48 protein-coding genes, 1 tRNA gene and 2 pseudogenes are annotated in these 49,669 nt (G+C 28.5%); 21 read left to right on the top strand and 30 right to left on the bottom strand.

Annotation, left to right across the window (positions count from 1 at the left end; genetic code table 11):
• Positions 1 to 13: 13 nt before the first annotated feature.
• From L8Y18_RS06890 to L8Y18_RS06920, 7 genes are all read right to left on the bottom strand, one after another.
• Positions 14 to 89, bottom strand: a tRNA-Lys gene (locus tag L8Y18_RS06890).
• 95 nt (positions 90 to 184) lie between these two features.
• Entirely contained in the window at positions 185 to 2,293 is a 2,109-nt protein-coding gene (locus L8Y18_RS06895) for a polyribonucleotide nucleotidyltransferase (RefSeq protein ID WP_263676548.1), read from the bottom strand.
• Between the two features lie 135 nt (positions 2,294 to 2,428).
• Entirely contained in the window at positions 2,429 to 3,088 is a 660-nt protein-coding gene (locus L8Y18_RS06900) for a phosphoribosyltransferase (RefSeq protein ID WP_133319883.1), read from the bottom strand.
• Positions 3,085 to 5,121, bottom strand: coding sequence for an LPS-assembly protein LptD (locus L8Y18_RS06905; protein ID WP_263676560.1), 2,037 nt, complete (start codon positions 5,119 to 5,121; stop codon positions 3,085 to 3,087). Before L8Y18_RS06905 ends, L8Y18_RS06900 begins: the two co-directional genes overlap by 4 nt.
• Positions 5,111 to 5,569 carry an RDD family protein gene (locus L8Y18_RS06910; RefSeq protein WP_133319881.1) on the bottom strand — a complete coding sequence of 153 codons (459 nt, stop codon included), beginning with the start codon at positions 5,567 to 5,569 and terminating at the stop codon, positions 5,111 to 5,113. The genes L8Y18_RS06905 and L8Y18_RS06910 overlap by 11 nt, the downstream gene beginning before the upstream one ends.
• Positions 5,566 to 6,816 carry a phosphoribosylamine--glycine ligase gene (purD, locus tag L8Y18_RS06915; protein ID WP_263671703.1) on the bottom strand — a complete coding sequence of 417 codons (1,251 nt, stop codon included), beginning with the start codon at positions 6,814 to 6,816 and terminating at the stop codon, positions 5,566 to 5,568. The genes L8Y18_RS06910 and purD overlap by 4 nt, the downstream gene beginning before the upstream one ends.
• Positions 6,817 to 7,076: 260 nt before the next feature.
• The gene (locus L8Y18_RS06920) at positions 7,077 to 8,516 is read right to left on the bottom strand and encodes a hypothetical protein (RefSeq protein ID WP_133319879.1); all 1,440 of its coding nucleotides are present in this window, start codon (positions 8,514 to 8,516) and stop codon (positions 7,077 to 7,079) included.
• Positions 8,517 to 8,628: 112 nt separating this feature from the next.
• On the opposite strand from L8Y18_RS06920, the gene L8Y18_RS06925 reads away from it, so the two are divergent.
• Positions 8,629 to 9,180, top strand: a complete 552-nt coding sequence (locus tag L8Y18_RS06925) for a class I SAM-dependent methyltransferase (RefSeq protein WP_133319878.1) — start codon at positions 8,629 to 8,631, stop codon at positions 9,178 to 9,180.
• Here the strand turns inward: L8Y18_RS06925 and guaA are convergent, their stop codons facing one another.
• Both guaA and nhaD read right to left on the bottom strand, forming a co-directional pair.
• Positions 9,181 to 10,716 (bottom strand): glutamine-hydrolyzing GMP synthase, encoded by a 1,536-nt coding sequence (guaA, locus tag L8Y18_RS06930; protein WP_220567179.1) that lies wholly within the window; start codon positions 10,714 to 10,716, stop codon positions 9,181 to 9,183.
• Between the two features lie 9 nt (positions 10,717 to 10,725).
• On the bottom strand, positions 10,726 to 12,084 hold the full coding sequence (nhaD, locus tag L8Y18_RS06935; RefSeq protein ID WP_263661657.1) for a sodium:proton antiporter NhaD: 1,359 nt from the start codon (positions 12,082 to 12,084) through the stop codon (positions 10,726 to 10,728).
• Between the two features lie 134 nt (positions 12,085 to 12,218).
• Here nhaD and L8Y18_RS06940 point away from each other — a divergent pair, with 134 nt between their 5' ends.
• From L8Y18_RS06940 to L8Y18_RS06950, 3 genes are read left to right on the top strand one after another with little or no spacing between them, the layout of a single operon-like run.
• Positions 12,219 to 12,692: a hypothetical protein gene (locus tag L8Y18_RS06940; protein ID WP_263659807.1), complete on the top strand. Its 474-nt coding sequence runs from the start codon at positions 12,219 to 12,221 to the stop codon at positions 12,690 to 12,692.
• Positions 12,685 to 14,478 carry an excinuclease ABC subunit UvrC gene (uvrC, locus tag L8Y18_RS06945; protein WP_263665027.1) on the top strand — a complete coding sequence of 598 codons (1,794 nt, stop codon included), beginning with the start codon at positions 12,685 to 12,687 and terminating at the stop codon, positions 14,476 to 14,478. The genes L8Y18_RS06940 and uvrC overlap by 8 nt, the downstream gene beginning before the upstream one ends.
• Entirely contained in the window at positions 14,475 to 15,503 is a 1,029-nt protein-coding gene (locus L8Y18_RS06950) for a hypothetical protein (RefSeq protein ID WP_263676549.1), read from the top strand. Before uvrC ends, L8Y18_RS06950 begins: the two co-directional genes overlap by 4 nt.
• Here L8Y18_RS06950 and recR read toward each other — a convergent pair.
• Genes recR through L8Y18_RS06965 form a run of 3 tightly spaced genes read right to left on the bottom strand, consistent with a single transcriptional unit; the run spans position 15,490 to position 17,964 of the window.
• Positions 15,490 to 16,062, bottom strand: coding sequence for a recombination mediator RecR (recR, locus tag L8Y18_RS06955; RefSeq protein WP_263660753.1), 573 nt, complete (start codon positions 16,060 to 16,062; stop codon positions 15,490 to 15,492). The genes L8Y18_RS06950 and recR overlap by 14 nt on opposite strands.
• 1 nt (position 16,063) lies before the next feature.
• Positions 16,064 to 17,296 carry an ArsS family sensor histidine kinase gene (locus L8Y18_RS06960; RefSeq protein WP_263676550.1) on the bottom strand — a complete coding sequence of 411 codons (1,233 nt, stop codon included), beginning with the start codon at positions 17,294 to 17,296 and terminating at the stop codon, positions 16,064 to 16,066.
• Entirely contained in the window at positions 17,293 to 17,964 is a 672-nt protein-coding gene (locus L8Y18_RS06965) for a response regulator transcription factor (protein ID WP_066006696.1), read from the bottom strand. Before L8Y18_RS06965 ends, L8Y18_RS06960 begins: the two co-directional genes overlap by 4 nt.
• A 115-nt stretch (positions 17,965 to 18,079) precedes the next feature.
• On the opposite strand from L8Y18_RS06965, the gene dnaJ reads away from it, so the two are divergent.
• Positions 18,080 to 19,201, top strand: a complete 1,122-nt coding sequence (dnaJ, locus tag L8Y18_RS06970) for a molecular chaperone DnaJ (RefSeq protein ID WP_263665029.1) — start codon at positions 18,080 to 18,082, stop codon at positions 19,199 to 19,201.
• Here dnaJ and L8Y18_RS06975 read toward each other — a convergent pair.
• From L8Y18_RS06975 to gatC, 8 genes are read right to left on the bottom strand one after another with little or no spacing between them, the layout of a single operon-like run.
• Positions 19,198 to 19,980 (bottom strand): shikimate dehydrogenase, encoded by a 783-nt coding sequence (locus L8Y18_RS06975; RefSeq protein WP_263665030.1) that lies wholly within the window; start codon positions 19,978 to 19,980, stop codon positions 19,198 to 19,200. The genes dnaJ and L8Y18_RS06975 overlap by 4 nt on opposite strands.
• Complete coding sequence (locus tag L8Y18_RS06980; RefSeq protein ID WP_263665886.1) at positions 19,977 to 20,783, bottom strand: SPOR domain-containing protein; 807 nt, start codon at positions 20,781 to 20,783, stop codon at positions 19,977 to 19,979. The genes L8Y18_RS06975 and L8Y18_RS06980 overlap by 4 nt, the downstream gene beginning before the upstream one ends.
• An 18-nt stretch (positions 20,784 to 20,801) precedes the next feature.
• Entirely contained in the window at positions 20,802 to 21,347 is a 546-nt protein-coding gene (locus tag L8Y18_RS06985; protein WP_133319866.1) for a DUF1882 domain-containing protein, read from the bottom strand.
• Positions 21,344 to 22,585 carry a serine hydroxymethyltransferase gene (locus tag L8Y18_RS06990; protein WP_133319865.1) on the bottom strand — a complete coding sequence of 414 codons (1,242 nt, stop codon included), beginning with the start codon at positions 22,583 to 22,585 and terminating at the stop codon, positions 21,344 to 21,346. Before L8Y18_RS06990 ends, L8Y18_RS06985 begins: the two co-directional genes overlap by 4 nt.
• Complete coding sequence (lysS, locus tag L8Y18_RS06995) at positions 22,586 to 24,088, bottom strand: lysine--tRNA ligase (protein ID WP_263665032.1); 1,503 nt, start codon at positions 24,086 to 24,088, stop codon at positions 22,586 to 22,588.
• Between the two features lie 11 nt (positions 24,089 to 24,099).
• Positions 24,100 to 24,555 (bottom strand): Fur family transcriptional regulator, encoded by a 456-nt coding sequence (locus L8Y18_RS07000; protein WP_043019516.1) that lies wholly within the window; start codon positions 24,553 to 24,555, stop codon positions 24,100 to 24,102.
• Positions 24,545 to 25,114 (bottom strand): CvpA family protein, encoded by a 570-nt coding sequence (locus L8Y18_RS07005; protein WP_133319863.1) that lies wholly within the window; start codon positions 25,112 to 25,114, stop codon positions 24,545 to 24,547. Before L8Y18_RS07005 ends, L8Y18_RS07000 begins: the two co-directional genes overlap by 11 nt.
• 21 nt (positions 25,115 to 25,135) lie before the next feature.
• The gene (gene gatC, locus L8Y18_RS07010) at positions 25,136 to 25,423 is read right to left on the bottom strand and encodes an Asp-tRNA(Asn)/Glu-tRNA(Gln) amidotransferase subunit GatC (protein WP_133319862.1); all 288 of its coding nucleotides are present in this window, start codon (positions 25,421 to 25,423) and stop codon (positions 25,136 to 25,138) included.
• A 146-nt stretch (positions 25,424 to 25,569) separates the two neighbouring features.
• Between gatC and L8Y18_RS07015 the strand changes: the two genes are divergently transcribed.
• From L8Y18_RS07015 to pyk, 6 genes are all read left to right on the top strand, one after another.
• Positions 25,570 to 26,115: a hypothetical protein gene (locus L8Y18_RS07015; protein ID WP_263665033.1), complete on the top strand. Its 546-nt coding sequence runs from the start codon at positions 25,570 to 25,572 to the stop codon at positions 26,113 to 26,115.
• Positions 26,112 to 27,107, top strand: coding sequence for a hypothetical protein (locus L8Y18_RS07020; RefSeq protein WP_263665034.1), 996 nt, complete (start codon positions 26,112 to 26,114; stop codon positions 27,105 to 27,107). The genes L8Y18_RS07015 and L8Y18_RS07020 overlap by 4 nt, the downstream gene beginning before the upstream one ends.
• A 1-nt stretch (position 27,108) precedes the next feature.
• Positions 27,109 to 27,441: a hypothetical protein gene (locus tag L8Y18_RS07025; protein WP_263660759.1), complete on the top strand. Its 333-nt coding sequence runs from the start codon at positions 27,109 to 27,111 to the stop codon at positions 27,439 to 27,441.
• Positions 27,428 to 28,051, top strand: coding sequence for a type III pantothenate kinase (locus tag L8Y18_RS07030; RefSeq protein ID WP_133319858.1), 624 nt, complete (start codon positions 27,428 to 27,430; stop codon positions 28,049 to 28,051). Before L8Y18_RS07025 ends, L8Y18_RS07030 begins: the two co-directional genes overlap by 14 nt.
• Before the next feature lie 110 nt (positions 28,052 to 28,161).
• Positions 28,162 to 29,508 carry an FAD-dependent oxidoreductase gene (locus tag L8Y18_RS07035; RefSeq protein ID WP_263660760.1) on the top strand — a complete coding sequence of 449 codons (1,347 nt, stop codon included), beginning with the start codon at positions 28,162 to 28,164 and terminating at the stop codon, positions 29,506 to 29,508.
• A gap of 12 nt (positions 29,509 to 29,520) precedes the next feature.
• Entirely contained in the window at positions 29,521 to 30,972 is a 1,452-nt protein-coding gene (pyk, locus tag L8Y18_RS07040; protein WP_263676551.1) for a pyruvate kinase, read from the top strand.
• 7 nt (positions 30,973 to 30,979) lie between these two features.
• On the opposite strand, the pseudogene L8Y18_RS07045 reads toward pyk, so the two are convergent.
• The 4 genes and pseudogenes from L8Y18_RS07045 to L8Y18_RS07060 form a co-directional block, all read right to left on the bottom strand.
• A pseudogene (locus L8Y18_RS07045) lies at positions 30,980 to 31,524 on the bottom strand (D-sedoheptulose 7-phosphate isomerase).
• Positions 31,514 to 32,887 (bottom strand): D-glycero-beta-D-manno-heptose-7-phosphate kinase, encoded by a 1,374-nt coding sequence (gene rfaE1 / locus L8Y18_RS07050; RefSeq protein ID WP_263660761.1) that lies wholly within the window; start codon positions 32,885 to 32,887, stop codon positions 31,514 to 31,516. The pseudogene L8Y18_RS07045 and the gene rfaE1 overlap by 11 nt, the downstream one beginning before the upstream one ends.
• A complete protein-coding gene (rfaD, locus tag L8Y18_RS07055) occupies positions 32,880 to 33,833 on the bottom strand; it encodes an ADP-glyceromanno-heptose 6-epimerase (protein WP_263660762.1) in 954 nt (317 codons plus the stop codon). Before rfaD ends, rfaE1 begins: the two co-directional genes overlap by 8 nt.
• Positions 33,830 to 34,444, bottom strand: a complete 615-nt coding sequence (locus tag L8Y18_RS07060) for a D-glycero-alpha-D-manno-heptose-1,7-bisphosphate 7-phosphatase (protein WP_412175475.1) — start codon at positions 34,442 to 34,444, stop codon at positions 33,830 to 33,832. The genes rfaD and L8Y18_RS07060 overlap by 4 nt, the downstream gene beginning before the upstream one ends.
• A gap of 30 nt (positions 34,445 to 34,474) precedes the next feature.
• Here L8Y18_RS07060 and L8Y18_RS07065 point away from each other — a divergent pair, with 30 nt between their 5' ends.
• Entirely contained in the window at positions 34,475 to 34,780 is a 306-nt protein-coding gene (locus L8Y18_RS07065; RefSeq protein WP_133319851.1) for a c-type cytochrome, read from the top strand.
• Between the two features lie 11 nt (positions 34,781 to 34,791).
• On the opposite strand, the gene ccoS is transcribed toward L8Y18_RS07065, so the two are convergent.
• Positions 34,792 to 35,007 (bottom strand): cbb3-type cytochrome oxidase assembly protein CcoS, encoded by a 216-nt coding sequence (gene ccoS / locus L8Y18_RS07070; protein ID WP_263666814.1) that lies wholly within the window; start codon positions 35,005 to 35,007, stop codon positions 34,792 to 34,794.
• Positions 35,004 to 37,349, bottom strand: coding sequence for a heavy metal translocating P-type ATPase (locus L8Y18_RS07075; protein ID WP_263666813.1), 2,346 nt, complete (start codon positions 37,347 to 37,349; stop codon positions 35,004 to 35,006). The genes ccoS and L8Y18_RS07075 overlap by 4 nt, the downstream gene beginning before the upstream one ends.
• A 181-nt stretch (positions 37,350 to 37,530) precedes the next feature.
• Here L8Y18_RS07075 and rho point away from each other — a divergent pair, with 181 nt between their 5' ends.
• Positions 37,531 to 38,835 (top strand): transcription termination factor Rho, encoded by a 1,305-nt coding sequence (rho, locus tag L8Y18_RS07080; RefSeq protein WP_039617780.1) that lies wholly within the window; start codon positions 37,531 to 37,533, stop codon positions 38,833 to 38,835.
• 2 nt (positions 38,836 to 38,837) lie between these two features.
• Positions 38,838 to 40,373: a DNA polymerase III subunit gamma/tau gene (locus tag L8Y18_RS07085; protein WP_263659792.1), complete on the top strand. Its 1,536-nt coding sequence runs from the start codon at positions 38,838 to 38,840 to the stop codon at positions 40,371 to 40,373.
• On the opposite strand, the gene L8Y18_RS07090 is transcribed toward L8Y18_RS07085, so the two are convergent.
• The gene (locus L8Y18_RS07090; protein WP_263676552.1) at positions 40,370 to 42,463 is read right to left on the bottom strand and encodes a TonB-dependent receptor domain-containing protein; all 2,094 of its coding nucleotides are present in this window, start codon (positions 42,461 to 42,463) and stop codon (positions 40,370 to 40,372) included. The two genes, L8Y18_RS07085 and L8Y18_RS07090, sit on opposite strands and share 4 nt — an antisense overlap.
• Before the next feature lie 158 nt (positions 42,464 to 42,621).
• Between L8Y18_RS07090 and exbB the strand changes: the two genes are divergently transcribed.
• From exbB to L8Y18_RS07105, 3 genes are read left to right on the top strand one after another with little or no spacing between them, the layout of a single operon-like run.
• A complete protein-coding gene (exbB, locus tag L8Y18_RS07095; RefSeq protein WP_133319846.1) occupies positions 42,622 to 43,053 on the top strand; it encodes a TonB-system energizer ExbB in 432 nt (143 codons plus the stop codon).
• The gene (gene exbD / locus L8Y18_RS07100; RefSeq protein ID WP_214114368.1) at positions 43,046 to 43,435 is read left to right on the top strand and encodes a TonB system transport protein ExbD; all 390 of its coding nucleotides are present in this window, start codon (positions 43,046 to 43,048) and stop codon (positions 43,433 to 43,435) included. The genes exbB and exbD overlap by 8 nt, the downstream gene beginning before the upstream one ends.
• Positions 43,432 to 44,085 carry an energy transducer TonB gene (locus L8Y18_RS07105; RefSeq protein ID WP_214114369.1) on the top strand — a complete coding sequence of 218 codons (654 nt, stop codon included), beginning with the start codon at positions 43,432 to 43,434 and terminating at the stop codon, positions 44,083 to 44,085. Before exbD ends, L8Y18_RS07105 begins: the two co-directional genes overlap by 4 nt.
• A 10-nt stretch (positions 44,086 to 44,095) precedes the next feature.
• Here L8Y18_RS07105 and L8Y18_RS07110 read toward each other — a convergent pair whose 3' ends face one another.
• The gene (locus L8Y18_RS07110) at positions 44,096 to 44,548 is read right to left on the bottom strand and encodes a DUF411 domain-containing protein (RefSeq protein WP_263662253.1); all 453 of its coding nucleotides are present in this window, start codon (positions 44,546 to 44,548) and stop codon (positions 44,096 to 44,098) included.
• A gap of 866 nt (positions 44,549 to 45,414) precedes the next feature.
• A complete protein-coding gene (locus tag L8Y18_RS07115; protein ID WP_263665038.1) occupies positions 45,415 to 47,316 on the bottom strand; it encodes an ATP-binding protein in 1,902 nt (633 codons plus the stop codon).
• Positions 47,317 to 47,555: 239 nt separating this feature from the next.
• Between L8Y18_RS07115 and L8Y18_RS07120 the strand changes: the two genes are divergently transcribed.
• The 4 genes from L8Y18_RS07120 to L8Y18_RS07135 all read left to right on the top strand — a co-directional run bounded on the left by L8Y18_RS07120 (position 47,556) and on the right by L8Y18_RS07135 (position 49,129).
• Complete coding sequence (locus L8Y18_RS07120) at positions 47,556 to 48,185, top strand: helix-turn-helix transcriptional regulator (RefSeq protein WP_263676554.1); 630 nt, start codon at positions 47,556 to 47,558, stop codon at positions 48,183 to 48,185.
• Positions 48,186 to 48,242: 57 nt separating this feature from the next.
• Positions 48,243 to 48,563, top strand: coding sequence for a hypothetical protein (locus L8Y18_RS07125; protein WP_263676556.1), 321 nt, complete (start codon positions 48,243 to 48,245; stop codon positions 48,561 to 48,563).
• A gap of 16 nt (positions 48,564 to 48,579) precedes the next feature.
• Positions 48,580 to 48,774: a hypothetical protein gene (locus L8Y18_RS07130; protein WP_318529555.1), complete on the top strand. Its 195-nt coding sequence runs from the start codon at positions 48,580 to 48,582 to the stop codon at positions 48,772 to 48,774.
• A gap of 67 nt (positions 48,775 to 48,841) precedes the next feature.
• A complete protein-coding gene (locus L8Y18_RS07135; RefSeq protein ID WP_263676558.1) occupies positions 48,842 to 49,129 on the top strand; it encodes an ankyrin repeat domain-containing protein in 288 nt (95 codons plus the stop codon).
• A gap of 39 nt (positions 49,130 to 49,168) precedes the next feature.
• On the opposite strand, the pseudogene L8Y18_RS07140 reads toward L8Y18_RS07135, so the two are convergent.
• Positions 49,169 to 49,669 (bottom strand): annotated as a pseudogene (locus L8Y18_RS07140) (DNA adenine methylase); the annotation flags it as partial.

Below are 49,669 nucleotides of genomic sequence, written 5' to 3' on the forward strand. Positions count from 1 at the left end.
CAAAGATTTTTAGTGGTGTCCCGTGTTGGATTCGAACCAACGGCCCCCTCCTTAAAAGGGAGATGCTCTACCGGCTGAGCTAACGAGACAATCAAAAAATGAAATTATGCCAAAAGAATATTTTTTTGTCAAGATCTAAAATAAAAATTTAAGCATATTCTTAAATATGCTTAAATTTAAACGATTAAGCTAAGTCCAATGACACTTTTCCATTTTTAATTTCTGCCACCTTAACCTTAACCTCGTTACCAATTTCTAACTTTTCCTTGAATTTAGAATTATGCAATAAACCATCTACGCCATCTCTAAGTTCTACAAAAACTCCAAATTCTACAACTTTTTGAACTTTTCCTATAAATTCTTCTCCGATATCAAATTTAGGCACTTCTTTTCTATCGCGCTTTTTATTAGAACCTTTAGAATGAACTAAATTTAATATATATTCTTTGCTTTGAGAAATAAAATCATGATTAATTCCTGCTATTTTAACCTCACCTTTATCTCTATCTAAGTCAATATTAACTTCAAATTTTTCTATAATCTCTTTTATAGTTTTACCACCTTGGCCAATAATATCAGGGATTTTATTTGGATCTACATTAAAAATTTCAATCTTTGGTAAAATTGCTTCATTAACAACTATGTTTTGATTGGCCTCTTCCATTAATTGTAAAATGTGCTCCCTAGCTTCTTTTGCTTGATATAAAGCCTCTTTTAAAACTTGTTGCTCTATACCGCCAAGTTTTATATCCATCTGCAAAGCAGTGATTCCCTTGTAACTTCCTGCTACTTTAAAATCCATATCTCCATCATGATCCTCAAGACCCATAATATCTGTTAAAATAGCATATTTTTCATCTTCAAAAACAAGTCCCATTGCCACACCTGCCACTAGTTTTTCACTTTTTACCCCTGCGGCTCTTAAAGCCAAAGCACCACCACAAACAGTAGCCATAGAACTAGAACCATTACTTTCTAAAATTTCAGACACTAAACGAATAGTATGAATATAATCCGTATCAATACTAGGATGTAAAGCTCTTTTTGCTAAATTTCCATGCCCTAACTCTCTTCTACCTGGAGCTTTTATAGGAGTAGCCTCACCTACGGAAAAACCTGGAAAATTATAATTTACCATAAATTTTTCGCATATAGGATTTTTTTCTGTTAACAAATCTGACATTTGCGCATCATTATCACTTCCCAAGGTAGCTATAACTAAAGCTTGAGTTTGCCCTCTAGTAAAAAGACACGATCCATGTGCATTTGGCAGAATATTTGTCTCTATATCTATCTTTCTAACATCTTTCAAGCCTCTACCATCTGCCCTTTTATTTTCATTAAGAATTTGACTTCTAACAAGCTCTCTTTTGCACAAATATAAAGCTTTCTCAATATCTTCAATTTTCCATTCATTTTCAATAGCATTAGCTTCATTTTCAATCTCTTTTGCTATTTGTGAGATTTCACTTGCTCTTTCACTTTTTGCCATTTGGTTAATTGCAATTTTAAGCTTTGAGATATAGGAATTTTTAATAAAATCAACAATTTTGCCACCATCTGTTTCTATTTTAAATTCAAGTTTGGAATTTTTTCTATAAGCAGCAAAAACTCTTTCATATTCATTAGAGCCACGCAAAATCGCATTACCTGCAAATTCTAAAGCCTTTAAAACATCATCCTCATTAAGCTCGTTCATACAATGTTGACCATTTTGTTTGTTTGCTAAAGCTCTCATTTCTATCATTAAAAGCTCATCTTTAACACCTGCCACATAAAGGTCTAGGGTGCTATTTTTTAATTCACTATTGCTTGGATTTAAAACAAATTCATTATTCATACGACCTATTCTTACACCACAAACTGGCGCTTTTATAGGAATATCACTTAAATATAAAGCAATGCTTGCGGCATTTAAACTCATCACTTGCAGATCTACTTCAGGATCAGCAGAAAGAACCATTACTACAATTTGAGTTGGATAGGCATAGCCTTTTGGGAAAAGAGGTCTTAAACTTCTATCTATAATCCTTGCACTTAAAGTTTCATTATCACCTGGTTTAGTTTCTCTTTTTACATAACCACCTGGAATTCTTCCTGCTGCATAAGCTTTTTCTATATATTGTACCGTAAGAGGTAAAAAATCCTCTTCTACCATTTTTTCTTCTCTAGCAACAGTTGCCAAAACTACAGCATTTTTTTCTTGCATTAAAACTGCACCTGCTGCTTGTTTTGCAACCTTATTAGTCTCAAATATTTCAAGATGATTATTAATATTTATTTCATGTCGCATGATTTTTCCTTTAATATTTTCATCATAGGCAAAAACCAAATAAGCTTTTTAAATTTTAAAAATTAAAACTTAAAAAGCCTGTTTTTGTTTTGCCTATAAATTTATATCTAAACAACCGATTGTTTAGATATAAATTTATCTCTTTAATGGAAGATAATATTTACTTTCTTCTAAAATATCTAAAATTTCATGAGCTTGCAAAATCGTTTTATTTTTAAAATAAAACTCAATATTCACAAAATGATCAATTTTTTGCACACAATAAACCTCATCTACAAAAACACCGATATATTCATATACATCACTTGGCATTAAAGCAGTAGCATAAACAATACTATTTACTTCTTCTTTTAACAAACTTTTAATACATGAAGAAGCAGTAATTCCACTTTCGCAACCTTCATGCAATATTAAAATATTTCTCCCTTTTAAATCCTTTAAAAGATTTCCTTTTCTATAACGATACACATTTTTTAAAATTTTTTCTTCGTAGGTTCTATTGGCTTCACCATAAATATAATCTAAACTTATATCAAAAGCTTTAACTAAAGCCTCATTATAAACCAACTCCTTTGTTTCACTAATCATAGCTATTTGACATTCATCATTATTAGGAGCTTTAATTTGTTCTGTAAATAAAAAATCATATGGAATTTCTAATTTTTGTGCTAGTGCATCAACAAAAACTATCGATTTTAAAGAAGGTGTAATAATAATATAATCTTTTAGTTTGTTTAATGGTAATATATCATATAATTTCTCAAGTGCATCTTTTTCATCTTCAAAAAATATCATATCGACCTTTCATTTTCCTCTAAAGAAAAATCATAAGATACCCCGCCTAATGGATAAAAATTAAACATAAAATATACACCACTTTGATCTTTAGCACTAATACCACCACTTGTAAGTTTAGGTGAAATATCTTTGCGATACATCAAAGAATAATTCCAACATTTTCTTTGATAAGTATAACCTATTTCCCATTTTTCAGGATCTTTGTTCAAATCAAACCACAATCCGCCAAAAATTTGATAATTAGTATTTATATCATATTGGGCTTTAGTTCCTATAAAATTATATTTTTCATTTTCATACATTCTATAAGCATGGTTTAAACTAATCTTCCATTCACCATAATCAAACAAAGCTTCACTAAAAACCTTATCAAAACGATTATCAACTCCAGAATATTCAGCTTCATTTCTTAAACTTATATAATCATTGTAAAAATATTCTACAACATTATCAAAAGCACCAAAGCTACCTTCTTTAGTAAAGTATTTAACCTTCAAGTTATGATATAATTTTTTTTTGCCTAAAGTATTATAAAAATACTGATACATTAAAAAATTAAGTTGCTCAGGATCATTTTTTAACTCTACAAAATCTTCAGTGATTTCACCCGATTTAGCTCCAGGTAGAAAATAATTAACCCCTAAATATAGAGTATGATAAAAATTTTCATATGGCTTTGAAAGATCTGTATATAAAGAAAAATTATGAGAATTTCTAAATAAATGTTCTTGATTTTTAACATCTGTATTAGAATAATCTACAAAATTTGCATATATCCTTTCTGTGAACGCAAAATTTAAAAAATCATCAAAAAAACTCGTATGATAAATTAAAGGTAAATCAAAATCTAAAGTTTTAGCATAAATACCCGTATGTCTATAATACCTATGAAAAGAAGCATCCAAGCTATATTGTATATAATTATCAAAAAATCCATTTAAATATCTATGATATTGAAAAGATGGATATTCTTGTAAAGTATCTTTATTGCTAATTTTAGAAGTGTCTATATAATACTTTGCATAAGCACCATAATAATTATCATCATCTGATAAAAAATAATTTATTTTAGAAGTAACTAAAGAAGCTTCGGTTTTTGCGCTAGAACTTAAATTCATATAATCAACATCATTTAAATAAGTAGCATCAACCCATAACCCCTCTTGAAATTCTTTACCTAAAAGACTTTTAAATAAAGATTCATTTGAATATTTAACCTCCAAACCATAGTGTTCTTTATTTTTTAAATTTTCTTCTCTTTTATAACTTGATTTTTCGCCAAAAATACCACCGCTAATTTCACCTTGAGAATAAGGGGTATCAATAAATCTTAAAGTTGAGTATAAGCCATAACCTCTTTTTGTTCTAATCTGAGGTTCAAATTGAATGTCCGCATTATCATCAATAACATAATAAATTGGCTGATTATAATATAGCCCTTCACTTTGTTTTAAAACCACTTGGGGAATTAACAATCCGCTTTTTCTTTTAGTATCTACACTAAAACCAAAATAAGGTAAATACATCACCGGAACATTTTTTACATATAATCTTGCATTATAAAGATGTAAAAAATTACTCTCTTTGTTTAATTTGCCTTCATCAAAACGAATTTCCCAATCAGGATTTTCAACATTACAACTAGATACAACAGACTTTTTACTCGTTACAAATTTGTCATCAATTTTAGCTTGATGACATTGTAGCCAAACCTCCAAATCATTATTTGAAAAAAATAAATTTTTAAAAGCTGTAGTGTTATCTTTTAAGTTAATCTTCGTATAAGTAGAATTAGTTCTTTCTTTTTGCCCCCTTAAGATATTAACATCTCCAAAAAGCTCCAAATCTTTTGTTGTTTCATTAAATTTAGCCTCGCTTGCAGTTATCAAATAAAAATCAGATACCACAACTACATTATTTTTTGCCTCTATAATATCATTTTTTTTAACAACATCCAAAGCATAGATATCTACTTTAGAAGCATATAAACTTCCTATGCAAGCCAAAGAAAGTAATATTTTACGCAAGATCTATCACCACTGTTTTGGCCGCATAATCATGCCAAGTTTTTAAAACGATATTGCTTAAAGCCCAAGCAAAACCCAAACCATACAACATATCACTAATTTGCCTCACACCTGCTCTTAAAGCACTTTGAATGAAATTTGGTTTATCTAATAAGTTTTGATCAATAACCATAATCTTCAAAAGCATTTTTCCTAAAGTTGCGCCATATAAATATGTAAATAAACTATGATATGTAAATTGCAAAATTAAAGTTCCACCAGCAAAACGTATTAAAAGATTGTGAATTTCATCATAAGTTTGCATAGAACTAATCTTATCAAATAAAATAATACTCACAATAGCTAAAATCACAAAACTATCAACAATATAAGCTAAAAATCTTTTTTTAAAACTTGCTATTTTTAGCTCTTCTTTTTCTAGTTTGTCAAATAATTCTTGATTTGCGCTCATTTAAGAACCTGAAAAGCAATATCTTTTCTATGTTGTTTTCCTTTAAAATGAACATTATCACAAAGCATATAAGCGTTTTTTTGCGCTTCTTCAATACTTTTTCCAGTTCCTACACAAACTAATACACGACCACCACTAGCATATAGTTTGTTATTTTCTAAAATTACTCCAGCATAAGAAATATGAGAATTTTGCGGAATTTCTCCTATATCAATTAATGCTTTTGGAGAATCTTTATAAGGATAGTTTTTACTTGCACAAACCACACCTACTGCAAATTCATCTTTGATTTTTATACGAGTATTTGCAAGATTTTTATTCACACATGCTAAAAATAAATCCAAAGGATTTTCTATCAAAGGCATCAAAACTTCGCACTCAGGATCACCAAAACGCACATTGTATTCTAAAACATAAGGTTTATTATTTACAACCATCAAACCTATAAACAACACTCCAACAAATTCAGTACCCTCTTCTTTCATACCTTTAAGAGTTGGTACTACTATATCTTTTTTTACTTGCTCTAATAAATTTTCACTTGCTAAAATACTTGGAGCATATGCACCCATTCCTCCTGTGTTTGGTCCCTTATCATTATCCAGTAATCTTTTATGATCTTGTGCAGCAGGTAACAATATAAAATCATCTCCATCGCAAACTGCAAATACACTTAATTCAAATCCGTTGAGATATTCTTCTATAACAACAATCTTACCGGCTTCACCAAAACTCTCTCCGCTAAGCATATTTTTAGTAGCCTCTAAAGCTTCTTCATGGCTTTGAGCAATAATCACACCTTTGCCCGCACACAAACCATCTGCTTTTACCACTATAGGAGGAGTTAAACTCATAATAAATTTCTTAGCTTTCTCATAATCTGTTGTATTTAAAAATTTAGCTGTTTTAATTTTATATTTTTTTAAAAAACTCTTCATATAAGATTTTGAAGCTTCAAGCATAGCAGCAGCTTTAGTAGGACCAAAAATAGCAATATTATTTTCTTTAAAAAGATCTACTATACCCTCTGCTAGAAAATTTTCACTTCCAACTATACAAAGATCAATCTCAGATGCCTTTGCATAAGCTGTAATAACCTTAGGATCTTTCATATTAAGATTTGTTCCTATTTTAGCGGTAGCACCATTTCCTGGTGCAAAATAAAATTCCAAATTATCATTTGTTTTTTGAAGAGCCAAAGCGATAGAATATTCCCTAGCACCGCTTCCTAATATTAAAATTTTCATTATTTTCCTTAAAATATCAAAACCCAAATGGCCGGAGTATAAGTGTCTGACCCTCAAAAAGTCAAAGTATGCCATTAGGTGATTTTTAAAGGCTGCAGCTTCTCGCTTTTTTTTCAAAACTCAAACGAAGTCACAGAACACGGTAAATCACACATCACAGCTTATAATTAATGTGTTGGATCCTCTTTAATACCATATCGAACCATTTAGGCATTCTAATTATAACTAAGAAAACTTAAAAATAGGGTTTAAAAGGATTTTTATAAAATTTTGAATTTAGTTTTGGAGTCCTTTTTTAAAAAATACTTTCCTTCTAAAATAACATCAGCAACAGATGCCCAAATAGTTTTTTCATCTACATAAACTATATCAAATTCAGTATTTTTCATCAATCCTTGATAATTTACTTTTTTAGGTGCATGCTTAACAACATAATAAGGATTCATTGCAAAAATTTGGATTTTCATATTAACATATAAATCAGGATTGGAAGTAACTATTAAAAAACTTTTTTCACATTCTTTTCTTACTTTTTTAACATAAGAAAGCAATAATTGATCATTTGGATTTAGTGCATGTTTATTTAATCTATTTAAATAAAGTTCAGCAAAAGAAAGAGTGCAGAAAGAAATTTCGCTTGCAGTTTTAAAATAAGAATTTTTTATACTTGTTGATTTTAAAGATTTTTTCCAAATTTCTATATCTAATTTTGTAGCACATATATTTAAACCTTGTTTAATTTTCTCAAAAAGTTTCTCTCTAGCCATATTAAAACTATTATTAAAAATAGTAAGATTTTTTTCATAGAAAGACTTTCTCATTGCCTCTAATTTTTCAATGCTTTTTGTAAAATAATCTACTTCATTTTTTATTTCAACAAGCTTTTGTTTTTTACTTTGTATCATTTCTTCAAATTCTTGTCGTTTTTTGCCACTTTCTGTTTCTATTCTCGCTTGTTTTGATTTAATATCTGTAATCAAAGTACTCATTTGGCGATCAAGTGCTAATTTTCTATTTTTCCTATTGTCGATCGAAGCAAGAAGTGCTTGGTAATGACATTGATGAGACAAAAAGACTTCATCATACAAACGCTCCATGTTGATATGTTTTTGTTTATCTTTCATATCTTTATAAGCCATTTCAAGATGTACTATAATATTTTTCATAGCAGAAAAGTCAGCTTGGTTAATGGTATTATCTGAAAAAAGCAAAGTATCCAAAGCTTTATGTAAAAAACGCTTCATAGCAAAAAAATCTATAATATATGGCACCTCATCTGTATTAATATCTTTCACAGCATTGATTGATAGTGTTTCATTATAAAAATACCTTTGAATAGCTTGTGGGATAGTCAAATTTAGAGTAATCTTATCAAGATTATCATAATCGGTTTCTCTATAAAGCTCTTGAACATAAGCATCACGCCTTGTTAGTCTTAAATCCTCCAATTCATCATCACTATCTGTTTTCCAAAAATCTCTTTCTTTGATAAAATCATTATCTCCAAATTCTTGAAATTTAGAAGGTCTTAAATCTGTAATATGCTTTCCATCGGATCTAAACTCAACAAACATACCAACCGTTGGCATGCTTCTTTTATCGTGCCAAGCATGTTTATTAAATTCAAAAAATGTTTTTGCAAGATTAATTACTGTTCCTCTTCCAGTACCATCCACATAAACCATTATTTTTCCATGCATATCCAAATCCTTGATCTAAAGAAAAATTAAATTCTTATTTTAACTTTGTTTTCATAAATTTACAATAATATTTTAAAATTTATTAAAAATAACTATCTTAGGTATTTAATCTATGTTTTTATATCAATACTTTAAAAATCCAAAGCAAACAGGAGCATTTTGTGCAAGCTCAAAAAAACTAAGCAAACTCATAACCTCTCATGTCCAACATGCAAAAAATATTATTGAAATAGGACCTGGAACAGGAAGTTTTACCAAATATATCCTTAAGCAAAAAAATCATGATGCAAGATTTTTTGCAGTTGAAATTAATCCACATATGGCAAAAAAACTACAACAAAATATAAAAAATATAGATTTAGAAATTAGATCAGCGGAATTTCTACCTGATATGTTAGAAAAAAGAGCAATCAACAACGCAGACTTAATTATTTCTGGAATTCCTTGGGCTTTATTAAATTCCAAAGAACAAGATTTATTATTAAAGTCCATTCATGAGGTTTTAGAGGAAAATGGTTGCTTTGCAACATTTGCATATATACTGCCCACGCCAAAAGGAAGAGCTTTTAAGAAAAAACTTTTTACTACTTTTAGCAAGGTAGAAATTTCACCTATCATTTGGCAAAATCTCCCTCCTGCTTTTGTTTATTTTTGCACTAAATAACTATTCCCATTCAATAGTCGCCGGCGGCTTACTAGAAATATCATACACCACACGATTAATTCCTTCTACTTCATTAATAATACGGCGTGAAATATTTTCTAGTAACTCATAAGGTAAATGAGAAAAAGTAGCTGTCATACCATCACTTGCATTCACCACACGCACACAAACTGCATTATCATAAGTCCTATTATCACCCATTACGCCAACACTTTGCACATTTAAAAGCACGCAAAAAGCCTGCCATGTTTTATCATACCAACCACTGCTTTTTAATTCTTCAATCAAAATCACATCAGCTTTTCTCAAAAGCTCCAAACTAGGCTCATTTACTTCACCCATAATGCGTATAGCAAGCCCTGGTCCCGGAAAAGGATGACGATAAACTACATCTTTACTCAAGCCAAGTTCTATTCCTAAAGCTCTTACCTCATCTTTAAAAATTTCTTTTAGAGGTTCAATAAGTTTTAAATTCATCTTTTCAGGTAACCCACCCACATTATGATGAGATTTTATGGTTTTACTAGCCCCTACAACCGAACTTTCAATAATATCAGTATATAAAGTTCCTTGTGCTAAATATTTTACATCTTTATGTTTTTTAGCTTCTTCTTCAAAAACTTCTATAAAGGTATTTCCTATAATTTTTCTCTTTTGTTCAGGATCCCTAACACCTGCTAAGCGACTTAAGAAAATCTCCCTAGCATCAATACTAATTAGATCAATACCTAAAGTATGTCTAAACATATATTCAACTTGCTCTTTTTCACCGCTTCTTAAAAGACCATTATCAACAAATACTACTACCACTTGATCTTTTATCGCACTTGCTAGTAATGCAGCCACTACACTGCTATCAACCCCACCACTAACAGCACATAATACCTTATCATTACCTACTTCTTCTTTAATTTTTTGCGCTTGAGTTTTTGCAAAAGATCCCATATTCCATATACTATCACAATTACATGCATACTTAGCGAAATTTTTTAAGATGCTTTTTCCAAACTCACTATGTTGAACTTCAGGGTGAAATTGTAAAGCAAAAAATTTACGCTTTTCATCTCCAAATACACAAAAAGGACTATTTTCGCTTGTTGCTAAAACCTCAAAACCTTGTGGCAAATTTTCTACCTTATCAGAATGACTCATCCATACTGTTTGTTTTTTAGGTAAATTTTTAAACAAGTCACTATCATTTTGAATATCTATAGTTGCTTTGCCATATTCTTTATGACCTGCTGGAGCTACATTTGCACCAAAATGATGTGCCATAAGTTGCATACCATAACAAATTCCTAAAACTGGTATATTTAAATCAAAAACACCTTTATCACAAAAATAAGCATCATTTGCATATACACTAGCCGGTCCACCGCTTAAAATAATACCCTTAGGCTCTTTAATTTTAATTTCATCTAAACTTACATTAAAAGGTAAAATTTCTGCATATACGCCCTGCTCTCTTAATCTTCTTGCAATGAGCTGTGTATATTGCGAACCAAAGTCCAAAACCAAAATATCTGCTTTTTTCATCTAACTCCTTTATAAATTTAACAATTGAAATTGTACATACCAAACTATAATAGATACTATATATCCAACTAAAATCGTCCATACATATTTTAAATGAGAGTTAAAAGTATAAATTCCCTTCATTTTTCCCATTACCCCTACACCAGCTGCTGAGCCAAAGCTTATTAATGATCCTCCAATTCCTGCTGTAAGAGTTACTAAAAGCCATTGAGTATCATCCATACTTGGATTAGCTTTTAATACCGCACTCATAACCGGAACATTATCTACAATAGCAGATAAAAATCCTACGCCTATATTAATACTAGTAGCTCCAAATTTTGTATAAAGATCAGAAGCATAAGCAAGCCATCCAACAAAATGTAAAGCGCCCACAGCAGATAAAATTCCAAAGAAAAATAATAAAGTATCCATTTCAATACGCGTCATATAATGAAAAATATTTAAATCTTTTTTACCTTGTTTTCTATTGAAAAAATACATATATAAGCTGAGCAAAGAAAGACCAAAAATCATACCCCACATTGCAGGTAAATCGCAAATACTATGGATAAAAACTGCTAAAGCGATAGTTAAAAAACCAAGCACAATAAATACTTTACCACCTGGCTTAATTTCAACTTTTTCTAGATTATCTTTATGAAAATTTGGCTCAATATCAGGCACATAACGCGATAGCAAATAAGCCGTAAGAAACCATCCAATAAAAGAAGCAGGAAAAAGAGCAAAAAATTCAAAAAAGGTAGCTTTTTTTGCCGTCCAAACCATCAAAGTAGTAATATCACCAAATGGCGACCAAGCTCCACCAGCATTAGCTGCTACTACAATATTTATAGCACCTGGGATTAAAAATTCTTTATTATGTTTATCTATAGTTAAAAGTACAGTAGATAAAATCAAAGCTGTGGTAAGATTATCCGCAATCGGAGAGATAAAAAAAGCCAAAATTCCTGTTAGCCAAAATAATTTTCTATAAGTATAACCCTTGCTTACAAGCTTATATTTTAAAGTTTCAAAAACCGATCTTTCTATTAATGCTTCTATAAAAGTCATTGCTGCTATTAAGAAAAACACAATTTGTGCGATTTCCAAGATAAGATGATTAACACTTTCTTCAAGTATTTGTGTGTCTAAATCATTTACTACCATATATATACCAATGACAATAAAAGAAAATGTTCCTATAAACAAAGCAGGCTTAGTTTTGTTAATATGATATTTTTCTTCTGCTGCGATAAAATAATAACCTAATATAAAAATTATTAAAACACCTATACCCAAAGCACTAAAAGCCAAATTTAACTCATGAGTTTGACCTGCTAATAAAAAGCTAATACTAAAACAAAGTAAAAAAAGTATTCTACTCATATTTCACTCTCCAAAGATTGGAATTTTTTTATTTCCTTTACACTGCCATTATTATCTTTTATTTCATAAAATGGAGCAGCTTTATAACCACATGCACTTAAAAATATTAATAAAAAAAATGTTACAATAATTAAATGGAAGTTAAAAATGATATTAAAACAAGTCGTGATGTTATTGATATATTTGCTAATTCTGAAAAATATAAACATTATAGACCTTTAAAAGCACTTTTGCAATATAAAGAGTTTTTAAAACTGTTTAACCATAATCACCAACAAATGATTACTAAACTCTTTATAAAAAATAATACTTTGATTATTTTAGTTAAACACCACATTGCATATATGGAGCTTAATCACGATAATACCAAAAAAATGATTAAAAGTCTCATAAAAAACTATATTTTAGCTAAGCCAATGAGTAATTTTGCAAAAGTGGAAAATATAAAAATACTTAGCGACAAAAACTTTATATCCAAAAACAATACTTTTAGCGCACATAAAAAAACTCATCTAGAACTTTCTAATGGAAATTTTAAAAACCATTTTGAAAATCCTATTTTATATAATAAATTTGAAGAACTACGAAAGCTTATAAAAAATGCTTGAAAATGAACTCAAAACCTTGCCTAATTTACCTGGCGTGTATCAGTATTTTGATATACAAGGTAAGCTTTTATATGTAGGTAAAGCCAAGAATTTAAAAAACCGCGTTAGAAGTTATTTTAATTTCACTCCAAATCTTTGCCCAAATCCTAGCAATAGTTTAAGAATTCAAAAGATGATTAGTCAGACCCATCATTTAGAATTTATTACCACAAAAAGCGAGGCCGATGCTTTAATACTAGAAAATTCTTTTATAAAACAATTACACCCAAAATACAATATATTATTAAGAGATGATAAAACCTACCCTTATATTTATATAGACTTAAATGAAGATTTTCCAAGATTTGAGATTACAAGAAAAATCATCAAAAAAAATAAAATAAAATATTTTGGTCCCTTTTTTAAAGGTGCAAAAGAGCTTTTAAATGCTTTATATTTATCTTTTGAGCTAAGACAAAAGAAATCTTGCAAAGAACTTTGTCTTTTTTATCAGATTAAGCGTTGCAAAGGTCCATGCGAGCAAAAAATTTCCAAACAAGAATATGAAAAAATTATCCAAAAAGCCACACAAGCTCTTTTAAATCCCTTATCTTTAACAAAAAATTTAGAAAATAAAATGCTTGAATACGCAAAGAGTGAAAACTACGAAGAAGCAGCTCTTATAAGGGATCAAATTAAAACAATTGAAGATTTAAGTGTAAAAATACAAATAGACCTTGCAAAATTAGAAGATTTTGATATTTATGCTATTTATTGCGAAGAAAACATACTCTCCATGGTGCGTTTTGTAATAAATAATGGTAAAATCATTAGTTCAAATCATAAAATACTAGCTCTTAATAATCAAAACGAATTTGACTTAAATGCAATTTATAAACAATATATTCTAGAAAATTACACACAAGAATCTCCAATAAAATCAACTCATATTTATACACACAAAGATTTTGAAGATATGAAGCTACTGCAAGATCTACTCAGCGAGAGATTTTCTAAAAAATTTTACCTTAAATCGCCAAAACTTGGTGAAAAAAAAGCCCTATGCGAGCTTGCTCTAGAAAATGCAAAAATAAACATACAAAAGCATTTAAAAAATGAAAGTTATTTATTTTTAAAAGAATTAAAAGATTTTTTCAATCTGCAAAATTATCCCAATCATATAGAAATTTTTGATAATTCTCATATGCAAGGTGATGCAATTGTAGGTGCTTTAGTAGCCTTCAAAGATGGGAAATTTGATAAAAGCTCTTATAGACACTATTATTTATCTTATAAAAATGATTATGATCAAATGCTTCAAATTCTTAGTAAAAGAGCTTTATCCTTTGATAAAAATCCACCGCCTGATTTATGGCTGATTGATGGTGGGAATGCCTTATTGAAACTAGCAAATGATATTATTAAAAGTTCTGGAGCAAATGTGGATATTTTAGCTATATCTAAAGAAAAAATAGATGCTAAAGCTTATAGAGCAAAAGGAAGTGCAAAAGATAAAATTTATACTCAAGAAGGAAAAATTCAACTTTCTACCGATGATAAAAAATTGCAATTTTTACAAAAATTACGCGATGAGGCACATCGCTTCGCAATTAGTTTTCACCAAAAAACAAAAAGAAAACAGGACCTACAAAGCTCTAAGTTGATACAACTTGGAATCTCTCAAGGTTATATTAAAAAATTTTTAGATTATTATGGTAGTTTTGATAAAATCAGTAAAGCCGATTTTAATGAATTAAAATCACTTTCCAATGCAAAGACAGCTAAATTAATCAAGGAAAATTTATGATATTATTTATTAGTCTTTTGACTTTAATTTTATGTTTTTTAAATTATTATTTTTTATATCCAATTGATCAAAAATTATTCTATATTTATACCTCTATTAGTATTTTAATATTTATCGCTACATGTATTTATTTAATCATAAAAAATCAAAAACTTAAAAAAGATAATATCATTATTCAAGAAATAGAAAAATTTTTAAAAATATCAAGTTCAACCTCTTTAATAGATCTAAAAGAAAAATTAAAAACATCATTTGAGCTAACGCAAAAACAATTGCAAGATCAAAAAATACAAAACAAACTTTTACAAAAAAACTTGCAATATCTTATTCAAAGTTTTAACTATATGCGATTAGAAAATTCCATTACACTAAAGCCGATTTTAAAAAAATATCAAATAAATACAAAAACAAAAAATATTATTTTTAAGAATATCCACGCATGCATTGTAAATGATGATATGATTGAAAATTTTTTATTACAATGTATTTTATTAGATATAGGCATTAGTAGTGAAATTTTTGATGATTTTCAAAAAGTAGAGAAAAAATATTCCTTTATTATTTCAAAGAAGAAAATAAAAAATACGCTAAACTACACATTTGTAGATGTCAATGTCAAAGATCTTATCAATTTTTTAAGTACAAATTTTAAAGAAGAAAGTTATCAAATAGCAAATTTATACAATATATTGATTTTTAAATCTTCTAGTTTTGAAAATAATCTAATTTTAAATATAACCAATCAATTTTGCTCAAATAATCAAATCGTAGATAGCCTAAGTGATTTTAAGAATGCTTTAAAATTAAATTTTAGATTAATTTTGGTTGATTATGAAGTCATAAAGTTCGATATTTTACATTTTACTCAAATACTACATGAGTATAAAATACAAAATTCACAAAATAAAATTTTACTTTTTACCAAAAATAGAGTTAAAAATTGCGATTTTGCCGATGAAATTATAAATGACATTAGCAAAAATGAATGGATAATTTTACTTAAAAAATATATCAATCAAGTTTAGTTCTATGATTAATAGCCTTATGTAAAGATATAAAATCGACATTTTCCAAACTAACACCGCTTGGAATACCTTGGGCTATTTGGGAAAAACTCAAATTTAAATCCTTTAATTTTTCCTCTATAAAAAAAACTACAGCATCTGAATTTAAGCCTTGAGTAAAAGCGAAAAAAATTTCTTTAGTATTTTTGTTTTCAATCATTACTCTTAATTTAGTAATATTTTCTTCGTTAGTATTTTCTAGTACAAAATAAAGCCCATCATAGCTTTTACTATCTTCTAAAATTAATACATCTTTAGGATCTTGCACTATACAAATAATATTATTATTTCTTTCTATATCAGAACAAACTTCACATAATTCATTTTCACTTAAAGCCCCGCATTGTATACATTTTTTAATTCCTCTAATGGATTCTTCAATACTATAAGCAAGTTTAGAACCTAGCAAAGGATCTTTTATACAAACATAATAAGCAAGTCTTAATGCGGACTTTTTACCGATAGTAGGCAATGCAGAAAATGCATTTACCAATTCATTAAATTTTTCTAAATCTTTCAAGTCATTTTAACCTTGAAAAAACAATCTTAAAAATATGATAACCATCTTCATAACTATAAGTTAAATTATAACCATGAAGATTGCAAATATTATTGATAATATAAAGCCCTAATCCCATACCTTCAACTTGAGTATTTTGTTCTCTTACAAAAGGTTTCAAATAATAATCAAAAGTTTTTTTAAGTTGAACCCCTTTATTTCTAACAATTACATAGTCCCCTGAACATATAATCTCACAAGCTTTATCGTCAGAATATTTAATAGCATTATCAATCAAATTTTTAAGCATTAAGGAAAAAAGTTCTAAATCAGCAACAATCATAGTATCTTCTTTGTAAGAAATCTTAACTTTTTGATAAAAATCATCTCTCATGAGATAATCTTCAGCCTGCTCTAAAATTAAGCTCAAATGATAAGTTTGCAAATTTAGCTGGCAATTTCTAGATAAAACTTTTTCAATTTTACCAAATTCATCAATCAATAATTCAAGTCTTTCAAAAATCGCTACTAAGCGGTCTTTTTGCTTTTGATTGTCTAGCATCTCACAAACTATCCTACCTTTTCCAATAGGTGTTTTAAGTTCATGCATAATCATTCTTAAAAAAAATTGTCTTGATTTTACTAATTCTTGTATTTTATTAATAGCATGATCAAATTCAAAAGAAATTTCTGAAATCTCATCATTAATTTGTAAATATTCGGATAAAGGTTCTATTTTTCCAGCACTAATATTTTTAATTTTCTTTTTTAAAATTTTTAAAGGCATTAAAGATCTTAAAACAGAAAAATATAAAAATATAATCAAAATCAAACTAAAAAAGAAACTTAGTAAAAACAAATACTCTAAACGCGTAGATGCATTTAGCTCATAAAGCTGCTTTAAATTAACTTGTTCAACATAAAAAAAAATTTGATTATGATAAATAATAGAAGAAAAACTACCGTAAGCAGAATTAACCTTAAGCACCTTTTCACCTTTTGCAACTATATGTTTTGCACTGCGTTCATTTTCAACTATTTTAAAAGACTTAGAAAGAAGATAATCATGAATTGAAAAACCTTCTTTTCTTTCTAAATTATATATAATTTTTTCTACAATTTCTTTTTGTCTATTTTGCTCATTGGTTAAATAAGAATCAACCTGAACCTTACCCAAGAGCACAAACAAAGCACAAACAAACAAAAAAGCCGTTGCGAAAAGAACGGTAATCTTAAGATTAATAGTTACTTTCATCCTATTAATTTATATCCTATCCCTCTAACTGAAAAAATATGCTTTGGTGCCTTCGAACTATCGCCGATCTTAGTTCTAAGCCTACCAATAATTACATCTAAACTTTTAGAATCTTTATCTTTCAAGCTTTTGCAGTGATACACAAGCTGCTCTCTGCTAACTGAAAATCCATGTTGTCTTATCATATAACTTAAAATTTCATATTCAGCAGGAGTTAAAATTAAAACCTCTTCATTGTAACTAATCTCATGTCTTTTTTCGTCAATTTTAAAAGCTGAATTAATTATTTTTTCAGGAGTTTCATTTACGCGTTTTGAACGACGGATTAAACTCATAATTCTTGCATGCATTTCTTTAGGATCGTAAGGCTTTGGTAGATAATCATCCGCACCTATTTGAAGTCCTACAATTTTATCACTTAAATCGCTTCTAGCTGAAGAAATAATAATAGGAATGCTATATTTTTCTCTTATTTCGCGACAAACTTCAAGACCATCAAGTCCAGGTAAAGTTAAATCAAGAATTAAACAATCATAATTTTTTATACCAGCACTCATTCCCAAATACGGATCTTCATAATTAGTAACTTTGATATTAAATTGGGCCAAATATTCTGCTAAAAACTCTGCAAAATCTGGATCATCTTCGATCATTAAAACATTAATCATCTCTACCCCTTATTAGTGAAAATATGTTACAAACTTAATATTATAACACATAATTTAACTATTCATTTATTTTTTTGCTAAAATTATAATATTAATTTTTCAAGAGAGGAAAAAAGTGGAACTTAATTATTATGAAATATTAGAAATTTCTCAAACTTCAGATAAAGAAACTATAAAAAAAGCTTATAGAAAAATGGCATTAAAATATCATCCTGATAGAAATCAAGGAGATAAAGAAGCTGAAGAAAAATTTAAACTTGTCAATGAAGCTTATGAAGTACTTAGTAATGATGAAAAGCGAAGTATATACGATAGATACGGCAAAGAAGGATTAAAAGGACAGGCCGGTGGTTTTGGTGGTTTTGGAGATGTTGATTTAGGGGATATATTTTCAAGTTTTTTTGGAGATGGATTTGGTTTTGGAAACTCAACGCGTAAAAAAGAAAGGGAAAATAAATATCCACATGATTTAAAAATAGCGGTAAAGATTAGCTTCAAAGAGGCTGTTTTTGGCTGCAAAAAAGAAATTGATTTTACCTATAAAACATTTTGTAAAATATGCAATGGTAGTGGATCAGAAAATGGAAAAGAAGATACTTGTTCTCATTGTGGAGGAAAAGGACAAGTTGGTGTTAGACAAGGTTTTATGACTTTTGTACAAACTTGTGATCATTGTAAGGGCAGTGGGAAAATAATAAAAAATAAGTGTAAAACATGCCATGGAAATGGTTATGAAGAAATAAAAGATCATATAGAACTTGATATACCAGAAGGTATTGATAGTGGTATGAGTCTTAGAGTGCAAAACAAAGCAAATAAGCTTCCAAATTCTTCTCAAAGAGGTGATTTGTATATCAAAATCGTTGTAGAAGATGATAATAAATTTATTAGACATGATGATGATATATATACCATAGTACCTGTATTTTTTACCCAAGCTGCTCTTGGAAAGACAATTAAAATTTCCACCATAAGAGGAGAAGCTGATCTTAAACTTCCAGTGGGTGCAAAAGATAAACAAAAATTTGAATTAGCTAACGAAGGTGTTAAAAATATTCACAATGGAAAACTTGGTTCACATATTGTACAAATTGAAATAAAATTTCCAAAAACACTTACTGATGAACAAAAAAATCTACTATTGCAACTTGAAAAAAGCTTTGGCTTAGAAAATGAGGAAGCTTTTATAGAACAAGAAAGCTTGTTTGATAAAATCAAATCTTGGTTTAGTCACTAAGGAAGTTTTAAAGCCATCTCCATGGCTTTATAAATTTCTTCTGTTTTTTGACACTCTAAAAATAACTCAAAAGCAAAAACACCTTGCCATAAAAGCATTTGCGTGCCATCTTTTATTTTTAATCCATTTTCTCGTGCTAACTTTAAAAAAGATGTTTCTCTACTATAAATAACATCAAAAGCATACTTAGCTTTTTGAAAAATATTTTTTAAAATCCTTTCTTCACAAGGTAAACTTTCATCATGTAAACCCACACTAGTCGTATTTATTACCAAATCAAATTGTGTATTTAAATCAAGTTGATCATATAAAAAACATGGATAGATGGTTAAATTTTCAAATCTAGCACTAGAGCGATTTGCTATTGCAACTTCAATATTTATAGATTTTAAAGCATAAGCTAAAGCTTTAGCGGTGCCACCAGCACCTAAAATCAAAGCATTTTTAATAGAAAAAAAATTTTCAATTGCTTTTAAAAATCCTAGATAATCTGTATTATAAGCATAAATTTTGTTATTTTTATTTAACAAAGTATTAGCAGATCCTATTTGCTTAACACTTTCATCACAAAAATCTGCAATTTTATACGCTTCTTCTTTAAAAGGTATAGTAATATTTGCTCCATCAAATTTTTGAACAATTTCTTTTAATTTTGCTTTATTTTTTAAATGGTATCTTGTATATATTGCGTCTTTTTTAAGAACTTGTAAAGCATTATTGTGCATTCTTGGGGATTTAGAATGCACAATAGGATCACCTATAACTGTGAAAATTTTCATTTTACTCTAAAAGTAAAAGCACCTTTTGCGATTTTAGAACGCACCTTTTCTAATTCAGCCTTTAATTCGCTTTCTTTATAAGGCCCAACTAAAACTTTTGTAAGTTCTTTGCCATTTACTGTTGTTTTGTAAATTTTATAATCATATCCATTTTCTTTAAGTATACTCAATTCTTTGGACTTTGGATCAAGACTACTTAAAGAAAAAACTTGGATATAAGTACCTGCTGCAAGGTGTGTTTGAGTCTGCGGTGTTTTTATGCTCTCAAACAATTCATTTGCATTGCTTTGCTCTGGAGCTTTTGGCTTTTCAACAACATTAGTTTTTGATTTTTCAGAAGGTTTTTGAATTGGTTTTTCTATAGATTTTTCTACAGGCTTAATCTCTTCTTGTTTTTCTTCCACCTTAGCTGGTTCTTCTTTTGGTTCTGTTGATGTAATTTGATCTAATACACTATTGCTTGGAATTTCCTGTTTTTCCTCTATGGTATTATTTGCATCAGCCAATGAACTTTCTTCTTTCAGTTTTCTAGCTAAAGCTTCAAATTCATCCTCTTCTTTAGTATTATCTGTAATAGGCAAAGAATTAAAATTATTTTCATAAGAAGCTTGCTCTTGCGGCTCTGATGGCATTTGTAGTGATTTTTCCTCGCCTGGATCATTAATTAACTTCATTGCTATCATTACTACCAAAAACACAATAATTAAAATAATCGATCTGAGTAAAATTTTTTTAAGTTTTTCACTTTTATTGCTTTTTTGCAAGATAATATCATCAAATTCATTTTTGTTGTTTTCTTCCATTTTTCATCCTTTCAAAAATTACATATGTTTAGACCAAGAAGCGCCACGCTCTTTTTGATAAACCTCATAAGGTAAAGTTAAAATATTAAATTCCTTAGGTATATCCATACTAGGAAAAACTTTCCACTCTACAGGCATTTTTTGAGAAAAAAGCAAAGATAATTTTGATCCCAAAGAGCATGCTTCATTAAAAGTAGTATGTCCTTTATGGATATACAAATGCAAATGATTATTAGTTCTTGTTTTATAGGCAGTAAAATTTATAAAACCTTCTTCCCTTAAAACAAGCTGTGCTCTATGCCAAAAACGCTCTGCGTTAAAACCATTGTAATCAAATACAATATTTTCAACCTTATCAAAACTATTAATCAAAGAGTGTGCTACAATAATCTTTTTTTCCATATGTTCTTGTATAACATTAGCTGTCAAAGGAGCATTTACTTTTTCGAATTTATCAAAAAAAATTCTACCTTTATGCTCATATTTGTTAATTATAGCATTACGCTTAATATAATAATGGCTTGTAACCATTTTAATTAAAGCCAAATCCATAGTTGTAATCAAAATAAAGCCCTTTCATAAATAATAAAATTACTTGCCAAATTTTTCAGTTTAACTTTAATCTCTTCTTGTAGTTTTGTATTTTGTATATCATCTAAAATATCAGCTATATAATTTGCAACAATAGCAATTTGCTCCTCTTTAAAACCTCTTGCTGTTAAAGCTGCTGTTCCAAGTCTTAAACCACTCGTTACAAATGGACTTCTAGTTTCCCCTGGAACCGTATTTTTATTTGCTGTAATACCTGCTCTTTCTAAAGCTAAATCTGCATCTTTACCACTAAAATCTTTATTTAAAAAGCTTAATAAAATTAAATGATTATCAGTACCACCGCTAACTAAATCATATTTTCTATCTATTAGAACTTGAGCCAAGGTAGCAGTATTTTTAATGATTTGCTTAGCATAAATTTTCCACTCATCACTTAAGTTATATTTAAATCCAACAGCTTTGGCGGCAATTACATGCATTAATGGACCACCTTGAATACCCGGAAAAATTGCAGAATTGATTTTTTTGGCAATTTCTTCATCGTTACTCATAATAATCCCGCCTCTTGGACCTCTTAAAGTTTTATGTGTTGTAGAGCTTACAACATGAGCATAGGGAAACGGGCTAGGATGCTCACCTGCTACAACCAATCCTGCAATATGCGCAACATCAGCAAATAAATATGCGCCAACCTCATCTGCTATTTCTCTAAATTTAGCAAAATCAATCACTCTAGGATAAGCACTAGCACCACAAACAATAAGTTTTGGCTTAACTTCTTTTGCTATCTCTCTAACTTTATCATAATTAATTCTCCCATCAAGCTCTACCCCATAAAAAAAACTTTCATAAACTTTTCCAGAAGAACTTACTTTAGAACCGTGAGTTAAATGTCCTCCGTGACTTAAATCCATACCCAAAATTCTATCACCAGGATTTAACAATGCCATGTATACACCTTGATTTGCTTGAGAACCTGAATTAGGCTGTACATTGGCAAAATTACAATTAAAAAGTTTTTTACATCTTTCTATAGCAATTGTCTCAATTTCATCAACAAATTCGCATCCACCATAATATCTTTTACCAGGATAGCCTTCTGCATATTTATTTGTTAAAATACTCCCCATTACTTCCATTACTTCTGGTATAGTGAAATTCTCACTCGCTATCATTTCAAGACCATCACATTGTCTTGCTAGCTCCTTTTGGGTTAAATCAAAAATTTCTTTATCAAAATTTTCCAACATTTACTCTCCTTTTACCTCATTTTTAAGTGGCCTCATAGCTGGGAAAAGCACTACATCACGAATTGATTTTTTATTAATTAAAAGCATAACTAGCCTATCTATTCCTATACCTTGACCTGCAGTTGGTGCCATAGCATAGCCCAATGCATTAACAAAATCTTCATCCATTTCGCATGCTTCCTCATCACCTGCATTTTTAGCTTCAATTTGCTTTAAGAATCTCTCATATTGATCTAGCGGATCATTAAGCTCATTAAATCCATTAGCAATCTCTCTACCCGCGATAAACAATTCAAATCTTTCAGCAATATCCTTATCCTTGTCACTCCTTCTAGACAAAGGACTTATAGAAACAGGAAAATCTATTACAAAAGTGGGATTAATCAACTTATCTTCAACATAATTATCAAAAAGTTCAGCTTGCAAATGACCTAATTCTAATTTTTCATTGACTTCAAAGCCATCTTTTTTTAATTTTTCTAAGATTAATTCTTTATTATTAATAAGCTCATCATCTAAACCGCCATATTTTTTCAAAGCATCTTTATAAGTAATTCTTTCAAATGGTTTAGAAAAATCAATTATTTTTTCATCAAATTCGAGCTTTTTACCTAAATTTAATTTATCCAAAAGCATAGCAAAAAGCTCTTCTGTTAAGTCCATTAAATCATGATAATTGTGATAAGCCCAATAAAACTCGATTGTAGTAAATTCAGGATTATGTGTTAAATCCATTCCTTCATTTCTAAAACACCTATTAATCTCATAAACTGCCTCAAAACCACCTACAATCAAACGCTTTAGGTATAATTCTGGAGCAATTCTTAAAAATCTTTCCACACCTAAAGCATTATGATAAGTCACAAAAGGCTTTGCATTTGCTCCTCCTGCAATAGGATGCATCATTGGTGTTTCAACCTCTAAAAATCCTTTATTATCAAAAAAAGACCTAATGTAAGAAACAATTTTAGAACGCAAAATAAAATCTTTTCTTACTTCACTATTCATAATCATATCAAGATATCTTTTTCTATATCTTTGCTCAATATCTGTCAGTCCATGATATTTTTCCGGTAAAGGCACTATGGCTTTTGTAGCTATTTGAATTTGCTCTACATGAAGACTAAATTCTCCTGTTTTAGTCATAAAAGGAAAACCTTTAACCAAAACAATATCTCCTGCTTCAAGATATTTTTTTAAAATAGCAAAATATTCTTCTCCTAAAATATCTTGATTAAAATAAATTTGAATATTATCTTGCTCATCTTCTATATTGGCAAATACCGATTTACCAGCTATTCTAAGAAGTTTTAATCTTCCTGCTAACACTCCATATACTTTTTCATCACGCTGATTTTCCGTATCTTTAATGTATGCAAATTTATTTTTATATTCAACTATACTCATTTCTTTTTTCAAAAAATGTGGATATGGATTAATTCCTAGCTTTTTTAATTCTTGCGCTTTTTGAATTTTTTGTTGTTCTAAAATATTATCAAACATTAATTTTACCTTTATTTTTTACTACATTGCGGACATAACCCATAAAGTTGCATTAAATGCCCTGTTAATTTAAAATTATATTCTTTTGCTATTAACATTTGTTGCTGTTCGATAATAGAATTTTCAAATTCAACTATTTCTCCACAACTTTTACAAATTAAATGATCATGATGGGGTTTATTTGCGAGTTCAAATTTCTTCCCTGAAGCTCCAAAAGATATAGAAGTAGCCATACCTGATTCTTCTAATAAATTTAAAGTTCTATAAACTGTAGCGATTCCTACATTTAATTCAGGATTTTTTTGCTTGATTTCCACATACAAACTTTCTGGGGTATAATGCATATCACTATTATATAAAGTTTTCAAAAGCACTTCTCTTTGTTTGGTATATTTTAAGCCATTATCCTTAAGTGTCTTCTTAAAGCGCTCAAGTAAAACATCATATTCTATATTTTCAATTTGCATTATTTACCTCCGAATTTAGACTTATATTAGAATCTTTAATTCTTTCTTCTATTTTTTCTAAACTATTTTGAGTAAAATCAGTATTCATTATAAATTCACCTGTTTTTCTAAGTAAATTTAAAGTATGACTATTGTTTGCATATTTTTCTAAACTTGAATTTAAAAATTCTATATTATTAATACAAGCAACTAAAATTGCAAAAATTAAAAATATTTTAGCACTTCCAAATAAAAATCCACCTATACGATCTATAAAACCAAGACCACTCATGCTAAACATTTTTGATAATATATTTCCCAAGGCCATACATGCTATCCATATCACGATTAACAAAACTAAAAAACCTGCAAAAATAGCAAGATTTTCATTTTCAATTGCATAAAAATTATTATTGATAATCTCTGCTACCTCTTTAGCATATCTTGAAGCAAGTAAAACCCCACCAACTATACCCAATAAACCAAAAATTTCTTTAAATAAGCCACTCACCAAGCCTTTTAAGCCTAAAATTACAGTCAAACCTAAAACAAAAACATCAAACCACGAAAAATTTTCCATATACGCTAAACTCCAAATATTTTATTCAATTATTTTAGGGACTATAAAAAATCCATCTTGAGAATTTGGAGCATGCTTACTTATCGTATCTATCACATCAGATTTTTTACTCTCATCATTTCTCAATAAGGTTCCACCATTTGTTGTGCTAGTCATGGCTTCTATATCATCAAGTTTTAATTCATCTAATTTTTCCACAAAATTAACAATTTGGCTTAATTGCTCTTCTAGTTCTTGTCTTTTTTCATCTGCTATTTTTAGAGCACTTAGCTTTTCAAGTTTAGTTAATAATTTATCATCAATTTGCATCATTTACCTTAATTTTAATTTTATAAAACTCTTTGGTTTAGATTGAAAATTATAACATAAAATAATTTATTTTTTCATTTTTATATGTTACAATTATAGACTTTAAAATTACAAAATAACATTTTTTATATTAATAAAGGAAAAATATGGCTTTAAAAGAAAATTTAAAAGCAGTAAAAGAAGAATTAAGCTCTCAAGAGCAAATGATGGAAAATTTTATCAAATCAGAACGCTTTATAAGAAAATACAAATATTATTTTATTGCTCTTATTGCTCTTTTAGTTCTTTATTTTAGTGGAAGTTATATTTATAATATAAAACAAGAAAAAAATATCCAAGAAAGTAATATCATTTTTAATAATCTGTTAAAAAATCCTTCAGATCAAAAATTAATTGAGGAATTAAAGCAAAAAAATGTAAATTTATACACCATATATATTATGGGTCAAAATAATCAAGATCTTAATCAAACCTTGAGTCTTAATATAGATCCCTTGTTAAAACAAATAGTGCTTGCCCAAAACAATCAAAAATCAGATTTTCTAAAAGATTATAATACTCTATTAATAGGTTTTGAATTTTTAAAACAAAATGATTTTAAAAACGCAGATGTTGAATTTAATAAAATACCTATAAATTCTCCTTTATGGCAAATCATCACAAGCTTAAAACACTATCAAGGAATAAAATGAAGCATTTTTATTTATTTATTATTACTTTAATATTTTTTAGTGCTTGTGGCACTAAAAGGGAATACTATCAACCAACACAACTAGAACAACTTCCTTATAATTCTAAAAATATTAATGGAAAAATAGTTAATTTTAACAACAATATTGCTCAGTTAAACAATAATACTTTCATAGACAATAAAGGAAATATTACTGCTTTAAAAATAGATAAAAACTATAATATTTTAAATATCCGTCAAGAAGAAATTCTTATAGCTGATAATGATGGGAATTTTAAAATTTTAAATTTACAAGGTGAAGAATTATTTTCTCATAAATTTAACGAAAGTGTAGTAAGTGCTAATGTAGATGGGGATGATATAGCTTTGATTTTAGCAAGTAATACTTTAGTGTATGCTAATAAAAATCTTGGTATAAGAATGCTACAAAATTTAGGCACTGCTTATGCTCAAGATAGTCGCTATGCTAATCCTTATTTTTTAAATACCATTATCATATACCCTATGCTTAATGGAAAATTAGCCATACTTAACAAAAGTACACTAAAAGTTAGTAAAGAAATTTTAGTAAGTAGTGAAGAATTTTTTAATAATATCATCTATCTTCATGTTAAAAACAATACAATGGTTGCCGCAACAGCACAAAAAATCATCGTTGTAACACCAAATAGAACTTTATACTTAAACGAAAACATCAAAGAAGTAAATATTAACGATAAAGAAATTTTTATATTAACAAAAGATGGAAGAGTTATCAAAAATGATTATAATCTTAGAAAAATTGATGAAATAAAATTTCAATTTGCTTTATTTTCCAAAAGCACATTATATAATGATTCTTTGTATATATTTGAAAAAACTGGCTATTTAATTAAATTAAATACAAATCTGAAAGATTTTACCGTATATAAATTAAATGAAGCTATTGATAAAAAAAGTTTTATGGCTAATGGTAAATTTTTCTATCACAATAAAGTTTTACAATTAAATTAAGATGAATCAAGAACTAAGCGATATTCTTATTAAACATGGAATTATTTTAAAAAATATTAATTCTTTAGATATCCATGCTTTTAGCAAAAAGAAAAAACTAATTTGCTTTTATGGAGAAAATACAAAAAAACAATATTGTTTATTTTTATTTTCTTTTGCAAAAAGTAAGATTTTAAAAAAAGATGGTTTAGAATTTGAAAATATTTTTCAAAACATAAGTCAAATTTTAAATTTAAAATTTAAAAATCATTTTATTTTTCATCAGTCTCTAATTTGCTCAAAAGCAAAAGAATATTTATTCACCAAAGGAATTCAAAATTATGCTTTTGTGTGATATTGGCAATACAACTGCAAGTTTTTTAAATGAGCAAAAATTTCATTCTATGAGCATAGAGCAATTTTTACAGTATGAGCCGACACAAAAAGTGTTTTACATCAATGTTAATCCAAATTTAGAGCAAAGATTAAAGCAAAATCCTTTATTTATTAACCTTGCTCCATATTTTAATTTTGATACTATTTATAAGAATTTAGGAGTTGATAGAATAGCAGCTTGCTATACCATAGAAGATGGGGTAGTAGTTGATGCTGGCTCTGCAATAACTGTGGATATTGTTTCAAATTCAATCCATCTTGGAGGATTTATCCTGCCTGGTATTGAAAGCTACAAAAAATCTTTTGCTAGTATTTCTTCTCGCTTAAAACACGAACTTAACACTCAAATAAACTTTGATGCCTTTCCCCAAAGAACTATTGATGCCTTAAGTTATGGAGTTTTTAAAAGTATATATTTACTTATAAAAGATAGTGCATATGATAAAAAGTTATATTTCACAGGTGGCGATGGGCAATTTCTTGCAAATTTTTTTGATTATGCAATTTATGATAAATTTTTGATTTTTAGAGGTATGAAAAAAGCTGTTTGTGAAAATTTTATACTTTAAAAGATTAACCATATCTTTGGCTTTTCAATTATAAGCTTTATTTAAACTCAAAACAACTATATTTTGATATTATTAGCAAAATCAAACATACACAAAAGGAATTGATGATAATGGATCGAAAACACTTTGATGCCGTGGTGATTGGCGGTGGGATTTCTGGTGCTGCAGCATTTTACGAATTAGCAAGATATACTGATATTAAAAGTATTGCATTATTAGAAAAATACAATAACGCTGCAACATTAAATAGTCACAGCACAAGTAATTCACAAACCATCCACTGCGGTGATATAGAAACTAACTATACCTTGGAAAAAGCAAAAAAAGTTAAAAAAACAGCAGATATGATTGTAAAATATGGGCTCTTGCAAAATGCACAAAATAAATTCATGTATTCACACCAAAAACTTGCACTTGCAGTTGGGGAAAAAGAATGTGAATATATGAAAAATAGATATGAAGAATTTAAAGAATTATATCCTTATATTAAATTTTACACAAAAAATGAAATCAAACAAATAGAACCAAATGTTGTTTTAGGTGAAGATGGTGTCAATGATAGGGCGGATAATATAGTAGCTATGGGTGTAGAAGAAGGTGAAATTTATACCACAGTAGATTTTGGACTTATGAGTCAAAATCTCATAGAGCAAGCTTGTAAACAAGGTAAAGATACTCATGTTGCTTACAATCAAGAAGTTGTGTTTATAGAAAAAAAAGATGATATTTTTTATATAAAAACAAGAGATTTTAAAGAATATAGTGCAAAATCCATTATCGTCAATGCAGGCGCACACTCATTATTTTTAGCACATAAAATGGGTATAGGTTTAGACAAATCTTGCTTTCCTGTTGCAGGAAGTTTTTACATGGCAAAAAGAAAAATTTTAAATGGTAAGGTTTATATGGTGCAAAATCCAAAACTCCCATTTGCTGCACTACATGGCGATCCTGATTTACTAACTAACATGAACACCCGTTTTGGTCCTACTGCTTTAGTTATTCCTATGCTAGAAAGATACCATGGCTTTAAATCTTTACCTGAATTTTTTAAAACACTTAATCTTGATATGAATGTAATTAAAATTTGTTTTAATCTTTTTAAAGATTCTACTATTAGAAATTATATTCTTTATAATTATTTATTTGAAATTCCTTATATCAACAAAAAACTTTTTGTAAAAGATGCTAAAAAAATAGTTCCTAGTTTAAAAACAGATGATATTTACTATGCTAAAAATTTTGGAGGAGTGCGACCTCAAGTGCTTGATAAAAAAGCAGGAGAATTAATGCTTGGAGAGGCTAGCATCACTGAAATTCCGGGTATAATTTTTAATATGACACCAAGCCCAGGTGCTACGAGTTGTCTTGGTAATGGTTATAGAGATGCAAAACTTATTTGTCAATATTTGGGTGCTAATTTTAATGAAGATTTATTTACTAGTGAACTGCTATAAAAAGGATAGGAAATGTTAAAAAAAACAAAAATAGTCGCAACAATTGGGCCAGCAAGTGAAAATGAAACTACAATAAGACAAATGATTATTAATGGAGTGAATGTTTTTCGCTTAAATTTCTCACATGGAACTCATGAATATCATAGTCAAAATCTAGCCACCATTAGAAAAGTAGCAGCTGAACTTAATGCAAGGATTGGAATTTTACAAGATATTAGCGGGCCAAAAATTAGAACCTTAAAAATTCCAGAAGCTTTTGAGCTAAAAAGTGGAGATAGACTAGACTTTTACAAGGATACTTTTGAAGGAGAAAAACTTTCTAATGAACATTATAAAGTCTGTATTAATCATCCCGAAATTCTTTCTATGCTAAAAGTGGAAGAATACATCTATCTTTGTGATGGCTCTATTAAAACTAAAGTTATACAAGTTGAAAAAGATTTTATCCAAACCCAAGTAGAAAATAGCGGGGTGCTTAGTTCAAATAAAGGAATTAATTTTCCAAATACAAAAATCAATATCGATGTTATAACTCAAAAAGATAAAGATGATCTTGCATGGGGCATTAAAAACGATGTTGATTTTTTAGCTATATCTTTTGTGCAAAATGCTCATGATATTGATGAAGTTAAAAAAATACTTGATGAAAATAATGCCAAAATTGCTATTTTTGCAAAAATAGAAAAATTTGATGCTGTTGAAAATATCGATGAAATTATAAATAGTAGCGATGGTATAATGGTAGCAAGAGGAGATTTAGGCATTGAAGTGCCTTATTATAGAGTACCAAATATACAAAAACTCATCATTAAAAAAGCTAATGAGGCCAATAAACCTGTAATCACTGCCACTCAAATGCTTTTTTCGCTTGCAAAATCAAAAACTGCCACAAGAGCTGAAATTTCAGATGTTGCTAATGCTGTACTTGATGGCACTGATGCGGTTATGCTTAGCGAAGAAAGTGCGGTGGGGATTGATCCGGCAAATGCAGTTGATATTATGACTCAAACTATCATTGAAACAGAAAAAAACTATCCTTATGAAAAATTTGAAAATTTTAAATGCTTTAACGAAACTGATATCATTGCCAAATCAAGCACACAATTAGCTACTGATTTAAATGCAAATGCAATTTTTACCATTACAAGCAGTGGTGCTTCTGCGGTTAAAACAGCAAGGTATCGTCCAAAAATGGATATCATAGCTATTACTCATTCTAAAAAAGCTTTAAATTTTTTAAGTATAGTCTGGGGAGTTCAACCTGCTATATTGATAGAAAAGCATGAAAATTTAACAGAACTTTTAAGCAATTCTGTAAAACTTGGAGTTGAAAAAGGCCTTATGAAAAAAGATGGGGTTTACACTCTTACTGCAGGATTTCCAGTAGGTGTTGCAGGAAGTACAAATTTAATTAGAATTTTACAAAAAGATCAAATTGAATATTATTTAAGTTTGGGAAAATAACCCAAACTTAATATTCTTCTTCTATTAGATCACACAAGCAGTGTATGATTAAAATATGCATTTCTTGAATTCTGGTCGTATCATCACTTGGGACGACTATATTATGCTCACATAATGCATTCATCGCTCCACCACCTTTTCCACTAAGCCCTATACATTTAGTGCCAATTTCTTTGGCCTTTTCAAAAGCTTTGATCACATTTGGGCTTTTTCCACTAGTAGAAATTCCAATCAATACATCATTATTGCTTGTCTTGAAAAAACAAATTCAAAACCATAGTCATTTCCTATAGCACTTAAAGCAGAAGTATCAGTGCTTAGAGCAATAGCAGCTAAAGCCTTTCTTTCTTTTTTATATCTTCCACTAAGTTCAGCTGCAAAATGTTGGCTATCTGCAGCACTTCCACCATTTCCACAAATTAAAATTTTCCCACCACTTTTCAAGCACACTTTTAATTCTTGAGCAACCGTAGCAATTTGCTCTTTTAAATTCAAACTTTGCTCTAAAGTTTTTTGATGTTGAATAAATTCCTTTTCAATTTTATTTATCATTTGCAATCCTATTAATTATATTAGTAGTACTAAATCCATCTTCAAAGTCAATTAATTCTACTTTTTTTACTAAATTTGAACCCACTACTTCCTTGCCTTTATAATCAGCTCCTTTAACTAGCACATCAGGCTTTAAAAACTCTATCAGTTCATAAGGAGTATCATCATTAAAAATCACTACATAATCTACAAAATACATACTCGCAAGCATACATGCGCGTTGGAATTCTAAATTTATAGGTCTTGAGTTTCCTTTTAGTCTTTTTACGCTTTCATCTGAATTTAAACCTACAACTAAGATATCTCCTAGTTTTTTAGCTTTTTCAAGGTATTTTATATGACCATAATGCATAATATCAAAACATCCATTGGTAAAAACTACTTTTTGATTTTGTATCAACTTCACAAGCTCTTCTTTGCTTTTAATTTTATCTTCAAAAGAAGCTTTTTTTAGATTTTTAATCTCTTCTAAACTTACACTCACACTTCCTACTTTTGCTACCACAACAGCTGCTGCATCATTTGCTAACTCACATGCTTTTACGATATCAACTTTTAAGGCTAAAGCATAAGCAAGCATAGCTATAACACTATCTCCAGCTCCTGTTACATCATAAACTTCCAAAGCTTTTGCGGGAATAATATGTAATTTCTCATCAAAAAGTGCTATTCCTTCTTCAGATAAAGTTATAATAGAATAAGCTAAATTTAAATCATCTTTTAATTTTTTCAAAGCTTTTTCTAAATTATCAATTTTTTCTACACCCAAAGCTTGAATAGCTTCTTTTTTATTTGGAGTTAGCAAGGTTGCATTTTGATATTTACTAAAATCACTTCCTTTTGGATCAATCAAAATAGGTAAATTTAAAGTATTTGCATGCTCTATCAAAGCTTTTGTTACTTTTGAAGTTAAAATCCCTTTGGCATAATCACTCAAAACAATCGCATCATAATCTTTTGCGATTGTTTTATACTCTTGGATAATTTCATCTTCTAATTTAGTATCAAAATCATTCTCATCATCAAGTCTTAAAACTTGCTGAGAATGTGATAAAACTCTACTCTTAAGAGGGGTTTTTCTATTCTTTTCTACTAATAATTTTGCATTTAAATTCTCTTTTAAAAACTTCCCACTCTCATCATCACCCACAAGTCCTAGAGCAAAAACCTCAGCACCAAGACTTTTTAAATTTGCATATACATTACCAGCTCCACCTAGTCTTTTATCTTCTTTTTGTGATTTCATCACCATTACAGGAGCTTCTGGAGAAATTCTAGTGCAATCACACCATATATAATGATCCACCATAAAATCCCCGACAACTAAAATTTTTGGCTTTTTAGAACTTAAAAAATCAAACATTTACTTCCTTTTCATAAAGCCTTTTGATCTCATCTAAATAATCTTTTACACCCTCTTCAAGACTAAATTTAGCTTTATATGAAAAACTCTCATCTAATTTTGCTTGAGTATGGAATTGATAAGAATTTTTGTAAGGATTAGGAATATACTCACAAGGATAATTAGTGTTTAATTCTTTTTGCAAAATATCTACTATATCTTGAAAAGTTCTTGCTTTACCTGTAGCTACATTATAAATTCCACTTTTTGCTTCTAAAGCTTTTAAATTTGCACTCACAACATCTTTAATATACACAAAATCACGATAAATTTGATCACTTCCTTCAAACAAACGCGGACTTTTACCCGCTAAAATTTGATGTCCAAATTGCAAAATCATAGAAGCAGTGCTATTTTTAAAAAATTCTCCCTTGCCATATACATTAAAATATCTAAGCCCAACTATATGCATTTTATTAAAGTATTTTTTTGCTAATTTATCCATCATTAATTTTGAAAATGCATAAGGGTTTTTAGGGGCTTCACTTAAATTTACAGTTTGCGGGCTTGGAGCATCTCCATAAACTGAGGCTGAACTTGCATAGATTAATTTTGCATTAAGTTCCAAAGCAAGTTCTATAAAATCTTTAAAAGTGTTTAAATTGGTCTTTAAAACTTTGTTTTGATCATAAACAGTTGTATCTGAAATTGCGGCCTTATGAAAGATCACATCAGGTTTAAAAGCTTTTATAACTTTTAAAGTTTTTTCATCATTAATATCGCCCACATAAAGCTCACCTTCAAAATCTAAAATATTCTTAAAATGACCAAAACTTTCTAAATTTCCATTTTCAAAAGTAGCACTTGATCGCATTTTATCCACAATCAAAACCTCATGTTTATCCTGAAGTTCTAGAGCAAGAGCAGAGCCTATAAAACCTGCTCCACCTGTTATCACAATTTTCATTTCCTATCCTTTAAATAATACAAAAGTTCTTTTAAATTTTTAAAGACCTTATAGTTTTTATTATCATTATAATTTTCATTAATCAAAAATAGATTTTTTATACCAGCATTGATTCCAGCTTGCATATCACTTAAATTATCCCCTATAAAAAAAGATTGTGAAAAATCTATATAAAATTCTTTTTGTGCTTTTAAAAGCATGCCAGGTTTTGGCTTACGACATTCACAATTTTCTAAATGTGGGCAGTGATAAATTTTTTCTATTTTAATGCCTTTTTTCAAAAACTCACCTAGCATATACGAGCTTAAAATTTCAAAATCTTTTTCACTATAATAAGCCCTTGCAATACCTGATTGATTAGTAGCTACAAAAATTAAAAAATTTTGCTTTTGAAAAAATTCACAAAGTTCAAAAATACCATCACAAAATTCAAAATCACTAATCTTATGAACATATTTTTTATCTATATTAACAATCCCATCTCTATCTAAAAATAACGCCTTTGTTTTCATGAAAAAATTATAATGAATTTTTTTTAAGATTTTATAATTTATCAAGTAAAAAAGTTTTTTAAGCGACTTTAAATAAAAAAAGCATATAATTAAAAACATTTTATTTTCAATTTATATAGGAGTGATACAATGAAAAAGCTACTTGTTTTATCAGCTTTGGCATGTCTTAGTGTTTCAGCTTTTGCTGCGGATGGTGCTACACTTTATAAAAAATGTGCAGTATGTCATGGTGCTAAAGCAGATAAAGTTTATCTTAATAAAGTTCCTGCTTTAAATACTTTAACTGCAGCTGAAAGATTACAATACATGAAAGATTATGCAGCAGGTAAAAGAAATGCTTATGGCCAAGGTGCAATCATGAAGATTAACCTTAAAGGTTTAACAGAAGCAGATTTTAAAGCAATTGAAGAATACATCGAGAGCTTAAAAAAATAATTTGACAGCCTTTATGGCTGTTTTTCTTGATTTTTCTTTTCCAAAGCTTCTTTTTTTCTTTTTTCCAAAATCACTGCATCGTTTAAAGCTTCTTCGCTATCATTTAAAATAGTAAATTTATAATCATCGTCAAATTGCTTATTTTTGATCCCCCAAAGTAAAGCACAAATTGCCAAAAATAAAGCAACCATAGAAACACCTATCATCATTATTAAAACACCATTCATTTTTTAATCCTTAAAGCATTTAAAATCACTATTATACTACTAAAAGACATTGACAAAGCTGCAATTAAAGGATTAATCAAACCAAAAAAAGCTAAAGGCATGCTCAAGGCATTATAAAATAAAGAAAAAGCTAAATTTTGTTTAATAATTTGATAAGTTTTTTTAGCTATTTGTATAGCCTTTTGCAAGCTTTTTAAGTCGTTTTTTAACAATATAATATCACTATTTTCCATAGCAAGCTCAGAACCTTCTTTTAAAGAAACCCCAACACCTGCATAAGAAAGTGCTAAAGCATCATTTACCCCATCTCCTACCATTAAAACCTTACCTGTTTGATTTAAGTTAGCTATTATTTGCATTTTATCTTCTGGCATACATGAAGCTTTGAAATGATTTATTTTTAATTTTTCAGCTACCTTACTCACAGCAGATAAATTATCACCACTTAACATATAAATTTGCATTTTGCATTCTTTCATAAATTCGATCAACTCTTCAGAGCTTTCTCTCATACTATCTTCTAATTCAAAAACTGCTAATATAGTTTTATTTTTAGCAAATATAAAATGCGTAGTTTGAAATTCTTGTACTTGCATATGATTTTCTTTGAAAAATTTCTCATTTCCTCCCAAAAATTCATCTTTACCCAAAAAGGCTTTATAACCTCTTGCTTGAAAATTTTGAACTTTTTCAAATTCTATTCTGCTATCAATTTTTTCATCTAAAAATTTCAAAATGCTTTTAGCCACTGGGTGGTTAGTCAGGTGTAAGAAATTTAATAACTCATTTTTATCTAACCTCTCATCCAAAAAGCTTTTTTTAACTTCTAAACTAGCCTTTGTTAAAACCCCTGTTTTATCAAATACAGCCACATTACACTTACTCAAATCCTCCACAACACCTGCTTCTTTGAATAAAATTTTTTCTTTCAAACCAGCACTAATTGCTACTAAAGAACTCACCGGAGTAGCCAAAGCCAAAGCGCATGGACAAGCTATGATTAGCACAGAAACCATGCGTATCATAGCCTCTTCAAAACCCAAATTTAGTACAAAAAAAGTAAAAGCAAAGCAAAGCAAAGCACAAGTTAAGATAATAGGTGAAAAATACTTACTTACTTGCTGTACCATTTTTTCTATTTTGGCTTTTTTTGAACTAGAGTTTTCAAGTAAATTAATAATCCTAGCTAATTTAGAATCCTTATAAAGTGTGTTTGCTTTATATAAAGCATTCCCGCTTAAAACCAAAGAAGCAGAATAAATCATATCATCTTTTTGCACATCAAGTGGTAAGCTCTCTCCGCTTAAACTAGACATATCTAAACTAATATTACCACTAATACACACTCCATCTATTAAAACCCTATCACCTTCTTTTAACTCTATAATATCTCCTATTTGCACCTCTTCTACATCAATATTTTCTATTTTTTCATTTTTTAATACCCTTACTTCATTACCTAAAAATGATCTCAAATGATCGAGCGTATCAAGGGCTTTTTTCTTACTTAAAAGCTCTAAATACTTTCCTATAAAAACAAAACAAATAATCATCGCCACAGAGTCAAAATATACCTGTGAAGCTCTTGAAAACATTGCCCACACTGAATATATATAAGCTAAACTTGCTCCACTAATTACCAAAGTGTCCATATTAACACTTTTAAATTTCAAAGCATAATAGGCATTTTTATAAAAAATCGAGCCTGTGTAAAAAAGTACAGGAGTACAAAGTAAAAATTCAGCAAAATGTAAAATATCTTTAATATCAGCTTCCATACCACTAAAAAACCCAGCATATTTAGCTACAGATATCCACATAATATTCATTACGCAAGCTATAGCAACTATTAATTTCGCATAAAAATCTCTTTTGGTTTGAGTTGCTCTTTGTTCATTTTTTGTAGGTAAATACACACTAGCCTTATAGCCTATACTTTCTATATTTTGGATAATTTTTACTAGATTAATACTTTTTTCATCAAAAACAATTCTAGCTTTATGGGTAATAGAATTAATATCAACCTCTATCACTCCTTCGCTTTTAATGAGAATTTTTTCATTAAGCCAAACACAGGCTGCACAATGAATTTCTTCTATTAGCAAAAAAACCTCACTAAAACCTTCTTTTGTTTTTTGTATGTATTTTTCATAGTCTTTAATACTATATTCTATTGTTACTGGGGTTAAAGTTTGATTACCAAGTTTTTCATAAAATTCCTCCAAATTATTCTCTTGTAAAATTTCATATACACTTTCACAGCCTTTACAACAAAAATAATTTCCATTTTTTTCTATCATTTGTTCTTGTTTAAAGCTTAATTGGCAATGCTTACATCTCATTTTATACTTTCTTTATAAGTTTTTACAATATTTTATCATTTTTTCAAACTTTCAATTTTAAAAATTATTTACAAAGCTATATTATAATTTCCAAAATTTGACAAAAAAGTATTTTTTTTAATAAAATCTTTTTTGAATAAACTAAAACAAAAACTACATTTTCTACATTTTATGAGGATATATGGAAAATACAAAAGAAAAGAAACAACACCAAAGAACACACATTCCTGTTGAAGGTTATAAAATAGAAGATTTAAAGTTGCTTGATTTAGAAAGCTTAGTAAAAATAGCAAATGAAGCAGAAATAGAAAATCCAAGAGAATTTAGAAGACAAGATCTTATTTTTGAAATTCTAAAAGCACAAACCAAAAAAGGTGGCTTTATACTCTTTACAGGAATTTTAGAAATTTCGCCTGAAGGTTATGGATTCTTGCGTGGAATGGACTCAAATTTAAGCGATAGTGTAAATGATGCTTATGTATCAAACTCACAAATTCGCAAATTTGCTCTGCGTGTAGGAGATATAGTTACTGGTCAAGTTAGAGAGCCAAAAGATCAAGAAAAATACTATGCTTTATTAAAAATTGAAGCAATCAACTATCTTCCATTAAAAGAAGCTAGAGAAAGACCTTTATTTGACAATCTTACTCCAATTTTTCCAACTGAAAAAATCAAATTAGAATATGATCCTTTAAAATTAACAGGCAGAATGCTTGATTTATTTGCCCCTATAGGAAAAGGTCAAAGAAGCTTAATAGTAGCACCTCCAAGAACTGGTAAAACTGAGTTAATGAAAGAACTAGCTACCGCTATTGCTAAAAATCATCCAGAGGCTCATTTGATTGTACTTTTAGTAGATGAGCGTCCTGAAGAAGTTACAGATATGCAAAGATGTGTCAAAGGTGAAGTTTTTAGCTCTACTTTTGACTTACCCGCTTATAATCATGTTAGAGTGGCTGAGCTTGTTATAGAAAAAGCAAAAAGGATGGTAGAAACAGGTAAAGATGTTATTATATTACTTGATTCTATTACAAGATTAGCAAGAGCTTATAACACTGCCACACCAAGCAGTGGTAAAGTTTTAAGTGGTGGGGTTGATGCAAATGCCTTGCATAAGCCAAAACGCTTTTTTGGTGCAGCTAGAAATATAGAGCATGGTGGCTCATTAACCATTATAGCAACTGCTTTGATAGAAACAGGCTCAAGAATGGATGAAGTGATTTTTGAAGAATTTAAAGGAACAGGAAATAGCGAAATCGTTCTTGATAGAAATATTTCAGACAGAAGAATTTACCCTGCAATTAACATCATAAAATCAGGCACTAGAAAAGAAGAATTACTCCAAGGTGTTGAAAAACTTCAAAAAATTTGGGCGATTAGATCAGCTATTTCACAAATGGATGATATAGAAGCTTTAAAATTCTTATACTCTAAAATGCTAAAAACCAAAAGCAATGAAGAGTTGTTATCCATCATGAATGAGTAGTAATGCTCCAAGCTCTTGCTGTTAAATACAGACCAAAAAATTTCAATGAGCTTGTAGGACAAAATACTGTTTCTACAAGCTTAAAATATGCTCTTGAAAATAACCGCTTAGCACATGCTTATTTATTTTCAGGATTACGCGGAAGTGGAAAAACTTCAAGTGCAAGAATTTTTTCAAGAGCCCTAGTATGCGAAAAAGGACCAAGTGCTAACCCTTGTGGAGAATGTTCTCAATGTTTATCTTCACTCAGTGGCTCTAATATAGACATTATAGAAATGGATGCTGCAAGCCATAGAAGCTTAGAAGATATTCAAGAGCTTATCGAGCAAGTTAAATACGCTCCATCTTTAGCTAGGTTTAAAATTTTTATTATCGATGAAGTGCATATGCTTACCCCACAAGCAGCAAATGCCTTGCTTAAAACCTTGGAAGAACCACCAAGCTATGTAAAATTTATACTAGCAACAACTGACCCTTTAAAACTTCCTGCTACGGTTCTTTCAAGAACACAGCATTTTAGATTTAAGCAAATTTCTATCCACGATATTTTAAATCATCTTGAGTGGATTTTAGAAAAAGAAAATATCAATTATGAAAAAGAAGCTTTAAAACTCATAGCAAGAAGTGGAAACGGATCTTTAAGAGATACTCTAACTTTATTAGATCAAGCCATAGTATATTGTCAAAATCATATACAAACACAAAAAATTACTGCGATGCTAGGCTTTTTAGATCCATCTAAAATTGAAGAATTTTATCAAGCCATTTTAGCTAGCGATAAAGATAAAGTTCTTGAGTTTTTAAAAGAATTTGAAGATTACGAGGCAAGTAATGTCATCGATGAGATGATATTTTTTTTAAAAGAAGCATTTTTTGCCAAAAACAATCTTTTTTCTATGTTAATTTACGAAAGATTTTTTAGAATTCTTTCGCGCGCTAAGACTATGTTAAATTCTAGCGATGATGATAGTTTTGTACTTTGTGTTATGGCTTTCATGCTTATAGAAGCAACTTATCTAAAAAGTATTGATGAAGCTATTTACAGCAAAAGTCCAAAACAAGATAACACACCAAACCCAAAACAACAAGAAATTCTTTCTATACAAACAATTAAAGAAGAAAAACTTAATCCTTATGAAAGTTTGTTAAAAGCTATTTACAAAAGAGATTATGATTTAGCTGAAGTTTTCAAAAAAACTACGCAGTTTATTTCCTTTGAAGATGATATTTTAAGTATTAGCTCACATGCTAAAGATGATGATAGAAAAATCCTAAACAATGGCTTTAAATTAATCAAAGTCTTGCTTCATGAACTTTTTGGAGAAAAAACACAAATTAAAATTCAAAAAATAGAAACTATAGATACCCAAAAATTACAAGATATATTCAAAACTCCTATAAAACAAGAAATAAAAAGTACTCCGAATTTAAATGAACATTTTGAAAATTTTAAAAAAGATGCTAAAAAATACGATCCTAAAGACGAAACCAAAGAAGCTCTCAATAAGCTCTTTGGCTCCCCAACTATACAAAATTAAAAACTGCCGTTGATTGAAATATAAATTCTTCTTCCTTCTTCTATGCGATTATAAGTATTTACCCAAGTATCTTCACCTTTGTTTTTATAAGACTCCCAATCATTTGTAAAACTTTTATCAAAAAGATTATAAATTGCCGCATTAATATTCCATTTTTTATTAATATCATAACGCACACCCATAGAAGCTAAAAAGACATCTTGATAATACTCTCTATTAATATTTGTATCACCCATATAACGATCTATTTGCCATTCGCCTTTTATCCATGGAGTGAATTTACTAAAGATATTATAACTTGCTTTTAGCATGATATTGTGTTTTAGACTATCAATTTCTGGTTTTCCTATCATGGTTTTATCTTGCGCATCTTTAATTTCACTATCAAGATAAGTATAAGCTAGATCTAAATTTAAATGCTCTATAGGAGTAATCCCAGCTCCAAGTTCTATGCCTCTATACTCAACCTTGCCATGATTAATCGCCTGATAGCATGTATCAGCTTCACATTTTCCAATACCCGAAATCATACTATCTTTGTCGAATTTTTGACTAGAAATTTTATCTTTAAAATTTGTCAAAAACCCAGTAGCTGAAATATAAAATAAGTCATTATTATAAACAGCAGCTAATTCATAATTAAGCGATGTTTCTTCTTTTAAATTCGGATTTCCATACATAGGATACTTACCTTGTCCACTATAATTATAAGCACCAGCTATCAATCTATTAGCATATGGAGTTCTAAAGCCCGTTGAAACACCACCTTTTAGAGTAAGCTCACTAGTAGGATTATAAACCAAATAAGCCCTTGGTGAAATATTATTTCCAAAAATTTCATGATAATTATATCTTGCACCAAAAGTAAATCTTAAATCATCTCTTATACTATACTCATCTTCTGCAAAAAGAGCTAATAAATACTGATCAAAATTCGTAGGATTAGCGATTTTATCTTGCATTTTTTCAAGTCTATATTCACCACCCACGCTTAAAATATGACTTTGACCTAAAGGAATAACTGATCTTGTATCTACGATAATATCTTCAGCAACTATATCTCTATTTTGCCCTAAAAATGACTGATTTGCCTGGCCAACCACCTCACGCCCATCGTTACTTACACGGTTATACTGCAAGGTAGAAGTAATCGAAAAATCTTCATACACACCCTCATGACTTAAATAAGTTACCAACTTATCCACTTGCATAGTGTCTGTATAACCACCTGTTAAAGAGCCATCATTTTTATCTGTTGGTTTTGTTAATGTGCCTAGTTGGCCTTTTTTATTATCATAGTGATTTCTTGAAAAATCAATATCAAATATCAAGGTATTATAATCATCTACTAAGTAATTTAACCTAGTTCCTAAACTAAAATTATTAGCTTTTGTAGGACTTTGAGCCTGATCACCTTGCACTCTTTGTCCACTTCCATTACTAAATTCAACATTAGATTGTTCCCTATAAAACTCTCTAAAACGTAAGGTTAATCCTAGACGATCATTCATCAATGGGCCACTTGAATATATACTTGTGCCATAAGTATTGCCCCATTCTTTATGTGCATTAAAAATACTATCTAAACTAACTGATGTTTCCCATTTATCGCTTACTTTTTTTGTGATGATATTTACAACACCACCTAAAGCTTCAGAACCATATAAAGTACTCATTGGTCCTTTTATCACTTCTATTCTTTCTATGCTAGAAATTGGAGGTAAAAATGAATTTGAAATCTCATTAAAACCATTAGGTCCTACTTCTCCACCTATCCCTTGACGACGCCCATCAATCAAAACTAAAGTATATCCGGTAATACCTCTCATGGTGATATTATAAGATCCAGTTTTTCCCTTACTAGCAAATAAATCTACACCAGGAATATCAGCAATAGCTTCAGCAACATCTCTATAAGGCTTACTCTCTAAATCTTTTTTACCAATCACATTTATAGTAGCAGGAGCTTCTTTGATATCTTGAGAAAATCCCGAAGCACTCACTATAGAGCTATCTAATAAAACTTCTTGTGATAAAGCATTACAGACCAAAAGACTAGCAACACAAACTGACAAGCAATAATTTTTCATTATTTCCTTTCATAAATAAACAAAATTTTCAAAGTTGGAATATTATGATAATAATTATTAATTTAAAATAAATTTATTATATCAATTATGATAATTGTTATTAATAAATAATTTAATTTTCAGTAATATAATCACAAAAATTTTTAAAGCGAGGATGTATGGAATTTTTAAAAACTTATATTGACTTAATTATATTTATTGTTTTAGGGTTAATGGCATTTATTGCTATATGGTGCACTATAGAACGCATCTTATTTTTTAGAAAAATTAAACTAAATGATTATCAATGCCAAGAAAAATTTGATGATGCAATTAGTGAAAATATCACTATGCTTTATATTATTTACACTAACGCTCCTTATGTAGGACTTTTAGGAACTGTAGTAGGGATTATGATTACATTTTACGACATGGGAGCAAGTGGAAATATTGATGTAAAATCTATTGTTATTGGCTTATCGCTAGCTTTAAAGGCTACTGCTTTGGGAATTTTAGTTGCCATCCCTTCTTTGATGGCTTATAATGGATTGCTTAGAAAAATATCAACTTTGAGTAATGCATATCGTATTTTTAAGGATAAAAATGCTTAAATTGCCAAAAAATGAAGGTTTAAATATTATTCCTTTTATAGATATAATGCTTGTTTTACTAGCCATTGTTTTAAGTATATCCACTTTTATCGCACATGGTGAAATCAAAATCAATCTACCTCAAAGTGAAAATTCAAATTCCATAAGTGAAAATAAAGACAAAATAAGCATCTTAATCGATAAAGAAAATAAATTTTATATCGATGGAAAAACAGTTTCCATAGAAGAAATAAAAGAAAAATTTGACACTATAAATTCTAAAACCTTAGTAGAGTTAAAAAGCGATAAAGAGGCAAAATTTGAAAGCTTTGTAAAAATTATTGATATTTTAAAAAATAAAAATCATGAAAATTTTCAAATTTTAACAGAGCAAAAAAGATGAAGACTTTTATAAGTAATCATAAAAATCAATCATTTTTCATTACTTTATTTATCTTTTTACCTTTACTTTTTGTTTTTCTTTATGCTAAGAATTTTTTATATATACAACATAACACTACAAAGGAAGAAAAATTTAATATAGCTATAAAACAATTTTTACAAGATTCTCCTAAAGTAAAAAACGAACAATCTAAACAAGAAAAAATAAAAAAAATAGAACAAGTAAAAGAAAAACCTATCGTTCAACCTAAAAAAATAAATACTTCAACCGATACTAAAGCAGCAAATCGATTAAAAGAGGAAATAAAATCTCAAAAAATAACATCTCAAGAAAAAAACATCCTGATAAATTCTCAAGAAAGCATATCTTTAACTAATAACAATGAACTTTTAAAAGAAGTTAAGCAAGCTATAGATAAAGCTTTAATTTATCCTAGGCAAGCTAGAAAAATGCGGATGAGTGGTGAAATTTTATTAGAATTCACATGGACTAAGGATAAAAACTTATTAAACTTAAAAATATTAAAACCATCAAAATATAAACTATTAAATGATAGTGCCTTAGAAACTATACGCATAGCATCTAAGAATTTTCCACAATATGAAAAAACTTTTCATATAAGAATACCTTTAATATACAAAATAAACTAAGCAATTTTGCTTAGTTTATTTTGATTAAATTATGTCCTTTATAGATCCCATAAATTTTATAATCTCCATTTTTAAGCATCAAAACTACAGGATATTCTTCTTCATAACCTTGTTCCATTCCAGGACTTCCTTGAGGCATACCAGGAGCAGAAATACCTATAACATCCTCAGGTTTATTTTCCAAAAGCCAAGCAACTGCATCTTCAGGAACATGCCCTTCTATAGCATAGTCATCAATCACGCCAGTATGACAGCTTTGATACATAGGCTGAATATTCATTTTTTCTTTTATTTTTAAAAAATCTTCACTTTTGTGTATTTGTACTTTATAGCCTTTATCTTTCATATAATTAGCCCAAAGATCGCAACATCCACAAGTGGGACTTTCGTAAATATTTAATATTTTTTCATTAGCCAATAAGCTTGTAAAACCAAGCGTTAAAGTTAAAAATAATTTTTTCATATATCCTCCAAAAATAAAAAAGATACAATACATTATAAAAATTAATATTTTATATCAAAAACCAAAAATATCAACTATGGTTAATTAAAAATATTAAATTAAAGTATTACTACTAAATAAAATTTCTAAATAACTTTTCTGATTTTCTACCACTTAACAAGTACTATAACCTTCTTTTTTTGTAAAACTAAAAACCTTACCCTATTAGAACAACTAAACCCTCTAATTCATAGTAAATATCTCATATAATCATAACCGATTATCCACCAATACAATGACTTATTATAAACTTTATTATAAACAATATCACATATAACACTTTACAATACTATTTCAATATAAAACCTGTAAGGGGTATTTTAAAAAGAATATGTAACTATCTCTAAATAATTTTAGCAAAAATGCTAAATAATAGGCTTTTAAAGCTTATAGAAATACATTTTTATCTTTCTCAATTCAAAGCATAAAATATCCCAAATATCCCAAAATATCCGTTTTATTCCAAGAAAGTGATTAAATACTGTTTAAAAGGCATGTAAAGGCGAAGTTTAGTTTTAAATTTTAAATCCTAAAAAATGTTTTACTCTCCAAAGATAGTTACATTTTTACTTAAAATAAACTTATGTTTTGTTTTTAATGTAACTATCTTTATAAAACACTATATAATCATAGTTTAACCACTTTTTATACAAAAATAGCATGTAGCTATCTATAACTTTAAGGTTTGGAGGATAGTTACGTACAAAGCTTAACATTACTAGATAATTTAAAAAATAAATAACATACAGGTAGTTACAAATAAAATATAGTTTTGTTTAGATAATTATCATATTGGAAATTTTTTGCTATATAAAATATTCAAATTTTTATATTTTTTTTAAATTGCCAACCCTTTCCATTTTTATTTCTTTTTCTTTAAAATTGTGAAGATCTTTATATTTTGATAAAGATAAATTACTTTTAACATCTTTTATGTGGTTTTCCAAGTCTTTTTTTCTTACACTAATTATTTCTTTCCAAGTCATTGGATTTATGCTATATTTATCTCCAGTTAAGCTTCCTGTAAATTCTTGCTTTTTTGATGAAATGCATATAGCCTTCACATAATCAATATTACTTCCTTGCTTTGATAATGATTTAAGAATTTTAGTGATATATTTATTAAACACATCAGTAAGTATTGATGAATTTATTTCTACTTTTGGTGCTTTTAACTCGATAAGTATTAATTCATTATCCTTAGTACGAGGTATAAAAATATCTGGAATTGTATTTAATTGATTTTCACTATCTATATTTATTGGTAATTTTATTTCATTAAAAATTCCTTTTAATGATTGATCGCTAAAAAAATCAAGATTTAGATATTCTTCATCAAACAACCATAAATTATTTTCTACAATTTTATGTAGCTCCTTTCTTTCCTTTGTTTCTGCCTTCCCTTCGTTTAATACCAAATTTTCAAAATGCTGTAAAAAATCAAGTCTTGATATATAATTATAATATTTTTTTATTAGATTCAGAATATTAACATTCTCTCTTACATAATTAAAAACTTCATGATCTTCTTTTTCTAAATTAAAAACAAGTTCCAAATTCTCAAGTGTATTATAAGAATTATCTGAAATTAATCCTATTAGCGAGTTGCTAAAATATGATGCGTTGCTGCGATTAATATTATGTTGTTTTATAAGCAACGGCAAAGATAAAACCATATACGCTTCTTTAATTTTTTCTTGTATCATTTTATCGGTTTCATCTTTGAAAAATTCACTCTCTTCTGCTAATTTATTAGCCATCAAATCTGCATTTTTAAGCCAAACTTTATATAATAATTTATCTAAGTCAGGTTTATATAAATTCTTAACTTCCTCTATAATTTTTTTATAGTTAGGATTAATATCGATAAATTCACAATCCTCTTCAAAACAGCTACTCGTTAAAAATACAGTATGACAGTTAAATATTGATTTTTGACAACCAGATGGTATTTTTCCAAGAGGAATGTTATCAATATTAAATAAAAAAACATGCTTTTTATCGATTGCCAAATCAATCTCATTTTTCCAAACAACCATATATGCACTAATTTTTTGTCCATTTTTTAATTCATACTCTTTTTCCAGTTGTTCTTCTATATATTCTTCAACATTAATTTTTATATTGTTAATAGATAAAGTTATACCCTTTAGAAGTTTATCTGAAAATTCAACTATAATTTCTTTTTTTGCTTTTTCAATCATCTGTTCTATTGTATTGCCATTAATAAATTTATTTCCTAGTCTTTTGATATATAATTTCGTTGTAAAATTTTCTGTGTGATTTGCAACTTCTTCTTTGACGCTAAATCCTATATTCTGATTTTCACCTTGAAAGATAACGCTATAACTTTTATTGTTATATTTTGTATATATTTTAATATCACTCAAACATTCATTTTCAAAATCAACAAACTTAAGATAAGAATATCGGCCTCTGCTTCTTCCTCCTAAAGTATTTTTAATATAATCTCCACCTTTATAATGCGTCCATCTATTTTGCATATATTGATCATCGAAACAATTAAAGCCGGCCCCGTTGTCTTTAATGGTGATAGAAATACTATTATCAAACAAACCATCGCTTTCGCACTCTTCAAAACAAATATCAATATGAGTTGCTTTTGCATCAATAGCATTCTTGATTGCTTCGCTAATTGGATTTAATCTCATAACACTAGAATCACTTTTAATTGTTCTGGTTGTTACTATGGTATTAAAGCTTTTCATTAATATAAGTCCTTTTGATGGCTTTGATTCTTTAATTGGCAAGCATTATATAATTTATATATTAAAAAATCAATTTATGATTATAAATTATTATTTATTTAATGAAAAATTTGTTTTTTTTAAAATCAATTAATAGTGTAAAAATTATACTTATAATTAAACCTTTTAAAATAAAATCTTTTCATTGCTTTTTGCAATTTTTTGTTAAATTCTTTTAAATTAAAATAAAAGGATTGATCATGCAAATGCAAGAAGTAATTGATAAGTTAAAAGACATACTTGCAAGTGAAGGTAAGTGTGAATTAAAAACAAAAGATATAGCTAAAGAATTAGGTATCCATCCAGACACTTTTAATTCTATGAAATTTAGAAACTCTATTCCCTATGCGCATATTTTAAATTTCTTAGAAAAAAGAAATATTAGTATTAATTACTTCTTTTATGGAAGCTCTCCAAAAGATCAATTAGAATGTGAATACAAATATAAAATTTTAAAACTATATAAAACCAATGCTAGCTTAGGTGGAGGTGGTATTAATGATATTTTAGATTTTGAAAACATATTAATAGATCAAAAAATATTAGATTTTTTTAAAACAAAAGATTGTGAGTTTATTACTTGCTATGGTGAGAGTATGGAGCCAATTATCAAAGATAGAAGTATTTGCGTAATAGATAGAAATAAAACTTTTAAAAACAAAAGCATTTATGTAGTCAATACTAAAGATGGACTTTTTATCAAACAAGTTTTAAAACAAGATAATGGAGTAATTTTGCACTCTTTAAACCCTTTATATAAAGACATATTTTATAAAAATGGAGATTTTTTATTAGTTGGTGTGGTAGTTGGAGAACTTTCTAAGATCTAACAGCACACATTCAGCTAAGTCAAGCTATTGTGTGCTTAATCAACAAAAGGAGAAAAAATGAAAGAGATTAAAAACTATACTGATGAAGAATTAAAAGAAAAAATTATGCAGGATTTAGAGGATGAATTTAAAATTTTGTATAAAAGACTTTTAAAAGAAAAAGATTATCTAGTAAGAGATAATATCTTAGAGCTTATGACTATTTATAATATGGGTATAAACTCTTACTCAATCGCAAAAATACTTGAAATGAATGAAGAAAAAACCATTATACAAGTGCCTTTATTTGAAAGATATATTATAGGTAGGAAATTTGTAGTTCAATACAATAGCAAAAAACAAAAATATGAATTAAAAAGCACTTTTTGTGAATTTTAAGGGGTTGAAAATGAGTATAAAATATCCAAATATAAAAGTTAAATTAATCGGAGAAGATGGTAATGCTTTTTCAATTTTAGCTAGAGTTGATAGTGCTTTAAAAAAAGCTAAAATACACAAAGATATTAGAGATGAGTTTTTTAAAGAAGCTACAAGTAAAGACTATAATCACTTATTAAATGTCGTATCAAGCTGGGTTAAAACAATATAATTTACAACAGCACACATTCAGCTAAGCCAAGCTATTGTAGTCTTATCAAAACAAAAGGATAAAAAAGATGAATAGAACAATATTAGATATAAGACAAGGTGTTAGCAAGGGGTTTATAAATACAATTTGCAATGGCAACAATGATGTTGTATTAGAGTATCTTAAAAACGGTATGAGTGCCACAAAAGAATGTATGGGCGAACAACCTATGTTTTATGCTATTAATCATAATAATTTTGGAGCTATTTTACTCTTATTAAAATACGGAGCTATTTTAGAAAAAGATTATCTAGAAGAATGCAAAGAAAATTTTAAAAAAGAAGCTTTAGATTTTTTAGCTTCTTTGCTTAAGTAAAAGAGAATATTAAAAAATATTCTCTTAACTTTATTCTTAAAAGTTCATTATTAAAACCTCCTTGATGTTTTTTAATAACTCATTTAATAGTTTATGCTCTTTTATTCCAAAACCATTAGTGTTTTTATAATAATTTTCAGTCCCCACATAAGGTGGATCTAAATAGAACAAAGCCTCATTGTAATCATATTCTTTTAAAATATATTCAAAGCTTTTATTCTCAATACTAGCATGTTTAAGCCTTTGTGTATGTAAGCTAAAATCTCTAAGCAATCTTTTTGGCGCTCTTTGTTTGCTCATAGCAAATTGCCCCATGCTTGATCCAAAAGAAGTGTTTATAAGATAAAAATAAAAAGCAGCTCTTTCTATATCATTCCTTGACTTTAATTCTTTATTTTTTATCATTGCAAATATCTTTCTACTCACTAACATAGAATTAAGCACATTTACTATAAGCTTTGTGGTTTATTTCTAATACAAAGATGTAGATTAATAAGCTCGTTATTTATATCATTAATAACTTCTATTTTTGAGGGACTT

The sequence above is a fragment of the Campylobacter sp. CNRCH_2007_0968H genome, from assembly GCF_025773245.1.
GTDB lineage: Bacteria > Campylobacterota > Campylobacteria > Campylobacterales > Campylobacteraceae > Campylobacter_D > Campylobacter_D lari_D.

Coding starts and splice junctions, on each gene's coding strand:
- lysS (WP_263665032.1), bottom strand. CDS start 24,088: ATGTTTGATAATATTTTAGAACAACAAAAAATTCAAAAAGCGCAAGAA.
- L8Y18_RS06900 (WP_133319883.1), bottom strand. CDS start 3,088: ATGATATTTTTTGAAGATGAAAAAGATGCACTTGAGAAATTATATGAT.
- L8Y18_RS06965 (WP_066006696.1), bottom strand. CDS start 17,964: ATGATTAATGTTTTAATGATCGAAGATGATCCAGATTTTGCAGAGTTT.
- L8Y18_RS07065 (WP_133319851.1), top strand. CDS start 34,475: ATGAAAAAGCTACTTGTTTTATCAGCTTTGGCATGTCTTAGTGTTTCA.
- rfaE1 (WP_263660761.1), bottom strand. CDS start 32,887: ATGTTTGATTTTTTAAGTTCTAAAAAGCCAAAAATTTTAGTTGTCGGG.
- L8Y18_RS06895 (WP_263676548.1), bottom strand. CDS start 2,293: ATGCGACATGAAATAAATATTAATAATCATCTTGAAATATTTGAGACT.
- L8Y18_RS06910 (WP_133319881.1), bottom strand. CDS start 5,569: ATGAGCGCAAATCAAGAATTATTTGACAAACTAGAAAAAGAAGAGCTA.
- L8Y18_RS07125 (WP_263676556.1), top strand. CDS start 48,243: ATGAAAGAGATTAAAAACTATACTGATGAAGAATTAAAAGAAAAAATT.
- L8Y18_RS06990 (WP_133319865.1), bottom strand. CDS start 22,585: ATGTTGGAAAATTTTGATAAAGAAATTTTTGATTTAACCCAAAAGGAG.
- L8Y18_RS07020 (WP_263665034.1), top strand. CDS start 26,112: ATGAAGCATTTTTATTTATTTATTATTACTTTAATATTTTTTAGTGCT.
- L8Y18_RS07035 (WP_263660760.1), top strand. CDS start 28,162: ATGGATCGAAAACACTTTGATGCCGTGGTGATTGGCGGTGGGATTTCT.
- L8Y18_RS06960 (WP_263676550.1), bottom strand. CDS start 17,296: ATGAAAGTAACTATTAATCTTAAGATTACCGTTCTTTTCGCAACGGCT.
- L8Y18_RS06925 (WP_133319878.1), top strand. CDS start 8,629: ATGTTTTTATATCAATACTTTAAAAATCCAAAGCAAACAGGAGCATTT.
- gatC (WP_133319862.1), bottom strand. CDS start 25,423: ATGCAAATTGATGATAAATTATTAACTAAACTTGAAAAGCTAAGTGCT.
- L8Y18_RS07015 (WP_263665033.1), top strand. CDS start 25,570: ATGGCTTTAAAAGAAAATTTAAAAGCAGTAAAAGAAGAATTAAGCTCT.
- L8Y18_RS07090 (WP_263676552.1), bottom strand. CDS start 42,463: ATGAAAAATTATTGCTTGTCAGTTTGTGTTGCTAGTCTTTTGGTCTGT.
- L8Y18_RS06980 (WP_263665886.1), bottom strand. CDS start 20,783: ATGGAAGAAAACAACAAAAATGAATTTGATGATATTATCTTGCAAAAA.
- L8Y18_RS07115 (WP_263665038.1), bottom strand. CDS start 47,316: ATGAAAAGCTTTAATACCATAGTAACAACCAGAACAATTAAAAGTGAT.
- nhaD (WP_263661657.1), bottom strand. CDS start 12,084: ATGAGTAGAATACTTTTTTTACTTTGTTTTAGTATTAGCTTTTTATTA.
- exbD (WP_214114368.1), top strand. CDS start 43,046: ATGCTTAAATTGCCAAAAAATGAAGGTTTAAATATTATTCCTTTTATA.
- uvrC (WP_263665027.1), top strand. CDS start 12,685: ATGCTTGAAAATGAACTCAAAACCTTGCCTAATTTACCTGGCGTGTAT.
- L8Y18_RS07105 (WP_214114369.1), top strand. CDS start 43,432: ATGAAGACTTTTATAAGTAATCATAAAAATCAATCATTTTTCATTACT.
- exbB (WP_133319846.1), top strand. CDS start 42,622: ATGGAATTTTTAAAAACTTATATTGACTTAATTATATTTATTGTTTTA.
- L8Y18_RS06940 (WP_263659807.1), top strand. CDS start 12,219: ATGGAAGTTAAAAATGATATTAAAACAAGTCGTGATGTTATTGATATA.
- L8Y18_RS07110 (WP_263662253.1), bottom strand. CDS start 44,548: ATGAAAAAATTATTTTTAACTTTAACGCTTGGTTTTACAAGCTTATTG.
- L8Y18_RS07060 (WP_412175475.1), bottom strand. CDS start 34,444: ATGTTTTTAATTATATGCTTTTTTTATTTAAAGTCGCTTAAAAAACTT.
- L8Y18_RS07000 (WP_043019516.1), bottom strand. CDS start 24,555: ATGCAAATTGAAAATATAGAATATGATGTTTTACTTGAGCGCTTTAAG.
- pyk (WP_263676551.1), top strand. CDS start 29,521: ATGTTAAAAAAAACAAAAATAGTCGCAACAATTGGGCCAGCAAGTGAA.
- L8Y18_RS07085 (WP_263659792.1), top strand. CDS start 38,838: ATGCTCCAAGCTCTTGCTGTTAAATACAGACCAAAAAATTTCAATGAG.
- L8Y18_RS07075 (WP_263666813.1), bottom strand. CDS start 37,349: ATGAGATGTAAGCATTGCCAATTAAGCTTTAAACAAGAACAAATGATA.
- L8Y18_RS07135 (WP_263676558.1), top strand. CDS start 48,842: ATGAATAGAACAATATTAGATATAAGACAAGGTGTTAGCAAGGGGTTT.
- L8Y18_RS06950 (WP_263676549.1), top strand. CDS start 14,475: ATGATATTATTTATTAGTCTTTTGACTTTAATTTTATGTTTTTTAAAT.
- rho (WP_039617780.1), top strand. CDS start 37,531: ATGGAAAATACAAAAGAAAAGAAACAACACCAAAGAACACACATTCCT.
- L8Y18_RS07030 (WP_133319858.1), top strand. CDS start 27,428: ATGCTTTTGTGTGATATTGGCAATACAACTGCAAGTTTTTTAAATGAG.
- L8Y18_RS06975 (WP_263665030.1), bottom strand. CDS start 19,980: ATGAAAATTTTCACAGTTATAGGTGATCCTATTGTGCATTCTAAATCC.
- purD (WP_263671703.1), bottom strand. CDS start 6,816: ATGAAAATTTTAATATTAGGAAGCGGTGCTAGGGAATATTCTATCGCT.
- L8Y18_RS07120 (WP_263676554.1), top strand. CDS start 47,556: ATGCAAATGCAAGAAGTAATTGATAAGTTAAAAGACATACTTGCAAGT.
- L8Y18_RS06920 (WP_133319879.1), bottom strand. CDS start 8,516: ATGCATGGAAAAATAATGGTTTATGTGGATGGTACTGGAAGAGGAACA.
- ccoS (WP_263666814.1), bottom strand. CDS start 35,007: ATGAATGGTGTTTTAATAATGATGATAGGTGTTTCTATGGTTGCTTTA.
- L8Y18_RS07005 (WP_133319863.1), bottom strand. CDS start 25,114: ATGGAAAATTTTTCGTGGTTTGATGTTTTTGTTTTAGGTTTGACTGTA.
- L8Y18_RS07025 (WP_263660759.1), top strand. CDS start 27,109: ATGAATCAAGAACTAAGCGATATTCTTATTAAACATGGAATTATTTTA.
- rfaD (WP_263660762.1), bottom strand. CDS start 33,833: ATGAAAATTGTGATAACAGGTGGAGCAGGTTTTATAGGCTCTGCTCTT.
- guaA (WP_220567179.1), bottom strand. CDS start 10,716: ATGAAAAAAGCAGATATTTTGGTTTTGGACTTTGGTTCGCAATATACA.